The organism is Humibacter ginsengiterrae, assembly GCF_054780115.1.
This window is the reverse complement of sequence record NZ_BAAGWY010000022.1, coordinates 1-41123: the sequence shown is the minus strand read 5'-3', so window position 1 is coordinate 41123 and position 41123 is coordinate 1. Positions and strand designations below refer to the sequence as shown.

Annotated in this window: 36 protein-coding genes; 13 read left to right on the top strand and 23 right to left on the bottom strand. The window is 67.5% G+C overall.

The window, feature by feature from the left end; translation table 11 throughout:
* Nucleotides 1-211 precede the first annotated feature (211 nt).
* Entirely contained in the window at nucleotides 212-1978 is a 1767-nt protein-coding gene (locus ACYVII_RS18155) for a PucR family transcriptional regulator (RefSeq protein WP_460537748.1), read from the bottom strand.
* A gap of 139 nt (nucleotides 1979-2117) precedes the next feature.
* On the opposite strand from ACYVII_RS18155, the gene ACYVII_RS18150 reads away from it, so the two are divergent.
* Genes ACYVII_RS18150 through ACYVII_RS18140 form a run of 3 tightly spaced genes read left to right on the top strand, consistent with a single transcriptional unit; the run spans nucleotide 2118 to nucleotide 5355 of the window.
* The gene (locus tag ACYVII_RS18150) at nucleotides 2118-3602 is read left to right on the top strand and encodes a CoA-acylating methylmalonate-semialdehyde dehydrogenase (protein ID WP_460537746.1); all 1485 of its coding nucleotides are present in this window, start codon (nucleotides 2118-2120) and stop codon (nucleotides 3600-3602) included.
* Nucleotides 3603-3612: 10 nt separating this feature from the next.
* On the top strand, nucleotides 3613-5022 hold the full coding sequence (locus ACYVII_RS18145) for an aspartate aminotransferase family protein (protein WP_460537745.1): 1410 nt from the start codon (nucleotides 3613-3615) through the stop codon (nucleotides 5020-5022).
* Nucleotides 5023-5055: 33 nt separating this feature from the next.
* Nucleotides 5056-5355: a DUF1905 domain-containing protein gene (locus ACYVII_RS18140; RefSeq protein ID WP_460537744.1), complete on the top strand. Its 300-nt coding sequence runs from the start codon at nucleotides 5056-5058 to the stop codon at nucleotides 5353-5355.
* Nucleotides 5356-5367: 12 nt separating this feature from the next.
* Here the strand turns inward: ACYVII_RS18140 and ACYVII_RS18135 are convergent, their stop codons facing one another.
* Nucleotides 5368-5736, bottom strand: a complete 369-nt coding sequence (locus ACYVII_RS18135) for a VOC family protein (protein ID WP_460537742.1) — start codon at nucleotides 5734-5736, stop codon at nucleotides 5368-5370.
* Nucleotides 5737-6020: 284 nt separating this feature from the next.
* Entirely contained in the window at nucleotides 6021-7916 is a 1896-nt protein-coding gene (locus tag ACYVII_RS18130) for an ABC transporter ATP-binding protein (RefSeq protein WP_460537740.1), read from the bottom strand.
* 195 nt (nucleotides 7917-8111) lie between these two features.
* Here ACYVII_RS18130 and ACYVII_RS18125 point away from each other — a divergent pair, with 195 nt between their 5' ends.
* Nucleotides 8112-9698, top strand: a complete 1587-nt coding sequence (locus ACYVII_RS18125; RefSeq protein ID WP_460537738.1) for an MFS transporter — start codon at nucleotides 8112-8114, stop codon at nucleotides 9696-9698.
* Here ACYVII_RS18125 and ACYVII_RS18120 read toward each other — a convergent pair.
* Nucleotides 9685-10968 carry an MFS transporter gene (locus tag ACYVII_RS18120; RefSeq protein WP_460537736.1) on the bottom strand — a complete coding sequence of 428 codons (1284 nt, stop codon included), beginning with the start codon at nucleotides 10966-10968 and terminating at the stop codon, nucleotides 9685-9687. The two genes, ACYVII_RS18125 and ACYVII_RS18120, sit on opposite strands and share 14 nt — an antisense overlap.
* 54 nt (nucleotides 10969-11022) lie before the next feature.
* On the opposite strand from ACYVII_RS18120, the gene ACYVII_RS18115 reads away from it, so the two are divergent.
* Nucleotides 11023-11361: an ArsR/SmtB family transcription factor gene (locus ACYVII_RS18115; protein WP_460537734.1), complete on the top strand. Its 339-nt coding sequence runs from the start codon at nucleotides 11023-11025 to the stop codon at nucleotides 11359-11361.
* A 19-nt stretch (nucleotides 11362-11380) separates the two neighbouring features.
* On the opposite strand, the gene ACYVII_RS18110 is transcribed toward ACYVII_RS18115, so the two are convergent.
* From ACYVII_RS18110 to ACYVII_RS18095, 4 genes are read right to left on the bottom strand one after another with little or no spacing between them, the layout of a single operon-like run.
* Nucleotides 11381-13687 (bottom strand): FAD-dependent oxidoreductase, encoded by a 2307-nt coding sequence (locus ACYVII_RS18110; RefSeq protein WP_460537732.1) that lies wholly within the window; start codon nucleotides 13685-13687, stop codon nucleotides 11381-11383.
* Nucleotides 13680-14645 (bottom strand): acetylxylan esterase, encoded by a 966-nt coding sequence (locus ACYVII_RS18105; protein ID WP_460537730.1) that lies wholly within the window; start codon nucleotides 14643-14645, stop codon nucleotides 13680-13682. The genes ACYVII_RS18110 and ACYVII_RS18105 overlap by 8 nt, the downstream gene beginning before the upstream one ends.
* Nucleotides 14646-14686: 41 nt before the next feature.
* Entirely contained in the window at nucleotides 14687-15532 is an 846-nt protein-coding gene (locus tag ACYVII_RS18100) for an amidohydrolase family protein (protein WP_460537728.1), read from the bottom strand.
* Nucleotides 15529-17589, bottom strand: coding sequence for a right-handed parallel beta-helix repeat-containing protein (locus ACYVII_RS18095; RefSeq protein WP_460537727.1), 2061 nt, complete (start codon nucleotides 17587-17589; stop codon nucleotides 15529-15531). The genes ACYVII_RS18100 and ACYVII_RS18095 overlap by 4 nt, the downstream gene beginning before the upstream one ends.
* A 100-nt stretch (nucleotides 17590-17689) precedes the next feature.
* On the opposite strand from ACYVII_RS18095, the gene ACYVII_RS18090 reads away from it, so the two are divergent.
* Nucleotides 17690-18430: a GntR family transcriptional regulator gene (locus tag ACYVII_RS18090; RefSeq protein WP_460537725.1), complete on the top strand. Its 741-nt coding sequence runs from the start codon at nucleotides 17690-17692 to the stop codon at nucleotides 18428-18430.
* A 52-nt stretch (nucleotides 18431-18482) separates the two neighbouring features.
* On the opposite strand, the gene ACYVII_RS18085 is transcribed toward ACYVII_RS18090, so the two are convergent.
* The 5 genes from ACYVII_RS18085 to ACYVII_RS18065 form a co-directional block, all read right to left on the bottom strand.
* Nucleotides 18483-20312, bottom strand: a complete 1830-nt coding sequence (locus ACYVII_RS18085) for a hypothetical protein (RefSeq protein ID WP_460537723.1) — start codon at nucleotides 20310-20312, stop codon at nucleotides 18483-18485.
* Nucleotides 20309-21214, bottom strand: coding sequence for a carbohydrate ABC transporter permease (locus ACYVII_RS18080; RefSeq protein WP_460537721.1), 906 nt, complete (start codon nucleotides 21212-21214; stop codon nucleotides 20309-20311). Before ACYVII_RS18080 ends, ACYVII_RS18085 begins: the two co-directional genes overlap by 4 nt.
* Nucleotides 21211-22176, bottom strand: coding sequence for a carbohydrate ABC transporter permease (locus tag ACYVII_RS18075; RefSeq protein ID WP_460537720.1), 966 nt, complete (start codon nucleotides 22174-22176; stop codon nucleotides 21211-21213). The genes ACYVII_RS18080 and ACYVII_RS18075 overlap by 4 nt, the downstream gene beginning before the upstream one ends.
* Nucleotides 22152-23432 carry an ABC transporter substrate-binding protein gene (locus tag ACYVII_RS18070; protein WP_460537718.1) on the bottom strand — a complete coding sequence of 427 codons (1281 nt, stop codon included), beginning with the start codon at nucleotides 23430-23432 and terminating at the stop codon, nucleotides 22152-22154. Before ACYVII_RS18070 ends, ACYVII_RS18075 begins: the two co-directional genes overlap by 25 nt.
* A gap of 212 nt (nucleotides 23433-23644) precedes the next feature.
* A complete protein-coding gene (locus ACYVII_RS18065; protein WP_460537716.1) occupies nucleotides 23645-24442 on the bottom strand; it encodes an SDR family NAD(P)-dependent oxidoreductase in 798 nt (265 codons plus the stop codon).
* 181 nt (nucleotides 24443-24623) lie between these two features.
* On the opposite strand from ACYVII_RS18065, the gene ACYVII_RS18060 reads away from it, so the two are divergent.
* Nucleotides 24624-25643 carry an acetylxylan esterase gene (locus tag ACYVII_RS18060; protein WP_460537715.1) on the top strand — a complete coding sequence of 340 codons (1020 nt, stop codon included), beginning with the start codon at nucleotides 24624-24626 and terminating at the stop codon, nucleotides 25641-25643.
* 101 nt (nucleotides 25644-25744) lie between these two features.
* On the top strand, nucleotides 25745-26344 hold the full coding sequence (locus tag ACYVII_RS18055; protein WP_460537713.1) for a GNAT family N-acetyltransferase: 600 nt from the start codon (nucleotides 25745-25747) through the stop codon (nucleotides 26342-26344).
* A gap of 19 nt (nucleotides 26345-26363) precedes the next feature.
* Here ACYVII_RS18055 and ACYVII_RS18050 read toward each other — a convergent pair whose 3' ends face one another.
* The 3 genes from ACYVII_RS18050 to ACYVII_RS18040 form a co-directional block, all read right to left on the bottom strand.
* Nucleotides 26364-26759 (bottom strand): VOC family protein, encoded by a 396-nt coding sequence (locus tag ACYVII_RS18050; RefSeq protein WP_460537711.1) that lies wholly within the window; start codon nucleotides 26757-26759, stop codon nucleotides 26364-26366.
* Between the two features lie 58 nt (nucleotides 26760-26817).
* Nucleotides 26818-27780, bottom strand: a complete 963-nt coding sequence (locus ACYVII_RS18045; RefSeq protein ID WP_460537709.1) for a magnesium transporter CorA family protein — start codon at nucleotides 27778-27780, stop codon at nucleotides 26818-26820.
* Nucleotides 27781-27949: 169 nt separating this feature from the next.
* On the bottom strand, nucleotides 27950-28699 hold the full coding sequence (locus ACYVII_RS18040; RefSeq protein ID WP_460537707.1) for a DUF559 domain-containing protein: 750 nt from the start codon (nucleotides 28697-28699) through the stop codon (nucleotides 27950-27952).
* Between ACYVII_RS18040 and ACYVII_RS18035 the strand changes: the two genes are divergently transcribed.
* On the top strand, nucleotides 28694-28855 hold the full coding sequence (locus tag ACYVII_RS18035) for a hypothetical protein (protein ID WP_460537705.1): 162 nt from the start codon (nucleotides 28694-28696) through the stop codon (nucleotides 28853-28855). The genes ACYVII_RS18040 and ACYVII_RS18035 overlap by 6 nt on opposite strands.
* Before the next feature lie 350 nt (nucleotides 28856-29205).
* Here ACYVII_RS18035 and ACYVII_RS18030 read toward each other — a convergent pair whose 3' ends face one another.
* Together ACYVII_RS18030 and ACYVII_RS18025 are read right to left on the bottom strand one after the other, a co-directional pair.
* On the bottom strand, nucleotides 29206-30612 hold the full coding sequence (locus tag ACYVII_RS18030) for an aspartate aminotransferase family protein (RefSeq protein ID WP_460537703.1): 1407 nt from the start codon (nucleotides 30610-30612) through the stop codon (nucleotides 29206-29208).
* 64 nt (nucleotides 30613-30676) lie between these two features.
* Nucleotides 30677-30994, bottom strand: coding sequence for a hypothetical protein (locus ACYVII_RS18025; RefSeq protein WP_460537702.1), 318 nt, complete (start codon nucleotides 30992-30994; stop codon nucleotides 30677-30679).
* A 101-nt stretch (nucleotides 30995-31095) separates the two neighbouring features.
* Between ACYVII_RS18025 and ACYVII_RS18020 the strand changes: the two genes are divergently transcribed.
* A complete protein-coding gene (locus ACYVII_RS18020) occupies nucleotides 31096-32205 on the top strand; it encodes a dipeptide epimerase (RefSeq protein ID WP_460537701.1) in 1110 nt (369 codons plus the stop codon).
* 19 nt (nucleotides 32206-32224) lie between these two features.
* Here ACYVII_RS18020 and sigJ read toward each other — a convergent pair whose 3' ends face one another.
* Nucleotides 32225-33151: a sigma-70 family RNA polymerase sigma factor family protein gene (sigJ, locus tag ACYVII_RS18015; protein WP_460537699.1), complete on the bottom strand. Its 927-nt coding sequence runs from the start codon at nucleotides 33149-33151 to the stop codon at nucleotides 32225-32227.
* Nucleotides 33152-33351: 200 nt separating this feature from the next.
* Between sigJ and ACYVII_RS18010 the strand changes: the two genes are divergently transcribed.
* The 3 genes from ACYVII_RS18010 to ACYVII_RS18000 are packed head-to-tail and all read left to right on the top strand — an operon-like array spanning nucleotide 33352 to nucleotide 35467.
* Complete coding sequence (locus ACYVII_RS18010) at nucleotides 33352-34551, top strand: NAD(P)/FAD-dependent oxidoreductase (protein ID WP_460537698.1); 1200 nt, start codon at nucleotides 33352-33354, stop codon at nucleotides 34549-34551.
* 45 nt (nucleotides 34552-34596) lie between these two features.
* Nucleotides 34597-35061, top strand: a complete 465-nt coding sequence (locus ACYVII_RS18005; RefSeq protein WP_460537696.1) for a YybH family protein — start codon at nucleotides 34597-34599, stop codon at nucleotides 35059-35061.
* Nucleotides 35051-35467 (top strand): hypothetical protein, encoded by a 417-nt coding sequence (locus ACYVII_RS18000; RefSeq protein ID WP_460537694.1) that lies wholly within the window; start codon nucleotides 35051-35053, stop codon nucleotides 35465-35467. The genes ACYVII_RS18005 and ACYVII_RS18000 overlap by 11 nt, the downstream gene beginning before the upstream one ends.
* A 117-nt stretch (nucleotides 35468-35584) precedes the next feature.
* Here the strand turns inward: ACYVII_RS18000 and ACYVII_RS17995 are convergent, their stop codons facing one another.
* The 4 genes from ACYVII_RS17995 to ACYVII_RS17980 all read right to left on the bottom strand — a co-directional run bounded on the left by ACYVII_RS17995 (nucleotide 35585) and on the right by ACYVII_RS17980 (nucleotide 40718).
* The gene (locus tag ACYVII_RS17995; RefSeq protein WP_460537692.1) at nucleotides 35585-38179 is read right to left on the bottom strand and encodes a PKD domain-containing protein; all 2595 of its coding nucleotides are present in this window, start codon (nucleotides 38177-38179) and stop codon (nucleotides 35585-35587) included.
* Nucleotides 38180-38233: 54 nt separating this feature from the next.
* Complete coding sequence (locus ACYVII_RS17990; protein ID WP_460537690.1) at nucleotides 38234-39025, bottom strand: serine hydrolase; 792 nt, start codon at nucleotides 39023-39025, stop codon at nucleotides 38234-38236.
* Between the two features lie 28 nt (nucleotides 39026-39053).
* Nucleotides 39054-39917, bottom strand: coding sequence for a MurR/RpiR family transcriptional regulator (locus tag ACYVII_RS17985; RefSeq protein ID WP_460537688.1), 864 nt, complete (start codon nucleotides 39915-39917; stop codon nucleotides 39054-39056).
* A 123-nt stretch (nucleotides 39918-40040) separates the two neighbouring features.
* On the bottom strand, nucleotides 40041-40718 hold the full coding sequence (locus tag ACYVII_RS17980; RefSeq protein ID WP_460537686.1) for a GNAT family N-acetyltransferase: 678 nt from the start codon (nucleotides 40716-40718) through the stop codon (nucleotides 40041-40043).
* Nucleotides 40719-41123: the final 405 nt, after the last annotated feature.

The window sequence follows — 41123 nt, the reverse complement described above, 5'->3', positions numbered from 1 at the left end:
GTCCACCACGGCCACGCTCGACCTCAGACACGCTTGGCTGCTCTCACCGAAACAGGGTCATGCGGTAACCAACCCGCGCATATCAGACTGACCACGCGTCACCAGACACGCCGCACCCCGACCCCGCTAGCGAACGAGGAAGCGCCGCCAGGCAACCAACCCGGCGGCGCTTCACCACGCCCCCTTGACAAAACTCAACACATATCAGTCGTCAGTGCCCGGTTCGACGGGCGAGCACTGCCGCATGCAAGGCACTGACGATCTCACCGTCGTCGAGCGAGACGCCGAGCAGGTCCTCTATCAGGGCGATGCGCTGATAGAACACCGAGCGCGACAGGTGGCTCGCGGTCGCTGCACGCGTGCGATTGCCCGGGTACGCGAGATAGGCCGTGAGAACGTCGAGCAAGTCGCCTCCGCGACGCAGGTCGTGCTCGATGAGCGGGGCGAGCATCCGTTCGCTGTGCGACTGCAGCCGCGGATCGCTGCCGAAAGAGTTCAGCAGCCGCAGCAGCGGCCGGTCCTCGACCCGCACGATGAGCGGGCCGCGGCGCTTGCGGTCGTCGCGGGGTGTCAGCAGCTCTGTGGCCTGCTCCACGGATGCCAGCAGCCCGGGCACGCCGTCGGCATCCGCCCCGATCGCCACGGTCACGTCTGCGGGCTGGGCGTCCGACGAGGTCGCGACCGCGGCGGCGAACGACGACAGTACCTGGTCGGACAACCTGCCTCGAGGAGGCAGGGAAACGATGATGACGCTCGTGCCGGCATCCATCGACGGATGCGCCGCCGTGATGGCCGGCACGCCGAGCTCTCCCACCGCGGACGCGGCGGCGGTTGCGCCCTGTGCGCTGCCCCGCAGGCGCACGGCGATGCCGAGCAGCGTCCGGCCGGTGACCGGCACGCCGCTCGCCTCGAGCCGGTCGGCGAAAGACGCCTCCCCTGCGAAGCGCCTGCCCAGCAGTGCGGAGACGATGCGTTCGTGACTGGTGCGCGTCCACTCGTCCGCGCCGCGGTCGGCGAGCCGGCCGAGGGCGAGCGCGATCGCGGCCTGCTCGAGCACATTCGTGCGGCCGGCCAGATGCGCACCGCCGGGCAGCGCGACGAGGTGCCCCCAGCGGATGCCGCGCGCCTCGACAGGCACGATCGTCCAGTCGTCGGGGCCGGGGAGCGCGCCGCGGGCGACGACATCCGCGGCCCGATCGTGGGCATCCCGCGATCGCTGCTCCCAGTCGCGCAGGATGCGCGTGTCATCGCCCATCGCCTCCACGGCGATCACGCGGTGCGTGAGGTCTTCCAGCACGGTCGGCGAGCCGAGCACGCGAGCGACCTGCGCGACGATGTAGTCGGCCGGGCTGCCGCGCAGGCTGAGCTGGGTGAACAGTGCGTGGATCTCGTCGCGCGCCTTCAGCGCCGCCATCTGGTCGGCGATCACCCGGGAGTGCACGGCCTCGGTGATCGCGACGAACCGCGCCTCTCGGTGCAGCACGATGAACGGCAGGTGGAGACGCGCGGCGGCCTCGGTGAACGCCTTCGGCGGTTCCGCGAAGCGGTGTCCGAGTTCGAGCACGACGCCCACGATGGCGGCCTCGACGAGGCGAGCCGCGAAGTCGCGCTGCGCTGCGGCATCCGTCGGCCATCCGACACCGGTGGAGAGGATGAGCTCGCCACCCTTGACGAGGTGCGTCACGTCGGCCGTCTCGCTCACGTGCACCCAGCGCACGGGGCGGTCGAGGGCATTCTCGCCGGTGAGCACCTCGGGGACGGCCGTGACGACCTCTTCGAGGCGGAGCACCTCGCGGATGCTCGGCAGCACCGCCTGCCTCGAAACGGCCTGACGCCTCGCGGTGCGCTCCAGGTCGATCGGTGCCGGCTCCGCTCGCCGGTCGCCGGTGAGTTCGCCGGCGCGAGGTGCTTCAGCACCGTGCTCTTTTGCAGCCAGACGATCTGTGCGACCGCCAACGAAGCTGTGACGTTCTGGCACCGCTATCGAATCCACTTCTCTGTGAACATGGGAGCACCAAGACTATATGCCGCCTACGTCAATTCGTCCGGATCGAGCCATGCAGCGATCGACGCAGCGCAGAGTGGTACGTAAGAGAACCCCAACGAGAGGACCGCTCATGGCCCTGATCCGCCACTTCGTCGCCGGCGCGGAATACGGCGAGCCCGAGCGCACCGGAGACGTCTTCAACCCCGCCATCGGAGCCGTGCAGCACCAGGTGCTCATGGCGAGCGAGACGGATGCCGCTGCCGCGATCGCCGCGGCCAAGGCTGCGCTTCCCGGATGGCGCGCCACGGGCCTGACCAAGCGTGCCGACGTGCTGTTCCGCCTGCGCCACTTGCTCTCGGAGCATCGCGATGAACTCGCGGCGGCCATCACGAGCGAGCACGGCAAGGTGCTGTCCGATGCCGCGGGCGAGGTCGCGCGCGGACTGGAGAACGTGGAGTTCGCATCCGGTCTCATCCAGCACCTGAAGGGCGACTACAGCGAGCAGATCTCGACCGGCGTGGACGTGCACAGCGTCAAGCAACCGGTCGGGGTGGTCGGCTGCATCACGCCGTTCAACTTTCCGCTGATGGTGCCGCTCTGGATGGTCGCGAGCGCCATCGCGTGCGGCAACACGGTGGTGCTGAAGCCCAGCGAGAAGGACCCGTCGGCGTCTGTTCTGCTGGCGAAGCTGTTCCTTCAGGCGGGGCTTCCGGCGGGGGTGCTGAACGTTCTGCACGGCGACAAGGTTGCCGTGGATGCCCTGCTCGACTCGCCCGACATCGCCGCGATCAGCTTCGTCGGCTCGACCCCGATCGCGAGGTCGATCTACCAGCGTGCGTCCGCGAACGGCAAGCGGGTACAGGCGCTCGGCGGCGCGAAGAACCACATGGTCGTGATGCCGGATGCCGATATCGATGCCGCCGCGGATGCCGCGGTGTCGGCCGCGTACGGCTCTGCCGGCGAGCGCTGCATGGCGGTCAGCGTGCTCGTCGCGGTGGGCGACGCGGGCGACAGGCTGATTCCGGCCATCCAGAAGCGCATCGACGACCTCGTGATCGGCGACGGAACGGATGCCGCCAGCGGCATGGGCCCGCTGGTCACCGCACAGCACCGCGAGAGGGTGCTGTCGTACGTGACGGGGGCGGCGGCCGAGGGTGCGACGGTCGTCGTCGACGGTTCGCAGAAGCAGTTCGAGGGCGACGGGTTCTTCATCGGGGCCACGCTTCTCGACAAGGTGCCGCTGGAATCGTCGACGTACCGGGACGAGATCTTCGGACCGGTGCTCTCTGTGGTGCGCGTCGACACGCTCGACGACGCCATCGATGTCGTCAACGCCAATCCGTACGGCAACGGCGTCGCCATCTTCACCCGCGACGGCGGTGCCGCGCGCGAGTTCGAGTTCCGTATCGAGGTCGGGATGGTGGGCGTGAACGTGCCGATCCCGGTGCCGGTCGGATCGTTCTCGTTCGGCGGCTGGAAGGATTCGCTGTTCGGCGACTCGCACATCTACGGCCCGGAGTCGTTCCACTTCTATACGCGCTCGAAGGTGATCACGTCACGGTGGCCTGAAGCGTTGCAGTCGCGTGTCGAACTGGCGTTCCCCGGCAATCACTGAGGATGACGACATGACCATCACCGAGAACGGCACCCGCACCGGATACACGGACCGGACCGGCGCCTTCCACGCGTTCGGCGATCAGGCCGAGGAGCAGCGGGTGCGCTCCGACGACCACGCACACGTGTTCCACTCCTGGAGCGCGCAGGCCCAGATCAACCCGCTGCCTGTTGCGGCCGGCGAGGGATCCACGTTCTGGGACTACGACGGCAATGCGTATCTCGACTTCAGCTCGCAGCTGATCAACCTCAATCTCGGGCATCAGCATCCGGATCTCGTGCGAGCCATCCAGGAACAGGCCGGTCGCCTCGCGACGATCCAGCCGGCGATGGCCAACGACGTGCGCGGCGAGCTCGCCCGGCGCATCGCCGAGGTGGCGCCCGGTGACCTGAACCACGTGTTCTTCACCAACGGCGGCGCGGATGCCAACGAGAACGCCGTGCGCATGGCCCGCCGCTACACCGGCCGCCGCAAGGTGCTGTCGATGTATCGCTCGTACCACGGCAACACGTCCACCGCTATCGCGCTCACGGGAGACCCGCGGCGCTGGGCGAACGAGCCGGCGGACGGCTCGGTCGCGCACTTCTTCGGGCCGTATCCGTACCGGTCCGCGTTCCACGCGGCAAACGCTTCGGAGGAATCGCAGCGCGCGCTGGAGCACCTCGAGCAGGTGATCGCGCTGGAGGGCCCGCAGACCATCGCGGCGATCCTGCTCGAGACGATCGTCGGCACGAACGGGGTGCTCGTGCCGCCGCCCGGCTACCTGCAGGGCGTGCGCGAGCTGTGCGACCGGCACGGCATCGTGTTCATCGCCGACGAGGTGATGGTGGGCTTCGGCCGTGTCGGCGAGTGGTTCGCGGTGAATGCCTACGACGTCGTCCCCGACCTCATCACGTTTGCGAAGGGTGTGAACTCCGGCTACGTGCCGCTCGGCGGCGTCGTGATCTCGGAGCCACTAGCTCACTTCTTCGACGACGTCTCGTTCCCGGGCGGGCTGACGTACTCCGGGCATCCGCTGGCATGTGCCGCGGGTGTCGCGACGTTCGAGGTCTTCGAGCGGGACGGCATCCTGCAGCGAGTCCGGGACCTCGGATCACGGGTGGTCGAGCCGACCATCACGGGGTGGCTCGACACGCATCCGTCGCTCGGCGAGGTGCGCGGGCGCGGGCTGTTCTGGGCGCTCGAGCTGGTGCGGAACCACGAGACGCGGGAGCCGCTGGTGCCGTTCAACGCCTCGGGAGCGGATGCCGCGCCCATGGCCGAGGTCGCCGCAGCGTGCAAGGCGGCCGGGGTGTGGCCGTTCACGCATTTCAACCGGATGCACGTCGCGCCGCCGCTCGTCATCACCGAGGACGACCTGCGTCGCGGCCTCGACGCGTACGACGCCGCGCTCACCGTGGCGGACCGCTACACCCGCTGACCCGGCGTCGGAGGCGCCTCGTACCCTGGTGCCATGGCGGGCATCAGGTACGAGTTCGAGTCGACGCTGTTCCCGTGGGAGGCGCGCCGCGAGCTGTGGGTGTTCGCCCGGCTCCCGCTGGAGGTCTCAGAGGAGATCCACGACGCGCCGCACCCGCCTGCCGGATTCAACTCGGTGAAGGTGGAGGCGACGCTCGGGTCATCCAGGTGGTCGACGTCGATCTTCCCCGAGGGCGACGGCACCTATGTGCTCGCGATCAAGAAGTCCATCCGGGCACGCGAGGGCGTCGACGTCGGCGACACCGTGCGCATGGCCGTCGAGACGCAGGTGTGAGCGGGAGGAGGCTCAGTCGTTCGGCTTGACCAGGCAGAACGGATGCCCCGCCGGGTCGAGGTACACCCGGAACGTCTCCTTGTCGTACCCCGCTTTCGTGGCGCCGAGGGCGAGCACCTGCTGCTCGGCGGCATCCAGGTCGTCCACCTTCACGTCGATGTGCAGCTGCTGCGGCACCTCCTGCCCTGGCCACTGAGGCGGCCGGTACTCCTGGTCGACCTTCTGGAAGGCGATGAGCGGACGGGGCCGCTCCTCCGAGGCGAGCTCGACCCAGTCGGGGTCGTCCGAGACCACCTGCATGCCGAGCAGTTCCGCGTAGAACGGCGCGAGCGCGCGAGGGTCCGGACAGTCGATGGCCAGTACGTCGAATGTTCCGATCATGCGCACGACGCTACGACGACCCCCCGACACGTGACTGAGCCGAGCGCGGCGCGAGCTCGCTCGCGGCGCCGAGGCGATGGAACGTGTCGAGTCGCGTAGCGGCGAACACACGTGACTGAGCCGAGCGCGGCGCGAGCTCGCTCGCGGCGCCGAGGCGATGGAACGTGTCGAGTCGCGTAGCGGCGAACACACGTGACTGAGCCGAGCGCGGCGCGAGCTCGCTCGCGGCGCCGAGGCGATGGAACGTGTTGAGTCGCGTAGCGGCGAACACATCGGGTACCGTCCTACACCGGCGCCGTCACGCGGGCCTGCTCGTCGTACAGCCGCGCGTACGTGCCGCCGAGCGCCAGCAGCTCCGCGTGCGTTCCGCGCTCCACGACGCGGCCCTTGTCGATGACGAAGATGACGTCGGCGTTCACGATCGTGGACAGCCTGTGTGCGATCGCGATCGTGGTGCGGCCGTGCGAGGCCGAGTCGAGCGCCTGCTGCACGACGCGCTCCGAGATCGTGTCGAGTGCGCTGGTGGCCTCGTCGAGGATGAGCACCTCGGGGTCTTTGAGCAGCACCCGGGCGATGGCGATGCGCTGCTTCTCACCGCCGGAGAGCCGGTAGCCGCGCTCACCCACGATCGTGTCGTAGCCATCCGGGAACCCGGCGATCGTTTCGTGGATGTTCGCAGCGCGCGCCGCCTCCTCCAACTGCTCCTGCGTGGCATCCGGTGCCGCGTACCGGAGGTTCTCCGCGATCGTCGCGTGGAACAGATAAGTCTCCTGGCTCACGATCCCGATGTGATCGATCAGCGAGTCGTGCTGCAGGTGACGCACATCCTTGCCCGCGAACAGAACGGCGCCTTCCGACGCCTCGTAGAGCCGGGGAACGAGGTAGGAGACCGTCGTCTTCCCCGCTCCGCTCGCGCCGACGAACGCGGCGAACTGGCCTGGCAGGATCGTGAACGAGACATCGTCGAGCGTCGGACGTTCGCTGGGGCGGGAATCCGGATACCGGAACGTGACGTCGCGGAACTCGATCTCGCCGACCGTCGCGCCCGCCGGAATCGCGATCGCGTCCGGTCGATCCTTGATGGCCGGCCTCAGATCCAGGTACTCGAAGATGCGGGCGAAGAGGGCACTGGATGTCTGCAGGTTCAGCGCCGTCTGCATGATCGCCATCAGCGGGAAGAGCAGCCTGGCCTGCACGGTCGTGAAGGCGACGATGGTGCCCGAGGTGATGTCAGTGGATCCGTTCCCCAGTAACCAAGCCGAGACGAGGTAGACGATCGCAGGGATGGACGACAGGAAGATGTGCACCATCGCGAAGAACCACTGCCCGCTCATCGTCTCCTTGACCTGGAGTCCGATCTGGGTCTCGTTCTCGGCCGAGTAGCGCGCGGTCTCGAACGGCTGACGGTTGAAGCTCTTCGAGAGCAGGATGCCCGAGACGCTCAGCGTCTCCTGCGTGATCGCGGTCATGTCGGAGAGCGACTCTTGGGTCGCCGTAGCGATGCGCGCACGCACCTGACCCACCCGCCGTTGAGCGACGACGAGGAACGGCATCAGCACCACCGCGATCAGCGTGAGCTGCGAGTTGAGCAGGAGCATGGCGACGAACGCCGCGATCACCGTGACGATGTTGCCGAGCACGCTCGAGATGGTGTTCGAGAGCACGCCCGCGACCCCGCCGACGTCGTTCTGCAGTCGGGACTGAATCACGCCGGTCTTGGTGCGCGTGAAGAAGCTCAGCTCCATGGACTGCAGGTGCCGGAACAGGTTGACCCGGAGCGCGCCCATCACCTTGTTGCCGACGGTGGCCGTGAGGTAGGTCTGCCAGACGCCAAGTCCGCTGGAGGCCAGGTAGACGGCGATGATCGCGACCACCAGGGTGGTGGTCACGCCGAAGTCCGGATGGCCCGACTTGGGGAAGAGTCCGTCGTCGAAGACTCGCTGCGTGAGGAGCGGCGGCACCACGGTGAGCGCTGCACCGAGGAGCACGAGCGCCACCGTCACCGACAGCGCGACCTTGTGCGGCGCGAACAGCGTTCCGATGCGCCGCATCAGGTGCGGGATCTTCGGCGCCTGCGCGTTCCTCGCCTTCTGCGCAGCGATGTCGCCGCGCGCGCCGCCGCTGTGCCCACCTCCGTGGCCGCCGCCTCCGTGGCCGCCGCTGGGTCTCATTCCGCTCATCCGCTTGCTCCTCGCAGTCGCGACTATCAACGATATATCGTTACGCGACATTCCCGCCAGCACCATCATCCGCCACCGTTCAAGTCGCGAAGTCGGTCGTTATCGGGCCGCATAACGACCGACTTCGCGACTTGAACACGGGTCCCGCGGCTGCGAGCCGGCGCACATCGGCGTTCGGCGTGGTCAACTTGTCCGGTGAACGTCAGGACCGCGCGGCATCGGGCATCCGGCACCGGCGCATCCTCGTTCAGTCTCTCCCCTGACCCCTCGGGGAGCACGGTGAACCGGCGGGCCTGGTGGGCGCTCGTCGTGCTGCTGGCCGGCATGTTCATGGCGCTGCTCGATACGAGCATCGTGAACGTCGCGCTGCAGACGATCCGAACCAGCCTGAACGCCGACGAGGCGACGCTGTCGTGGGTGATCTCCGGTTACGCGCTGGCGTTCGGCCTGCTGCTCATTCCCGCCGGACGCTTCGGCGACCGGTTCGGCCACAAGTGGATCTTCATCGTCGGAGTGGGCGTCTTCACGCTGGCCAGCGTGTGGTGCGGACTCGCCCAGTCGAGCACGGAGCTCGTGGTCGCCAGGGTGGTGCAGGGCATCGGCGGGGGCATCTACGTGCCGGCCGTGGCATCCCTCATCCAGCTGATGTTCCCGCCGCTCGTGCGGGGCAAGGCGTTCGGGGTGATGGGCGCCGTGATCGGCATCTCGACAGCGCTCGGACCGCTCATCGGCGGGCTGCTCATCGAAGCGTTCGGCGAGAAGGAGGGCTGGCGTTTCATCTTCTTCGTGAATGCCCCCATCGGCGTGCTCACCGTGATCGCCGCCGTGCTGTTCGTACCGGGCGGCGCGGAGGGCAAGCGGCTCTCGACGGATGCCGTCGGCCTGCTTCTCGCGATCGCCGGCCTCGTCGCGCTGCTCGTTCCGCTCATCGAGGGCGAGGATCAGGGCTGGCCGCTGTGGACGTGGCTGAGCCTCGCCGGCGGCGCCGTGCTGCTCGTGCTGTTCGCGTTCTGGGAGCGACACGTCGCCACCACGAAGACGGAGCCGCTGGTGCCGCCGCACCTGTTCTCGCATCCGCAGTTCACCGGCGGTGTGCTTCTCGCGTTCGTCTACTTCGCGGCGTTCACCAGCATCTTCTTCACGATCTCGTTGCTCTGGCAGGCCGGACTGCAGCACACCGCACTCGAGTCGGGCCTGGTCTCGCTCCCGTTCTCGATCGGAAGCATCATCGGGGCACCTCTCAGCGACCGGTTCGCCCGTCGGCTCGGCCGCAACGTGCTGAGTCTCGGCACCGGCCTCGTCGCGCTCGGACTCATCGCCCTGTGGTTGATCATCTGGCGGGAGCCCACCCAAGACCTCGTGAACTGGGACCTGCTGCCGCCCCTGTTCGTCGCCGGTTTCGGCAGCGGCCTGTTCGTCGCGCCGAACGCACGTTTCATCGTCGCCACCGTCGACAACGCGGAGGCCGGCGCTGCGGCAGGCGTCATCCAGACCATGCAGCGCATCGGCTCCGCGATCGGCATCGCCGCGATCGGCAGCATTCTCTTCGCGCAGGTGCCCGCCTCATTCGCGCCGAGCAAGGCGAAGGCCGCGGAGATCGCACAGCAGCATGCGACAGGCGGAGCGGATGCCGTCAAGCACGCGATCCAGCAGTACGTCGACCACCAGCTCGCAACGGCATTCGGCAACGGCGCCGCGCTCGCGATGCTGACGAGCGCGGTGTTCGCCGTCGCCGCGTTCCTGCTGGTGTTCGCGCTGCCGAAGAAGGTCAGCCTTCAATAGGGGCTTCCGGAGCGGCCGCCAAGCCCGGCACCTCCCGTTCAGGTCGCAGTTTCTGTCGCTTCACGCGCCCTGAGGCGACCGAAACTGCGACCCGAAGCGACGAGGCGCGGTTGCGGAAACCGAGCAGGAACAGCGTTAGGGCGATCGCGCTCACCACGGCGCCGGTGATCGGTACCAGCCACGGCCCGCCGAGTGCGAGCGAGGCATTGCCGAGCGGCGGTGCGATGGAGATGCCGAGATACATCGCTGTCGAGTACCAAGCCATCGTCTGCTGCGCGTGCGCCGGCTCGATGCTCACGAGCCGATGCTGCACGGGGATGATCATCGCCGACACGACGGCGCCCCACACGACGAACACGACGATGGATGCCGCGAACGACCACGCGAGCGCCGCGAGTGCCAGCAGGGCGACGATCTGTACAGTGATCGCCACCGTGGCGCTCGAGCGGCTGCCGAAACGGTCCGTCATCCGGCCGGCGAACGCGTTGCCGACGATGCCCGCCACACCATATGCGGCCAGCAGCACCGCCAGAAGTGTGCCGGATCCGCCCGTCGCGGCCGACGTCGCCTCCGCCGAGAAGATGTACACCACGTTGAAGCCGGTGGTGATGAAAAGCGTGGCTCCGAGGGTGGCGAGCACCCGGGCATCCGCAAGCGGGCGCAGCCTCGTGCGCAGCGAAACAGGTGCCGGATGCGACACACCGCGGAACATCGGCACGATCGCGGCCATGACCAGCACGCCGATGACGACCAGGCACCACATGGGCATGCGCCAGCCGAAGAGCGTGCCGAGCTCGGTGCCCAGCGGAGATCCGACGGCGATCGAGACGATGAACCCGGCGCCGACGATGGCCAGTGCCCGGCCGCGTCGTTCCGCCGGCACGATCGTCGCGGCCACGGCAGTCGCGGTGGGCACGAGTGCCGCACCGCCGAGCGCCGCGATCACGCGGCCCACGCCGAACTCCACCAGCGAGGTGCTCAGCGCTGCGACGACTGTGCCGATCGCGAAGAGCAGGGCTCCGGATGCCATCAGCAGCCATCGCGGCACCCGCGACAACCCGATCGAAACCGCCGGCGATGCCACGGCGACGACCAGCGCGTAGAGCGTGATCGTGTAGCTGACGGATGCCTGACTCGCGTCGAGCTCATGCGCGATGTGCGGCAGCAGGCCGGCGATCACGAAGGCGTTCGTGCCCACCGCGAACAGGCCGAGGGCGAGCAGTAGGAGCTTGAGTGTGGAACCGCGGTACGATTGTTCGATAACGGTCATACCATCAAAGTAGTCCGCCAGTTCGATGTTCGTCAAACTATTTTCGGAGAAGTCGTGAGCGAAGACGCCGGGGCGCCCGATCCGTCCGATCCCGTCGCCTACCCGATTCCCGATCTGGCCGACGTGCAGCTGGTCGATGTGCTTCGCGCCCTCGCCGACCCGATCCGCCTCGAAGTCGTGCGACGTCTCGCCGACGGGGAGCCGCGCCCGAAGACCGTGCAGCTGTGGGACTTCGACGTGCAGAAGTCCACGTTGTCGCACCACTTCAAGACGCTACGCGAGGCAGGGCTCACCCGCACGATCGTGAATGGGCGGCAGCACGACATCCTTCTCCGCAGGGCAGAGCTCGACGAGCGGTTCCCCGGTCTCATCGAGTCCGTGCTCGGACGCTGAGCCGTTCGATCTTCCGGAGTCAGTAGACTCGCACGCTCACGATCCGTGCCGACGGGTCTCCGTTCGTCGCCGTCACCATCACGCGCACAGCCTGAGCCACTGTTCTCGCCGACAGCGCGTGGATCCGATGCCGGCGACGATTGCCGGTGATCGTCGCGACCACCTGCCATTCGCCATCCACCTGGAGCTCCGCACTGTAGTCCCGCACGAGAGTCGGGAAGACACGGTGCGGCGTTCGATGATGATGCAGCGTGTTGAGCTCGACATCCACGTCGTCGTCGAACACCAGCCGCACCTCGCCGACCGCCGTCTGCTCGTCGAACCGTAGCTCGAGCCACTCCGTCGAGCCGGAGCGGAGAGGCTCCGAGACCCACAGCTGCGGACCGCCGTACGGCCTGTGGTACCCGCCCACCGCCTTGCTCGCCGAGAACGCCTCGGTGGCAGGATGTACCTGAAATCGCAGTCCGCGACCGCGCAGGATGTGCGCAGGCCACTGCACGAGCAGATCCGCCTCGTCGAACGCCACGTTCGCGTCACCGTCGTTCTCGGGCCGATGCGAGAGGAGCAGAATCCCGGGAGCAGGGCGGTCCGTGAGCACGACGTGCACGTCGGGGTTCTCGTGCAGCACGACGACGACGTTCTCAGCCGCTCCAGGCGTCCATTCGAGCGGGAGATCGATCCACCGCGGTGACGAAGCCGCCTCCACCGCCATCGAGACAGCGCCGACACGGTGCGCGGGAACAGCGTTCTGCCGCGCACCGGTCGTGTACAGCGACACGTGAAGCGTCGTGTCGCGCTCGGTGCGCACGAGTACGCGCACCAGCCGCAACTCCGGATCGACCGGGACGAGGACGCCGAGGTCACGTTCCAAGGGGAACAGCTCGTCGCTGGTCTCGACGTCGTCCGCGCACTCGAGTTGCTCCCGACCGGCAGGATCTTCCGCGCTCCAAGAGCGTGGATCGAACGAGCGAAGCTCACTGGATGCGCTCACCCGGGCACGGCGGGCCAGGTCCAGCGGATCGTCGTTGCGCACTCCCATCACCGAGGCATCCTGTGCAAGCAGCAGCTGTCGCAATCGCTCCGCACTTTCTGTCGCCAGCTCACGCGGGGACACACCGAGATCGATCGCCAGCGACGCCGCGGTGCCCACCGCCTCCCCGCCGACCGCGCACGTCGCCATCACGCGGGACGATCCGAACGCGACGTGCGTGGCGGAGATGTCGCGCCCGGCCACGAAGAGATTGCGCACGTTCGCGGAGTAGTAGCTGCGCAGCGGGATGCCGTAGACCCCGCGAGGGAACCGCTGGTGGGCACCGGCCGTCGTGGCGTACATGCCCTCGACGGGGTGGAGGTCGATCGACCAGCCTCCGAAGGCTACGGCATCCGGAAACTCGGTCTGGTCGAGGATGTCGTTCTGCGTGAGCGTGTGGTCGCCGACGAATCTGCGGTACTCCCTCTTGCCCGGCAGCGCGCCCACCCACTCGAGATCGAGGTTCTCCGCATCGAACTCTCCGGAGTTCTTGATGAGGTCCCAGATGCCGAAGATGACCGAGCGCAGCTCGTCACGGATGCGCTCGTTGTCGGCGACGATGTCGAGTTCGCCGCCCCATTCGATCCACCAGTAGTGCGCGCCGCGGTCTCCGCTGCGGATGATTCGCGCCTTGGGGATGGGCGTCGTCGTGATGTCCTTGGCCGACGCCGGCGGCACGAAGTCGACGGGGTGCCCGGCGTCCTTCGTATAGAAAAGGATGGTCGATCCGAGGAACTGCCCGTCCGGCTCCGACGGTGCCCAGCTCTCGCCGAACTCGTCCCTTCCCTCGCGTCCGGCCCGGAAGTGTGCGCCGGCGAGCGCGCCGACGAGGCCGTCGCCGGTCGCATCCACGTAGAACGTGCTGCGGAAGGTGGTCCAGAGCTCGGAACCCATGGTCCAACCGCGCACATGATCGATCACCCGATCCGCATCCGGACCCATCGCGTGCACCACGTGCACGTCGGTGTTCAGGAACAGCTGGATGTTCGGCTCGGCACGCACCGCATCGAACACGACCTCGTCCCAGTGCACCGGGTTTCCCTCGGGGTTGCGGTACTGGTTCTCCACATACAGCTCGCCCATGATGCCGGTCTCCCGGGCGAAGCGCTGCATGCCGTGGGCCGTCGCGCCGCACACCCACACCCGGATCTCGCTCGAGGAGTTGCCTCCGAGCACCGGACGATTCGTGACGAGCGCGACGCGCTTGCCGAGGCGCGCCGCCGCGATGGCCGCACACACTCCGGCGAGACCACCGCCGACCACGGTGAGGTCGTTCTCCAGTGTCTGTTCACGCATGGCTCGGAAGGCCCTCCAGAAACGCGCTGATCATGTCGCCGCGACTCGCGTCGTCGCATCCGTCGCCGCCCGCGCAGTGGCCGTGCGCGAGCACGTGCATCCAGGTGGGCCCGCCGAGCGAGTTGGCGATCGCGAACTGACCGGGAGAGGGAACCGACGGGTCTGCGAGCGCAGGCAGCACGAGCACGGGTACCTGCACTCGCCGAGCGGCGCAGGCGGCGTCCACATAGCTCAGCGTGTGCATCGCCTCCGGGTGATCGAGCACGTGCTCCGCCACGAGGTGAGCGGACCCCGTGCTCGGCACGGAAACCCGCCACGCATGGTGGCCGAAGCTCGGCACCTCGAGCACGCCGGCGTCGAAGCAGTCCCCGAACCCCATGGCCAGGGCGCCGATGCCGCCGCCGAAGCTCGACCCGAGGTAGTCGACACGGCCCACGTGCGGGAACAGGGTGCGCAGGAGTCCTGCCGCGATCCACGTGTCGGCAACGGATCCCACGTGGCTGTAGCCGCGCGGCGAGCGGATGCCCCACAACACGTGATGCAGACCGGTGTCACCGCCGACGCCCTCCACCTGGCTTCGGGAAGGAAGTCCCCGCGCGACCGGGAACAGTGCGACCGTGTCATTCGGAACGATCGCCGCATCCGGCGCGTCGCGACCGCCGTAGCCGTGTCCGACGACCAGCCCCCGTGTGACCGCGCCGTACGGTCGCGTCAGCCAGCCTCCGATCCGGATGCCGTCCAGGCTGCGGTAGCGCACGTCGGCTACCTGCGCCCGCGGCTCGCTCTCGAGCGGCCGCCATTCGCCGACCTCGAGCTGAGGGTCGAGCTCGGCTGCCTCATGAACGAGTCCCGCCCAGAACAGATCGAGATCGGGCGGCTCGTGCTCGGGCGCCCGTATCTCCAGCAGCGCATCGAGGTCCAGGCCGTGCGTGGGATCGAAGCCGTACTGTTCGCTCATCGGCGGTGCGAGCACCGCGCCCGTCCGTCTCGTCCCCGGCCTCACGACTCACCCTGGGCGCGAACCGCGAGCCCGTACCACGCCGCCGCAGTTCCGCCGCTCACGAGCCCGGCATCCGCCCCGCACTCGGCAGCGAGCCGCTCCATGGCGGCGATCGCACGCTCGTACCCGCCGAACGGCTCGCAGAGCGGCCAATCCGATCCGATCATCGCGCGTTGTCCACCGAATGCGTCGAGAGCGACGGAGACCGGATGCATCAACGCATCGGTCCCCAGCGTCGGCCCCAACTGCGTGAGAAGCCCGGATAGCTTGACCGCGATGTTCCGGCGCTCCGCGAGCACCCGTATTCCGCGCTCCCAGTGCTGCAGCTCGTCCTGGTTCAACGACGGTTTGGCGAGGTGGTCCACGACGATGCGGAGCTCCGGCATGGCGTCGGCGACGGCACGCACACGGGGCAGACCCTCGGGCGAGAGCAGCAGGTCCAGCGTGAGGCCGCAGTCGGCGAGGGCACGCATTCCGCGGCGAAGGGCAGGCTCGGGCACGGCCGCATCCGTGGCCGGAAGCATGGTGCGGATGCCCACCAATCGTTCGCCTCCCGCTCCCGCACGTAGGCGGTCCAGTCGGGTCGCGACATCCGCAGCCGCCAGGTCGACCCAGCCCACCACACCGCCGATGAAGGGTTCGCCAGCGGCGAGTGCGAGGAGCCGCTCGGTCTCCGCCTCGCTGCCCACCGTCTGCACGGCCACTGCCGCGTCGATTCCGGCGGTCGCCGCAAACGGCCGGAGGCGCTCGACCGTGTCCCTACGGTCGAGCACCCCCGTTCCTTCACGCACGTCACTTGCCGTGAGCCCTCCGGCCCACACGTGAACGTGCGCGTCGACCCTCATCGTGACGAGTCGCGTTCCGCGCCCGCCGTCCAGCGCGGAGCACCGTACTGGTAGGCACCCAGGCTGGGGATCGGGTCCGTCGATCCGTCGTTGATGCCCGGCAGCGGAATGGCCGCATTGCGCGCGGGCGAGCCGGCCTGAAGCGTGTAGTCGTTGTGCGCCGGGTCGGTGAACAGCGGATCGACGTCGGAGCCCATGTTGTTCCTCAGCACCATTCCGCCGTTCGTCGCGTCGGTGGTGCCGACCATCGGTCCGATGTTGTTCTCGACAACGGTGCCCGTCGACTCCCCCGGACCCTTGACATACATCATGTAGACGCCACCGGTGTTGTTGTAGACGCCGACGTCGTGCGTTCCGGTTCCCAGCCCGTTCAGCATGACCGTCTGCGTCGGGTTGTTCCAGCCCACGTTGTTCGCGATCACGAGATCGCTCTGTCCGTTGTCGGCATAGACGCCCGCCATGGCGAACTTCTCGGTGGTGCCGATCGCGGGCGTCGCATCGTGGAGCAGGTTGTGGTCGACCGATGTGCCAGCCATCGACGAACCGCAGCAGGCATAGATCGCCGCTGTGTCGAGGTTGAGGTTGCCGTACTGCGAGATGTCGTTGTAAGCGATGCGGTCGGGTGCGCCGGCAGCGCCGCCAGGCAGCGTCCACTGCAGGTTGATGCCGCTGCGGCCCACTCTCGAGATCGTGTTGTGCATGACAGTCTGTCCGTTGCCCTGCACGGCGATACCGGCGGCATAGGTGCCCGCGTAGTCGACGTCGGTGATCACGTTCCCGGTTGCGGTGTTGCCGCTCCCCAGCAGCGCGATGCCGTTGCCCGCGCTGAGTGAGAGCGTGCTGTTGCGCACCGTGTTCCCCGTGCCCTTGATGACGATGCCGCTGTCGGTGATCCCGCGGTTCACCGTTGTGCCGCAGTTGGTCGCGCCCTTCGTGATGTCGGTGTACTGGGACAGGTACGTTCCCACGATCCCATCGAGCACGATCCCCGTGCTGTTGTCTCCGGTGGCGATCGACGTGCTGAAGAGATGGATGCCGCTGATCGTCGTGTGGCTCACCTGCGTGAGGTCGAAGCCGAGTTGGCGCTGCTTCGTCTCGATGCGATGACTGTCGGGCTGATCCTGGCTGACCAGGTACAGCTGCCTGGCGGATGCGTCGTAGTACCACTCGCCATCGTGTGACAGCTCGGCGATCTGACCGGCGAGCGTGTACCGGGTTTGAGCCGGCTTGATCGTGTGCACGCAGGGCGGCGCGGCATTCAGCGTCAGCGAACCAGGAGCCGAGTCGACGACGGTCCCCGTCTCCGTTGCGTACCAGTAGCTCGTCAGCACCCGAGCACCGCTCCAGTACCCCGCCGGCTGCGTCAGGGCCGGATCGACGAGCGTGGCACCGGTACTCCCGGTCGCCGCTCTCTCGATGGTCAGCGGATGGATCGGGTCCGTTCCGGGGTATGGCCACTGCGCCTCGACGTCCATCTGGCCGTCGGTGAATACCTGAACCGGGCTCACGTCGTCGCCGAGATCGATGGGCATTCTGTACACGTCGCCCGCGTCGACGGCCCGGCTGAACCCGGATGCCACGACGAACGGATCCGACTGAGCCAGCTCGGCAACGTCGCCGGCGCGAACCCTGTGCCAGCCGTGCACGACGTCGGCGCCGGACACCGTGACCGTTGCGCCCTGCTCGACCTCATATGTGATCGGCGCGTCAGCGGTTCCGGATGATTTCGGTGTGACGGTCTCGTGATACGTACCGCCGGCGATCACGCAGGTGTCGCCGGCGATCATGACATCGGCGCATTGCTGGATCGTCGCGAACGCGGCGTCTGGTGAGCGGCCGTTCGCATGATCGTCACCGTGCGTAGAGACGTAATAGGTGGTTCCTTGAGGCGTCACCGCTGCCGCCGATGCGGGCACAGCAAGCGCAGTGGCCGCCAGGGTGACGAAGCCGAGTGTCAGCGCGCGGCGGTACAGCCCGACGTCGTGCGAACGCGATCGGCTAACGCCGGCGCGCCTCTCGGGCCGCAGTGAGTTTCTCCGTGAGCGGATAGCAAGCATCCTTGCTCCTATCGATAGGTTATAATCGATGAACGTAGCGCGACCGCTGAGGTCCCGTCAACCACGAATTACTGGATTATCGATAGATAGACTCATGCCCGTGTCGAACACTTCGGCTTCACAGCCTGAGACCAACGCCGCTCCCGACGAGGGTCCGGCACAGAATCCCGCCGACTCGCGGGCGGCGCTCAGGCGCAGCCTGGAGGCCGAGCGAGGCAACCTCGGACGCGACCTCCTCTCCGACCAGGTGTACGACCTGGTTCGCCGGCTCGTCATGGAGCAGGCGCTGAAGCCGGGCGACCGCGTGGTCGAGCTCGAGCTCTCCCAGCGGCTCGGCATCAGCCAGGCGCCCGTCCGCGATGCCGTCAAGCGGCTCGCGTACGAGGGAGTGTTGACGCACATTCCGCGCCGCGGCCACTTCGTGACCGTCGCGCTCGAGGAAGACCTCGAGCACGCGATCGCAGCACGCACCATGATCGAGCGCACCTCGGCGAGGCTCGCCGCGGCCGAGCTCGACGACGCGGCGCGCACCGAGCTCGAGTCGATCGTCGAGCGGATGCGAGAGGCGGCGGCACTCGAAGACGTCGCGGCGTTCCGCGTGCTCGACTTCTCGTTCCACCGCCATGTCTGCATCGCGAGCGGCAATCCGTTGATCGTGAAGTGCTGGGACGTCATCGAGCCGGCCCTGCGGTCGTCTCGCGCCGTGGGCGACCCGTTGTTCGGGGGCGACTGGAGCAAGATCGCCGACGACCACGCCCAGCTTCTCGGTCTGCTGCATGCCGACGCCGCGGATGCCGCGGCCGAAGCATTCGCCAGGCACGCCTCGCTGCAGAGCCCGTAGCCGGCGCTGCGCATCGAGCTCGTCGAAACGGGCCGGCCAAATGAGCATCGCCTCAGCGGAGCCCCGCCTGCCCGGCGTTGAGCCGCAGACGCAGGCCGATGCGCACATGTTCGCCCGCCCCCAGGCTCACCGTGACCCGTGAAGGGCCGTCGAGCGGCAGCGGGACCTCCCTCCCTGTTCCCAGGTTCTGCAGCACGGCGTGCTCGATCAGGTGCTCACCGAAGCCGCCGGCCTGAAGAGCGAGCTCGACCGGAGTGTCGCGCATGCTGACCAGCTGCACAGCTGCCCGTTCCGGCTCTATGGACTCCACCAACGCCGCTACCTGCGCCGGGAGCCCTGGTCGCCCGGTCTCCGGGTCGAGATACCGCACGAACGAGTGCTGCAGTCCGCCGTTGTAGAGCGCCTGCGGCGCGCCGAGAGCAGTCATCGTGAGCGCCTCGGTGACCACCGGGTTCACACGCTGCCACCGGTCCTGGTCGAATCCCGAGCCGATGTCGTCGGCGCGCAGTGCCTCCAGCCGTTCGTCCACCTGCCGGTGCGCCACGGCGAGGAACGAGGCCGCGAATCGCTCGACGTCGCCGTCTTCGAGTGCAGCGAACCACGCATCCTCGTGGCCAGCCTCTTCCTTGTCGCGGAACGGCCGCACGCGCGTCCAGTCCCAGCCGCCAGCCGCTCGGAGCACCTCAAGTCGCTTTCGGTCGTTCTGGCGCCTGCCGTGCCACCACAGCCAGACCGGGAACGCGACCTGTGGCGGCTGATGGTCGAACCATCCGTCGGGCGAGAGCCGCGTGGGCCACAGCTCGAGCTCGGTCCCGAACTCGTCTGCGAAGTGCGTGCTCCAGCGACGCTTCATGGTCATCTCGCGGCCGGCGGGAACTTCCCGCACGGCTCGCGCCCGAACGGCTTCGAGGATCTCGGAGGCCAGATCGAGCGCCTTCTCGTCGCCGCTCACGGTGAGCAGGCCGGCCCCCGCGTTGAGTGCCGCGGGGAGCAGGCTGTGGATGCCGTGCGGCCACGTCCAGCCGTAGAGGCCACCGAACCACGATCCCACTGGGTCACCGCCGACCGTCCCATCGGTTCCCACGTTGTCGGGCAGCAGTCCTCCGTTGTCGCGCGCCCGCTCGACCCACCCGGTGACGTACGTCTCGATCCAATCGCGCCAGCGTGGCTCCCCCGTGAGAAGCCACGCAAGAGTGACGAGCGACACCACATTGAGGTTGACCGCCACGTCGCCCGCTCCGAAGCGGCGCTGCATCGCCTCGGCCATGCGCTCTGCGTTGCCCGGCTCGTCGAGGTCGTCCCAGGTGTCGATGCCGGGCAGTCCTCGCACGGGAAGTCCGTACGTTCGCAACTCGACGCGCTCCGTGCCGAAGCGGGGCAGTTCATCCTCGAGCCCTGGCCGAGGACCACCCGCGCCGTTGTGCGGAGCCCTGATCAGGTTGAGCGCGCCGTCGTAGTTCCTCGCGCGCGAGTCGGGCAGGTAGAGGGACGCGAATCGGATGACGGCGTCCCGCAACTCCGCGTTCTGCGGCGCCGCTGCACACAGCCCGTAGAACAGCTCCAGCCCCTCGCCGATGTGGAACCAGTCGTAGCCGATCTCGAAGCCGTCGCTGAAGAGGCCGATCTCCTCCAGTTGGGTCGTCACTCCACGCCACACGCGCAGACTGCACTCGAGAAGCTCGGGGCTGCCGCCGACCAGGTACAAGGTCGGCCAGTTGAAGATCGCCTCGAGAAAGTCATCGGCGCCGTCTCTGCCGATCGGTCGTCCGCCCGGCTTCAGCCGCCCGTCCGGAGCGACGTACTTCGCCGCGAATTCCCGCCACGCCTCCTCGAGCCGCTCCCGCAGGCTCACCTGCAGCAGCGCCCACTCGGGTGCGGTCATCCCTTCGTCGCCCCGACCGTGAGTCCGCTGATGATGTGCCGCTGCATGTAGATGAAGAAGATGATGACCGGCGCGATCGCCAGCAGGAGGTTCGGGAACACCTTGGTGAGGTCAGTCGTGTACTGGCTGATGCCGGTGTAGATCGCGGTCGTGACGGTGTACTGATTGGAGGACGGCCCGAGCAGGATCTGCGGGCTGACGAAGTCGTTCCAAAGGCCGATCGAGTTGAGGATGAGGATCGTCACGACTGCCGGGCGCAGCAATGGGAAGATGATCGTCCAGAACGTGCGGAGCCGCCCGGCCCCATCGATGGAGGCCGCCTGGTCGATGTCTCTCGGCACTGTCGAGATGTAGCCGACCATGAGGAAGATGCTCACCGGAAGAGTGGTCGCCGAGTCGTAGAGCACCAGACCGGCGAAGCTGTTCACGAGCCCGAGCGTGCGCAGCACATAGATCGCGGGGATGACCATGGCCGCGCCAGGGATGAACGTGCCGGCCAGGAAGTACAGCAATAGCAGGCGGGTCTTGCGGCTCGTGCTGCGAGCGATGACGTACGCCGCAGGCCCGGCAAGGGCGATGCAGATGATGTCGACCACGATCACGATCGAGGCCGTGAAGCCGTACGCGGCCACTACGTTGTACTCGGGACTCGTGATGGCCGCGATGAGCGGCTGCAGTGTGAGCCTGTCGAACGGGATGCCGAACGGCTGCGACTGGATGTCCTGCTGCGTCTTGAACGCGTTGATCACCAGGATGTACGCCGGCCCGCCCATGAGGGGTACCAACAGCGCGAGCATGATGATGCGCACGACATTGGGCCGCTTCCGCGCGTGCAGGCGCTGCCGCGGCTTCTGGTTCGCCTCGGCTGCCATCGCCTCTGCGGTCAGCATCTCGGTGGTCATGCATCCCCTCCTGCCGCTCGGTCACTGCGATTGCGCAGCGCCGTCACGAGCAGCGCGAGCGCCGCTGAGACGATCATCAGGAAGACCGCTTGCGCGTTGGCGTAGCCGATCTTCGTGCCCCCGAAGGACTGCACGAGGATCACATACGCGTAGGTCGAGGTCGCTCCTGCCGGTCCTCCGCCGGTGAGGCTGACGACGATGTCGTAGGCGCGCAGCAGTCCTATCAGATTGAGTATCAATGCCACCGTGACCACCGGGGCGATCATCGGGATGACGATGTGCCGGTTGATCTTCCAGCGGCTCGCCCCGTCGATCTCCGCTGCCTCGATGAGCTCGAGCGGCACGGTCTGCAGCGCGGCGACGAAGAGCACCACGTTGAACCCGAACCCGGCCCAGACGATGACGGCGATGAGCGAGATCAGGGCGAGATTCTGCTCGAAGAGGAACCCGACCGGTCCGATGCCGAACGGCGCGAGCAGGGTGTTGAGCGCGCCCTTGGTGCCGAGGATGGCGTTCCACAGGAACCCGAGGATCAGCGCGCTGATCACATGCGGGTAGTAGGTCAGAGCCCGGAACACCGAGTTGGTGCGGGACTTCTGGCGCAGCGCGAGAGCGTATGCCAGGCCGAGCCCGATCTCGAACGCCGAGCCGAAGACCACGATGAGACCTGTCACCCACATCGAGTGCGTCGTGTTCGGGTCTTGGAAGAGGTGCAGGTAGTTCTGGATGCCCAGGAAGTTCGCCTCGGAGAAGCCGTCCCAGTCGGTGAAGCTCAGGTAGATGGCCACGATCACCGGAACGACCATGAGCACGGAGTAGAGCAGCACCGCGGGGCCCGCCATGCCCAGCGATATCGCCGTGTCCCTGAGCCTTCTGTTGCGTTTGCGCGCCGCAGCGCTCTCCCCGGAGCTGGTCCGGGGAGAGCGTGCGTCGGCGATCACTGCGCCTGCGAGTCCCACCACTTGTCCAAGTTCTCCGCGACCTGCTGCGGGGTCGCCCCCGAGTAGAGCGACTGGATCTGGCTACCCAGCTCTGTCGAGTACCCGGGCAAGGGCTGCTCGTCCGCGGCCTCTACGAAGGCTCCGGGAGAAGCATCCACGATCTTCTGCACGCCCTCGCCGAGGCTGGACATCGTGTAGGTGTAGCCCTTACGGAAGTTGCCGTCTGCTGCCAGCTCGCTGCCGACCGCGGTCTTGTCCGTCGTCAGCCACTTCACGAGGTCGATCGCTGCCTGCTGGTTCTTCGACTGCTTCACCACGACGTACGGGTCGGCGATGTTGCTGAACTGCTTCGTCGGATACTTGCCCGTTGTGGGCATGGAGAAGACGCCGAACTGGTCGCTGACCTTCGCCTGGTCCGCCGCAGGGACGAAGAACGAACCCATGATGTACATCGCCGACTTGCCCTCGAGGAAGTTCGTCTGGCCGTCGGCGTATGCGAGGCCCAGGTCGCTCTTCTGCAGGTAGCCCTTGTCGACCCACGACTTGTAGGTCTTCAGCGAGTTCAGGTAGTCCTTGTCGCCGGCGAACGTGACCTTGCCGGCTCTGCGCTGGCTGATCCAATCCGGCGTCTTGGTCATGGTCGTCGAGTCGTTGAACAGCGTGAACTGCGAGCCGGTGACCCACTGGCCTGCGGTTTGCAACGGCTCGTAGCCGGCATCCTTCAGCTTGCCCATCGCATCGGTGAACTGCGACACCGTCTTGATCTTGGATGCGTCGAGGCCGGCCTTCTTGAACGCCGCCTTGTTGTAGAAGACGAGCGACTGCACCTGCTGACCGGCGCCGACGAGATACGTCTTGCCGTCGATCTTGTAGTTGTCGACGAGCGGCGTGTCCTTCGTCCACGACTGCTTGGACAGGTCCGTGAAGAGCTTGGCCGTAGCGGCGGTGGGCGTGACCTGCTGCACGATGTCCGGCGGGTCGCCGGCGGCGAGGTCCTGGTTGAGCTTGTCGCTCGCCGAGATGGTGCCGGTGCGCTCAAGCGCGACCGTCACGCCGGGGTGCGCCTTCTCGTACTTGTCGAACAGCTTCGTCCAGTACGCGACGGTGAGGTTGGGCGAGATGTTGACGATGACGCGCAGATGCGCGCTCGCCGCCTTCGAGGCGCTGGCGCCCGTGCCCGACGAACCGTTTCCGGAACAGCCGGCCAACACCATAGACGCTGCGCCGGCGACCACTGCAACGGCGCCGATGCGCCGCCAGATCCCCTTGCCTTTCATTCCGACTCCACTCTGATGTCTGGGGGTGAGGCGAGAAAAGAGACCTTAGCCTCGTTGCTCGTTTCGACCATCGTCCATGCGCGAACGACTATCGATAGTCGAAAGAATGACACGAGCGGATGCCGGCGTCAAGCCGGGGACGCACGCCAGGTCGAAGCTCAGAGGGCGGGCTGCCCGCCGAGCGGGTCCTCGGGCGACGACCTCGGCGGCGCTCACAGGCTCTCTCCGCCGTCGACCGGCAGCGATACCCCGGTGATCATGGACGCGTGCTGCGATGCCAGGAACACGGCGGCCTCGGCCACGTCGGAGGCCGTCACCCATCTCCCGAGCGGCTTCCGCTCTGCCTGCTCGGCGAGCTTCGCGTCGATCTCCTCCGCCGTGCCGCGCATCGTCGCGCGCAGCATCGGTGTGTCCACACCGCTCGGGCACACCGCATTCACCCGGATGCCTTGCCGTGCGAGGTCCACTGCGAGCGTGCGCGTCATGCCGACGAGCCCGGCTTTCGCCGCGGCGTACCAGGGCGCGCCTGGGTGCGCCCGCAGTCCTGAGGTCGAGCCCGTGAACGTGATGCTCGCGGCATCCGAGCGAGCGAGGTGCGGTACCAGCGCGTTGACGCAGTTCGCCGGGCCTTGCAGGTACAGCTCGAGCATCGGACCGAGGTCGGCCTCGACCCTGCCTGCACTCAGAAACACCGCATCGATGCGTCCGAACTCGGCAACCGTTCGCTCGGCGAGCTGCTCGAGCTCGGAGAGCACCCGGATGTCCGCCCTCGTGAAAATCGCTTCCGAACCTCTGCCGAGCAGGTCGGCCACCACGCGCTCTCCGCGTTCCGCATCCAGATCGGAGACGCTCACCTTGGCGCCGCGGGCCGCGAACAGCTCTGCGGCGGCCCGCCCCATTCCCGAGGCGCCTCCGATCACCACCGCGACGCGGTCCTCGAAATCCCTGCCGACGGCGGCCCGGGCCTTCCGCTCCGACTCGTCGTCGACTTCGACCGGCATCCTCGCCATGTCTTCCTCCTCAGTTCTCGTCAATGCTATCGTTCATCGATAGTCGCTAGGATGCTCGTCAATGGTGGCGTCGCATCCGGTGACTCGCCCAGCGTGCCGGACGACGGCACGCCGCGTCGAAGCGCTCTCGACAGTGCGCCAACGCCGTCGCGAAATCGCGACCAGAAAGGACGGTGAGTCCATGCCCGTGCTCGATCTGCCCATCGACCAGCTCCGAAACTACCTGCCGGCGAGCACCGACCTACCCGACTTCGACGATTTCTGGCGACACACTCTCGCCGAGCACGCGCGAGCATCCACGAGCGCCCGATTCGAACCGGTCGATTCTCCGTTGGAGACGATCGAGACGTATGACGTGACCTTTCCGGGGTTCGACGGGCAGCCGGTCAAGGGGTGGCTGCACCTCCCCCGCCATCGCGAGAGCGAGCTGGCGTGCGTCGTGCAGTACATGGGATACGGAACAGGGCGAGGAACGCCGGTCACGTTGCAGAACCTGCTCTACAGCGCCGCGGGGTACGCCAATCTCATCGTCGACAACAGGGGCCAGGCGGGCAGCGACACCGCCGACGGCGACGGGACGCAGGCGGCGCAGGCATCCGGGTTCCTCACGAAGGGCGTGCTGAGCCCGGAGACCTTCTACTACCGCAGGCTCATCGTCGATGCGGTCGGCGCGGTGCGCGCGGCAGTGGAGCATCCGGAGGTCGACGCCGCTCGGGTCGCGGTCGCCGGCGGCAGCCAGGGGGCCGCTCTGGCGCTGGCGGTCGCAGCGCTCGGCGACATTCCGGTCGCCGTGCTCGCTGACCTCCCCTTTCTCAGCCATATCCGCCGAGCGGCGGATGTCGCATCAGCGGGTCCCTACCTCGAGCTCACGGAGTTCGGGCGCGCACGTCCGGAGCTGATCGATCGCGCCTTCACCACGTTGAGCTACTTCGATGGCATGAACTTCGCGGCACGGTCCACGGCTCCTGCCCGGTTCTCCGTCGCGCTCATGGACGACGTCGCCCCTGCCTCGACGGTGTTCGCCGCGTACAACCGCTATGCGGGGCCGAAGACGATCGACGTGTACCCGTTCAACGGGCACGAGGGCGGAGGACAGTTGGCAGCCGAACGACGGCTTGCGTTCCTCAAGGGTGTCTTCGCCGACGAAGGGCTCACAACGGCTGAAGCGGCGAGCCTGGCCGAGATCGACTCGCTGGCATAGGCCGCACACCGTGCCACCACTCGCGCAGCGCCCTGCGCTCGCGGCCTCGCCGCTCAACAGGCTCAAGCTGCTCTGTCGGTGCCCCGCTATACCCTGACCGCATGGCCAGACGCATCCCCTTGGAGGGCGCCGAGATCGAAGTGGTTCCCGCCTTCGATCACTGGGACGGCTTCTACGACGTCATCGGCGTGAAGAAGCCGGGCGGCAAGGGATGCTGGTGCATGTCGTACCGCGACACGAGCATGCCCGACCGCGGCGCCTACATGAAGGCGGAATGCGAGCGCGAACCCGGGCCCGGCGTACTCGCCTACGTCGACGGCACACCGGCCGGATGGTGCTCCATCGCCCCGCGCTCCACCTACCGCAGGCTGATGAACTCGCGCACCATACCTTTCGTTGACGACGAGGATGCCTGGTCCGCCGTCTGCTTCGTCGTCAAAACCGCCTACCGCGGCCAGGGGCTCATGAACACGCTTCTTGACGGCGCCGTGTGGCACGCGCGCGACCACGGTGCGCGCTTCGTCGAGGGGTACCCGATCGAGGTGACGGGCGAGGCACGGGTCGACATCATCTCGGGTTACGTCGGCACGACAACCCTGTTCGAGCGCGCCGGTTTCGAACGCGCGATGAAGACCACGGCCCACAGCGGCGGGCGGGAACGCTGGATCATGCGTAAGCAGGTGGACGTGACAACGACCTGAACCCCCGGCCACTCGCCTGCTACAGCCGCGCTTCGGGGATCGTCGGCTCGAAGAGCTCGACGGGATTTCCGGACGGGTCCTCGATCAAGATCTGCCTGCCGCCGACGCCGACGCCGATGTTGTTCCGCATCCGCACGCCTTGCTCGCGGAGCCGTTCCACGAGTGCGTCCAGGTCGTCCACCTCCAGCGCGAACCGGTTCCAGCCGCCGGGCCGCGGCAGCGTGCCGTCCGGCATCGCCGCGCCACCGCCGGCAGCTCCGCTCGGCGCGCTCAGCACCAGCCTGAGCTCGCCGCGCGCGAGCATGGCGAAGGCCGGAGCCGGATGCATGATCAACTCGAACCCGAGCCGGTCGACGTAGAAGCCGATCGCCTCGTCGACGTCGTCGACGATGTACCGCACGCTGACCGCAGGCATCCTTCGCCTCACTCCCTGCACGCGACCGACGGGACCCGGTCGTCGCTACCAGGGTCAGTCATCCGTCGGCGCGCGTCCAGCCCTTGTGATGGAACCACCACCACATCAGGCCGGCCGAGACCGCCATGGTGCCGAGGCCGAGCAGGAAGAACGCCCACGGACCGACGAGCACGTGCCCGACCTCCCAGCTGAAGTTCATGCCGAAGAACCCGGTCAGAAAGCTCAGCGGCAGGAAGATCGACGCGATGATCGCGAGCTGCTTGGATGTCGCACCCTGCTTGTTCGCGACGGTGGAGAGATAGAGGTCGGTGCAGCTGGCCACCATCTCGTGGTACGAGTCCAGCTCGTCGCTGATGCGGATCAGATGGTCGTAGATGTCGCGGAAGTAGTCGTGGCTGTCGGGCTCGAGCCCCGCGAGATCGGTGATCACCTCGATCTCGCGCGCGAAGACATCCCGCATGGGCACGACCGCCTTGCGGAGTCTGAGCAGCAGACGCTTGAGCCGGAACGTCTCACCGAGTTCGCGTGACCCGGCGCCCGAGACGATGGCGTCTTCGAGGTCGTTGATCTCCTCGTCCAGGCTGGCGAGCATCGGGAAGTAGCTGTCGACGACCACGTCGACGATCTTGTACACGTAGTACCGCTCCGTCTTGGGAGCCGTCGTGCGAGTGAACTGGTCTCTGAGCTGCTGCAGCGGCGGATACGGGTTGCGGTGCAGCGTGACGATGAAATCGCCGCTCAGGTGACAGTGCACCTCTTCGAGCGGATGCGAGTTCTCGTCCTCCGGCTCGGACTCGACGCCGCCCTGCAGCACGAGCAGGGCCGTGTCGCCGTAGGTGTCGAGCTTCGCCCGCTGTCCGAACTTCACGCTGTCTTCGACGGCGAGCGGATGCAGCCCCAGAACCGCACCCAGGTGCTCGACCTGCTCCCTGTTCGGGTCGGGGAGGTCGAGCCAGAAGAACTCCTGCTCCTGCCGCAGCTGGCTGATCAGTGCGTCGTCGATGGAGTCGAGGATGCGCATGCGGGCTCCGCTGTACGAAGGTGGATGGGGCATCCGTCAGCGTAGCCCGGCGTGCCATCCGTTCCGCACAGGCCTCCGTCTTCCCGTTCACGTCGCAGTTCTTGTCGCTTTCGGCGCATCATGGCGACAGAAACTGCGACCTGAGCATCACAATCGGGGGCGCCGAGCTTCAGCAGCCGAGAGCCTCGGCGACGCGACGCGCCAACCGGTCGGGGTCCCGGAGCAGTGGTGCCGTGACCTCGATGACGGTCCATCCTGCCGCCCGTAGCGCCGCGATGCGCTCGACGTCCGCCGCCCAGGTCGAGCGATGAACCTCACCGTGATACTCCACAATCACCCGCTGTTGCCGGTACAGCATGTCCACGCATCCGATGAACCTGCCGGAAGCGTCGTACACATCGACGTTCAGTTCCGGTTCGGGTAGACCGCGGCTTACGAGTTCGAAGCGAACGTGCGCTTCGCGCGGCGACCAGGAATCCTCCCGGATAAGCTCGAGCGCTTCACGCAATCGTGCGGCACCCCGACGGCGGCCCGCAGCGAGTGCGGCTCGCAATTGCTCACGCGTCGCCAACGGTGGCTTACCCGGATGGGGACGACCGAATCCCGTACGCCAAACCCGGCAGAAGTAGTCACCGAGTGCGATGAGGTCCGGCAGGGCGAGAGTTCCCATGCTGGCCCAGGTCGAGGCGGGCGAGGTCACGCGGAGCCCGTCGACTTCGCGCACCGAGGTCATGTGCGCCTGTGCCCGATGTCGCGTCACACCCTGCGCACGCGGCAGCGCGGCTTCGCCGAACGCGCCGACGTGAAGCGGTAGGTCCTCTCCGATGGCGGGATCGCCGGACTCCGTGAGGACCAGCGGAAGCGGGCCTCCCCAGGCAGAAACCGCCGTGTCTTTGCAGAAGAAGTGGTTCTCGTGCATGCGTGGCAAGTACTCGCGGGCACGCATCACGCGCGAACGTCGCTGGAGTTCGTATGGGTCGATCTCCTCGTCCTCATCGACCAGGGGCTCGCTTCCCAGCGAACGAACGCGATGAAAGGGTCGCTCAAGCTCACGATGACGGAGCCGCCCGGGTGAAACGCCGAGTCGGCTTGCCTCCGCGACGCTGAACCGCGTTGGCAAGTCGGCCGGTAGTGATCGTGGAGGTTTCATCGTCACAACGTGGCATATGGCGGATGACTCCAACCGGGCGTCCACAAACGTTGAGCGTTGTCCACAAGGGGTGACGGAGTCGCCTCGGGGAGCCATCCCGACTCAGGTCGCAGTTTTTGTCGTCATCCAGCATCACTGACGACAGAAACTGCGACCTGAACGAGTTGGCGCACGTCGCGGTCCAGGTGGACGCGACTCAGGTCGCAGTTTTTGTCGTCTCAAGCTGCTTGAAGCAACAGAAACTGCGACCTGAACGGGAGGTTCTGGGCACCGCACTACATCCGGGCGGAGGCCTCCGTCAGCACGCCGCGCAGGATGTCGCGGATCTGGCCGAACTCGGAGGGACCGATGGTGAGCGGCGGCGACAGCTGGATGACCGGGTCTCCACGGTCATCCGCCCGGCAGTACAGCCCCGCGTCGAACAGCGCCTTGGACAGGAATCCGCGCAAGAGCCGCTCCGACTCCTCGTCGTCGAACGTCTCCTTCGTCGCCTTGTCTTTCACGAGCTCGATGCCGAAGAAGTACCCCGCGCCGCGCACGTCGCCGACGATCGGCAAGTCGAGCAGGGTCTCCAGCTCGGCCCGGAACAGCGGCGAGTTCTCGCGAACGTGCTCGTTGAGCTTCTCCTCCTCGAAGATGTCGAGGTTCTCCAGCGCCACCGCGGCTGAGACCGGATGCCCGCCGAACGTGTATCCGTGCGGGAAGGATGCCTCGGCGTGCTTGAACGGCTCGTACACCTTGTCGCTGACGATGCAGGCCCCGATGGGTGAGTATCCGCTCGTCATGGCCTTCGCGCACGTGATCATGTCGGGCACGTAGCCGTATTCGTCGCACGCGAACCACTGGCCGATTCGACCGAAGGCGCAGATCACCTCGTCGCTGACCAGCAGCACGTCGTACTCGTCGCAGATCTCGCGAACGCGCTGGAAGTATCCGGGAGGCGGCGGGAAGCATCCGCCGGCGTTCTGCACCGGCTCCAGGAACACCGCGGCGACCGTGTCGGGCCCTTCGAACTCGATCATCTCGGCGATGCGATCCGCCGCCCACTGCCCGAAGGCCTCGAGGTCGTCACCGTGCTCGGGTGCCCGGTAGAAGTTCGTGTTCGGCACCCGGAACCCGCCGGGGGTGAGCGGCTCGAACATGGCCTTCATCTCGGGGATGCCGGTCAGCGCGAGCGCGCCCTGCGTCGTGCCGTGGTACGCGATCGCGCGCGAGATCACCTTGTGCTTCGTGGGCTTGCCGCGCAGCTTCCAGTAGTACTTCGCGAGCTTGAACGCGGTCTCCACTGCCTCGCCGCCGCCCGTCGTGAAGAACACGCGGTTGAGGTCGCCGGGTGCATAGCCTGCCAGCCGGTCCGCGAGCTCGATGGCCGACGGATGCGCGTACGACCAGATCGGGAAGAACGCGAGCTGCTCGGCCTGCCGGGCTGCGACATCCGCAAGGCGTTTGCGTCCGTGACCGGCGTTGACGGTGAACAGCCCGGCCAGGCCGTCGATGTATTCCTTGCCGTGGATGTCCCACACCCGGTGGCCCTCGCCGCGCACGATGATCGGCACACCGGGGCCGTCTTCCATGACGGACTGCCGGGCGAAGTGCATCCACAGGTGGTCGCGGGCCTTCGCCTGCAGGCTCGCGTCGTCGAGAGCGGGTTGCGCGCTCGTCAGTGTCTCAGTGCTCGTCATCGTGCCCTGCCTTTCCGTCGCGCGCCGCGATTCCGGGCGGCGGCGATGCGTCTCCCCATTCTGTTCACGACGGGTGCCGCGAAGCATCCCGCACGGACGAATCGGCCGATTCGCGGCGGTTTTGCGACGGGTGCCGCAGCGACTGGTACCCCTGGATGCCGCGCAGCACGAGATTGCGCAAGGCCAGGCCCGAGGCGGTCTTCGGCACCAGCATCGACGCGCTGCGGCGCACGAGCCTCTGCTTCGGCATCACGAGCACGCGGTGCCGTCGCTCGTACTCGGCGAACGCGGATGCGGAGTCGTCCGGATGCCTGGCCACGGCATCCGCGAGCGTGCTCGCTCCGACGATCGCGAGGGACGATCCATCGCCGAACAACGACACCGACGATGCCGCGTCTCCGAGGAGGGCAACGCGGGCGGTATGCCAGGCATCCAGCCGAATCTGGGTGACAGCTGCGGGCCTCGGCGTGAAGGATTGATCGCATGACCACCATCGCCGACGTCCGGCTGCACCGCACCACCGTCCCGCTGGTCCGCCCCTTCGTGACGGCGGTGCGCACGGCGACGCAGATCGAGGCGCTGCTGATCGAGGTCGTCGACAGCGACGGAGGCAGCGGATGGGGCGAAGCGCCGACGAGCTGGCGCGTCACGGGCGAGAGCCCGGCGAGCGTCACCGCAGCGGTCGAGGGCCCGCTGCGCGACGCGGTGCTCGGGATGCCCGTCGACGGCACGGCGGATGCCGCAGCCGAGGCCAGTCTCGCCCTGGACCGCGCGGTCGTGCGCAACTCGGCCGCTCGGATGGCGGTGGACTGCGCGATCTACGACCTGGCGGCGCAGGCGGCGGGACTCCCATTGCATGCGCTGCTCGGGGCATCCTCGCCGACCGTGCGCACCGACATGACGCTTTCCGCGATCCCGAGCGACGACGGCATACCAGGCCTTGTCGAGACGGCCGTACGGCATCGCGACGCCGGTTTCGGCACACTCAAACTCAAGGTCGGCGCCGGCAGCGACGATGTGGCCGCGATGCGGGCAGTGCGGGATGCCGTCGGCGACGAGGTCACGCTGCGCGCGGACGCCAACCAGGCCTGGGCGCCCCAACGAGCGATCGACGTGATCCGGGCGTGGGAGGATGCCGGACTCGCTGTCGAGCTCGTCGAACAGCCGGTGGACCGGGACGACCTCGAGGGCCTCGCCTTCGTGACCGCGCACGTCGAGACACCAGTGCTCGCGGACGAGAGCGTGTGGACCACGCGCGACGCTCGCGAGGCGATCGCGCGGCGGGCCTCGGACATGGTGAACATCAAGCTGGCGAAGACCGGCGGCATCCGGGAGGCGCTAGTCGTGCTCGACCTCGCGGAACGCGCGGGGATGTCGGCGATCGTCGGCTGCATGATGGAGAGCCACGTCGGCATCGCGGCCGCGAGCGTCGTCGCTGCCGTGATCGACGGGCGGTCCGGATCCACGACCGCGCACGACCTCGACGCCGGACTGTGGCTGAGTGAGTCGCCCGTGCAGGGCGGCATCGGGTACCACGGCGAGACCGTGACGATGTCCGCCGAGCCCGGGCTGGGCATCCGCGGGCTGCATTAGCCCCAGCGCCGCGGGACCGTCACTCCCTCCAGGAGCGGAGCTTCTCCGGGTTGCGGATCGTCCAGATGTGCTTGATCAGCGCGCCCTCGAGTTCGAACGCGTAGACCGACACGGTCACCCCCTCGCGCTGTGCGATGAGCCCTGGCTGGCCGTTGACTGTGCGCTCCAGAATCGTCAGGTCACCGAACACGTTCTTCAGCCGTACGAAGGCATCCACGATCTTGTCCGCTCCCACGACCGGGTGCAGCAGGGTGCTCACTCGGCCTCCGCCGTCGCTGGTGGCCGTGACATCGGGCGCGAGCAGCCCGACGAGCGAGTCGATGTCGCCCGCCTCCCACGCCTCCTTGAACTCCCGGATGATGCCGGCCTGCTGTGCAGACGGAGTCGCGGGCGTACGCGATTCGCGAATGCGACGCCGTGCCGACGATGCGAGCTGTCGGCACGCTCCCGGGGTGCGTCCCACGATCTCCCCGACCTCGGCGAACGAGTAGCAGAAGACATCGTGCAGGATGAACGCCACCCGTTCGGCAGGCGTCATCGACTCCAGCACCACGAGGAACGCCATGTTGATCGACTCGTCGAGTGTGATGCGATCAGCGGGGTCGGTACCGACGCCCAGGGAGCGACTCTCCGACCACACATCGGACTCCGGCACCGGCTCAGGAATCCACTCCCCCACGTAGGTCTCGCGCCGCACACGAGCCGAGCGGAGCACATTCAGGCAGAGGCGGCTCGCAACCGTGGTGAGCCAGGCATCCGGAGTCTCGATGGCCCCCTGCTCGGTGCGCGACATCGTGTACCAGCGCACGTACGTCTCCTGCACCACGTCTTCGGCGTCGGCGAGCGACCCGAGCATGCGATACGCGAGATTGATCAGGCGACGCCGCGAGCGCTCGATGACCTCGACGGTGTCGCCCCGGTCATCCGAGCCGGACTCGTCGCTCATGATTGTGTCCCTTCTCGAACGCATTCTGCCGGAGATCCCCTCGGCGGCCTCCTCCAAGAACTGACTGCGCAGCCGCTCGGAATGTCAGGTGCTTCGGCGGCGGATGCCGCGCCTGACGTTTCCGGGTCATGCACTGTCGCTCTAGTGAGACGCCGTCCGCGGGTGGATGCCCGTCTCCCGCCCACGAGAAAGGATCTCCGATGCGCACACCTCATGCTCGCAGCAGGGTCGTCGTCATCGGCGCCGGCTACGCCGGGGCCGTCGCCGCCAACCACCTCCGCCTCCGAGACGACGTCGACATCACCGTCGTCAATCCGCGCGCCGACTTCATCGAGCGTGTGCGGTTGCATCAGCTCGCCGCGGGCACGGCGGATGCGACGTTGCCGCTGGCGCCGCTCCTGGCGGACTGCATCAGGCTGGTCGTCGACCGGGTGACGCGCATCGAAGCAGCTTCCCGCGTGCTTCGGCTCGCCTCCGGTCACAGCCTGGACTACGACTACGCGATCTATGCGGTCGGGAGCCTGGCTCCGGTGCCGCCCAGCATCCCCGGTGCGAGGGAATTCGCCGTGCCGGTCGCCGATTTCGAGTCCGCCAGGGTGCTGCGCAGCACCCTGGCGCGTCTGCCGGAGGATGCGCCGATCACCGTCGTGGGCGGCGGTCTGACCGGCATCGAGACCGCGGCCGAACTGGCGGGACTGGGCCGTTCGGTCACGCTGGTCTGCGGAGGCAGGCTCGCACCTGCGCTCGGCGAGGGAAGCCGCCGATACATCGCGGGGTGGCTGCGCCGGCACGACGTCACGGTGCTCGAGGGACAGAAGGTGGCGACTGTGACTGCCGACGCCGTGTCGTTCGCGGACGGCAGTGTGCGCCCCAGTGCCGTCACGATCTGGGCCGCCGGATTCGCGGCGCCGCAGTTGGCGGCCGAGAGCGGGATCACCACCGACGACCGCGACCGCCTTCGTACCGATGAGACGCTGACGAGTGTCGACGACGAGCGGATCGTCGCGACCGGTGATGCGGCATCCCCTTCGGGCATGCCGTACCGAATGAGCTGCCAGGCGGCCGGCCCTCTCGGGCAGCAGGCCGCGAACACCGTGCTCAGCCGCATCGCCGGCGAGCAGCCCCGACCGGTCGACCTCGCTCTCACTGGATCGTGCGTCAGCCTCGGCCGGCGTGCGGCCGTTCGCCAGTTCGCGCACAAGGATGACAGCCCGATGCGGCTGCACACCACAGGCCCGCTGACCGCGGCGTACAAGGAGCTCACCAGCCGGCTCGGATTGTGGAAGATCGGCGTCGAGGCACGTAAGCCGGGATCCGTGCCGTGGCCGAAGGGCGGTCCCCGGCCGACCGGAGACGCGGCATCCGCGATGCCGGCGCGTGTCGATGCGAACCGTACCTGAACGACCGATCCGTTGACGACCAGTCGCACACGAAAGGACAGACCCATGGATTCTCGCGACAAGACCCTGCTGAAGCCGCGCGACGAGGAGGCCGTCGCGGATATCCGCCGGCACATCGACCGGCTGATCGAACTGCTGGGTGCCAAAGATCTTGATGCCCTCGCTCGCCACTACTCGGACGACGTCGTCTCCTTCGATGTCGAACCGCCCCTGCAGCATGTGGGACGAGCAGCGAAGATGCGCAACTGGGAGCGCGCATTCTCCGTCTTCGCCCGGCTGAACTACGAGGTACGCGACCTTCATGTCATCGTCGGCGACGACGTGGCATTTGCGCACGGGTTCGGTCGGCTCGGCGGAACGCTGTTGGACGGCTCCGTCGTCGAGGGAATGTGGGTGCGCGCCACGTTCTGCCTCCGCCGCATCGATGGCGCATGGCTGATCGTGCACGACCAGGCTTCCGTGCCGTTCGACATCGGCACGGGTAGGGGCGTGACCGACCTTGAGCCGTGACTCGGTGCTGCCGGCTACGCGGCCGGCCGGGTGGGTGCTGCGCTCCATCGTGAGCCTGCACCTGGTGGTGATCATGGGCCAGCCCGTGTTCGCCGGGGTCTACTTGTCGGGCGATTTCGATGCGCTGTCGATGCACGAGGCCGGAGCGAACCTGGTCACGGGCATCGGCTACGCCCAACTGGTCATCGCGATCGTGGTGTGGCGACGGCTGCACGTGCTCTGGCCGCTGATCTCGTCGGCAGTACTGGCGGCGGCAGAAACGCTGCAGTACTACGCGGGAATGCACGGGCCGCTGTGGCTGCACATCCCGCTCGGCGTCATGATCGTCGCGGCGGTGCTCGTGCAGTTCATCGCGGTCTGGATGCTGCCGCTCGATCGATCGGAGCGGCACAGTGAGCGCGGGTGACGTGTTCGGTGGGTTGGCGCGGCGTCAGGTGAGCCACCGCACTTGCCCGGCAGATGGGCAGCGGGCCGAAGGGCCGGTGAAGGCTCTTCGACCCGCTGCGGATCGGTCCGTTCGGCCTCAGCTCGCCGAGCCGAGGCACGTGCGCGACGAGCGGGCCGCGGCCGGAACCGTGGTCTCCCCGGTGGGCAGCGTGCCGTGCACCGCGTAGTACGCGATGTCGGTCGCGCGCTCCTGCGTCTGCGACGCTGTCGCCGCCGCCCCGTTCATGAACAGGTCGGGTCCCGGAAGCACGTCGAGCAGACGGGTCACGTAGTCGAAGGGCGTGCTGCCCGGATCGACGGCGGAGGGGTTCGTCCACCCGCACGTGTTGTACTCGAGCGCGTTCAGCGCCGCCTGGCCCACCGCGACCACGAAGTGGTTGCCGGAGAGCGTCGCCGCCCATGCGACCTGGAACGAGGTGGTCACCTGGCTCGACGGCAGACCGGCGGCGGCCGCCGCAGCCTGCGCCGCGGATAGGTCGCCCGACCCGGCCGAGTACACGAGCACCCGGTCGGCGAACGTCGCCGGCGTCTTCGGCAGAGCCTGCGTGGTCCACGGGCCGCTCGGCGGTGCCGTGTCACCCGTGGTGTCCATCGCGGGACCGGATGCCGTGTCGAGGTACACCTGCAGCGGCTGGTGTGCGATCGGCTCGGCTGCGATGCCCGTGACGCCGGTGACCGTGCCGGGAAGCGCCGCGGTCTGCCAGCCCGAACCGTCGTTGTACGTCACCGCGGGATGCCCGTCGGCGCCCAGGTAGGCGACGACCGTTCCGAGCGGCTGAGCCGGTCCGTCCACGAGCGTTCCCGGCGGGTTCGGGAAGTTCCCGATCGGGCCGGACACCGCGCTCGGCAACTCGTACGTCGACGCGGAGATGGCGCCGGCGGCAGGGCCTCCGGGAAGGGTGGCGACGTTCCATGCACCTCGCGACCTCTCGGTGACCTGAGCCAACGCACGCCCACCGTCACCGCTCACGCCCAACGCACCGTTGACGACTACGCTCGCGACGCCCTCGGGAGTCGTGACCGCCGACAGCGTCGCATCCTTCGACACGCCCACCTTCGAGGGCACCGCAGGCCAGTCGCTTCCTGACTGCGAGATCGTCGTGAGCTTGCCGTTGTGACCGACCGCGAACAGCGTCGGTCCGCTCGCCGTCTCGCTCAGCGCGAGCGGCGCGGGGTTCACGGCGAAGTCCGTCAGCGGGCTGGTCGACCACGTGCTCGAGCTCTCGCTCGTCTCGTTCAGGTAGCCGTTCGCATCCACGAAGAACACCTCGGGTCCGGATGCCGTGTACACAGCGACGACGTCGGCTCCTTCGGCGGGCGTGCCCGGAAGGTCCTTGCTCACCCATCCGTTCCCGGCGAGGTACGACTCGGCCAGCGAGCCGTCCTGCGCCCGGTAGTACGCGTGCGGTGTCGTCGCGGAGTCCACCTCGGGGTCGATGTACGACAGCGCGGCGATCGCTCCGCTGGATGCCGGCGTGCCTGCCGCCTGCAGCTCGAGCCAGCTGGCGCCATCCCACACGTCCGCCGCGAGGCCATCGCCGGCCCGCACGAACCTGTAGTACGAGACGGGATAGCTGGAGTACCACGTGTCCGTGGACGCCACAGCTGCGACGCTCGCGGATGCGCCCACCACGTTCACGTTCTTGGTGATGGTCGAGATGGTGCCGAAGCTGGAGGTCGCGGTCACCGTGATGGTGTGCATGCCGGGCGTCGCGAACGTGTGCGTCACATCCGCGCCGTTGCTGTTGGTCGCGCGCCCGTCGCCGAACGTCCAGTAGTACCCGGTGATCGAGCCGCCTGCCTCAGTGCCGCTGGCGTGATAGACGGCATCCGTGCTGACTACCGCCGTGTCGGGACCCGAGATGGATGCCTGCGGGTTCGCGTGCTGCGCCGCCGTCGGCGGGGAGACGAGCGCCCACACCTCGCCGGAGCTCCACGTGTTGTGCGCGAAGGTCGTCAGGTTGAGGTTGGTGTCGTGCTCGACCTTCACGTTGGTGGAGCTGCTGAAGTCGCCGTTGACCATGTCGACGGTGCCGTCGGCGTTCACCGCGACGATCAGTCCGACGTGGTCGGCGTAGCGCGCCGGGGATATGGCGCCGGCGTGGAAGAACACGACGGCGTCGCCCACCTGTGGAGTGCCCGAGTCCGCCACCGGGTTCTGACCGTCGTCGAGCGCCCACTGCACGAAGCTGGATGCCGCGGCGTTGATGGTGTTCATGTCCTGCGTCACTCCGGCCTGCTGCCACACCCACTTGGCGAAGTCCGCGCACCAGTTCTCGTTCGAGTTGCGGACGTTGAACGTCGAGTCGTATCCGCAGCCGTTCGAGTTGGCGGAGAACCCCGCCACCATGGTGGTGTATGGGTTGCAGTTGAGGCCGCCGAATCCGGTCACCACCGGGTTGTCGCCTCTTCCGACCTGACTGAGTGCGATGCCGGCGATCTTGGCGCGCAGCGCGCTGTTGTCTGCAGTGGATGCCTGCGACGCGGTCGTCATCGTGACGGCCGTTGCGGCATCCGTCGATGCGGTGTCGGCGAAGGCCGGTTGCGCCAGCGCAAACGTCGCGATCAGCGCCGCAGGCAGTGCCAGGGCGGCCCAGCGCCCACGCCTGCGCCTCGGCGGTGGAGCGTCTCCTGGGCCGGAGCCGAGACCTGTGTCGTGTGCGTGTGCCACTTTGTCATCCCTCCTTTGGGAGATTCCGACCACCCGATGGGCCGGAACGAAGTTCTATCCGCCCAGCAGTGCGTCCGCGATCGCTCGGATGACCTCGCGTCCCTGCTCCGGCTCGTAGCCCCTGGTGCAGATCGCGAGGAAGCGCCGGGCCCCGGCGGATCCAACGAACGCGACGTCGTGTTCGACGCCGGGCACGTCTCCCGATTTGGAGCCCCACGGCGTTCCATCGGGAACGATCGATCCGATGCGCGGATGCTCCTGCGCCTCCAGCACACCGCGCATCCAGTCCGCGTTGGTGCGAGTGGTCAGTCCGCTGGCGACGATGCGGCGCATGATCGCGGCAAGATCGGCCGGAGTCGCCTCGTTGGTGAGGCCGGAGCGCATCGCGCACGGGTCGCCGATCCTGCGCTCCATGCGCGTGTCGGGAGCGCAGCAGAGCCGGAACGCCTCGGCGATCGGCGCCGGCCCGAGCCGGTCGAACAGCACGTTCGTCGCCTCGTTCGACGAGCGGGTGATCATCATCGTTACCAGGTCACGGATGCTCGCCTCTTCGCCGTCCGCAGGAAACTCGGGGTCGCTGTCTTCCGGCTGGAGGCGGAAAGCCTGAGTGACGCCATCCGCATTCGCGCACTCGAACTCGCGACGGCACTCGAGCGTGTCGTCCAGGCTCAGTTCACCCCGCTCTGCCGCGATGACCGCGGCGAGCATCACACCGAGTTTCACAGTGGATGCCGCATAGAACGCGGTGCGCGGGCTACGGGATGCGAGCATCCGCCCGTGTTCGTCGAGCAGTGCGTACGCGACGAGCGGCGTACCGTCGCTCGCCCGTGTCACTACCGGGCTCACGGCATCCTCCGCGCCACGCACATCCTCGTCACCGGTCTCCGCGCAGCCGGGTGAGGCTCTCGCGGCTGGTCTTAAGCGCCTGAACGCTCGCCTCGTAGGTGGTGCGGGCGACGCCGACGAAGATGTAGTCGACGATGGTGAGCTGGGCGATGCGACTGGCCATCGCGCCAGAACGGAACGTGGTCTCGCGCACGGATGTCGTCAGCACGAGGTCGGCGTCGCGGGTGACGGGCGAGTCGGGAACGTTCGTGATCGCCACAGTCGTCGCCCCTCCGTCGTGCGCGACCCGCAGCAGTTCGCACACCTCCCGGGTCTGGCCGCCGTGCGACAGCCCGATCACGACATCGTGCGGACCGAGCAGCGATGCTGAGCTGACCGCGTCGTGGGCATCCGTGAATCCGAGTGCGACGCGTCCGATGCGCAGCAGCTTCTCCCTGAGGTCGCGGGCACCCATATTGCTGGCCGCCACGCCGAACGCGATGGTGCGCTGGGCCGCGGAGACCGCGTCGATCACCTTCTGCAGCGCGTCGAGGTCGAGGCTTGCCGCGGTCTCACGGATGCCGAACAGCTCCGACCCGCTGATCTTCGCCACGGTCTCGGCGAGAGTGTCGGTGGGGGCGATGTCGGATCCGTAGCTGCTCTCCGCACCGAGTTGCGCGGTCTCGGCGGCGAGCTCGGCCGCCATCTGCAACTTGAGCGCGGCGTATCCGGCGAATCCGAGCGTTCTGGCGAATCGCACGAGCGTGGTCTCCGACGTCTCGCAGAGCCGGGCGAGCTCCGTGATGGTGAGTTCGAGCACGGCCTGCGGCCGCGCAACGATCACCTCGGCGATGCGCTTCATCGACGGTGGGTAGCCATCCGTCAGCGCCTGGATGCTCGACTGGATGCTCATGGCCGGGCACATCCGCAAGGGATGTCAATGATTTTCATGTTCGGGCTCACCGATGGCGATGATATCCATCCGGCGGGCGCGCGTCGACCCCTTTTGCGCTGCAGGTCTCGCATCGCCACGGCGTCAGTGTGGTTGGTCTCCAGCGTTGCCGCGCTCCTCGACCCCAAGTTGTCGCAAGGCCGCTTCGACTCCGTCGGCCGCCAGTCGCCAGTCCGGTCGCGCGAATGCGTCACGATGGAGCCGCAGCCGGATCTCGTTGGTGATCTCACCCGGGCGCGATTGGACGCGGTTGACGCCATTCCGGGCGTAGCCGAGTCGGTCGGAGACTCCGAGCGATGCGCGATTCCATTCGGCGGCGCTCGACTGCGCCCACTCTGCATGCAGGATGTCGAAGGCGAACATCAGGAGACCTGCCCGCATCTCTGTCCCGAGTCCGACACCCTGGTGTGCACGGGTGAGCCATGATCCACTCTCCACGGTCCGCAGAACCGCGAAATCGCGGGCATGGAGCTCCTGAATTCCGATCGGACGCCCGCCATGGAACACGGCGAACTGGATCCCCCAGCGATCGGCTCTTGTGTTGACCCGGTTGCGCCAGTGATATTCGGCGAAAGACCTGGCGAGCTCTTCGGGCTCGGCATCCGTCCAGGGCACCCCGAACGGCATCCTTTCGGGATCGTGGATGCCAGCAAGAGCGCTTTCGACCAGAGCGGGAAGGTCATCGTCGCGCACGGGACGCAACTCGAGGCGAGGCGTGCGAAGCCGCAGCCCGAACAGCGGCCAGACGTCCTCGATCTTCACCTCGACCACGCTAGTCAGGACCGCCGGCTCTTCGGCCTTTCGTCGCCCGAAGATTACGAAACGTGCGCGTGCACTGCCCGTCCTGACGTGTTCGCGTTCGTGTTCGCGTTCGACCCGATCCTCGGTCCTACTGTCGTCGCCGTATGCGCGGGTCGCCGGTGGGTCGCCATTGCCCGGTGGGGTCGATCCATGCTGGTGCTCGGACGTGTGGTGCGCCGTGGATCATCTTGATGGCCCAGCCTCCGGTGTCGACGTAGTGATGGTGGTACCAGCACAGGGCAGGCTGTCGCATGAATCTGGGTCTCGTTTCGGTGAGTCGAGCCGGTTTATTCCCTGGTCAGGGGATAATTAGGTGTGGGTGTGAATGTGCGTTCCGGGGATCTGGATCAGCTGTTTCTGCTGCCG

What these genes read in the sequence shown, in the direction of transcription:
- ACYVII_RS18150 (WP_460537746.1), top strand. Translation starts at nt 2,118, where the DNA reads ATGGCCCTGATCCGCCACTTCGTCGCCGGCGCGGAATACGGCGAGCCC.
- ACYVII_RS18145 (WP_460537745.1), top strand. Translation starts at nt 3,613, where the DNA reads ATGACCATCACCGAGAACGGCACCCGCACCGGATACACGGACCGGACC.
- ACYVII_RS18140 (WP_460537744.1), top strand. Translation starts at nt 5,056, where the DNA reads ATGGCGGGCATCAGGTACGAGTTCGAGTCGACGCTGTTCCCGTGGGAG.
- ACYVII_RS18135 (WP_460537742.1), bottom strand. Translation starts at nt 5,736, where the DNA reads ATGATCGGAACATTCGACGTACTGGCCATCGACTGTCCGGACCCTCGC.
- ACYVII_RS18130 (WP_460537740.1), bottom strand. Translation starts at nt 7,916, where the DNA reads ATGAGCGGAATGAGACCCAGCGGCGGCCACGGAGGCGGCGGCCACGGA.
- ACYVII_RS18120 (WP_460537736.1), bottom strand. Translation starts at nt 10,968, where the DNA reads ATGACCGTTATCGAACAATCGTACCGCGGTTCCACACTCAAGCTCCTA.
- ACYVII_RS18110 (WP_460537732.1), bottom strand. Translation starts at nt 13,687, where the DNA reads ATGCGTGAACAGACACTGGAGAACGACCTCACCGTGGTCGGCGGTGGT.
- ACYVII_RS18105 (WP_460537730.1), bottom strand. Translation starts at nt 14,645, where the DNA reads ATGAGCGAACAGTACGGCTTCGATCCCACGCACGGCCTGGACCTCGAT.
- ACYVII_RS18100 (WP_460537728.1), bottom strand. Translation starts at nt 15,532, where the DNA reads ATGAGGGTCGACGCGCACGTTCACGTGTGGGCCGGAGGGCTCACGGCA.
- ACYVII_RS18095 (WP_460537727.1), bottom strand. Translation starts at nt 17,589, where the DNA reads ATGCTTGCTATCCGCTCACGGAGAAACTCACTGCGGCCCGAGAGGCGC.
- ACYVII_RS18085 (WP_460537723.1), bottom strand. Translation starts at nt 20,312, where the DNA reads ATGACCGCACCCGAGTGGGCGCTGCTGCAGGTGAGCCTGCGGGAGCGG.
- ACYVII_RS18080 (WP_460537721.1), bottom strand. Translation starts at nt 21,214, where the DNA reads ATGACCACCGAGATGCTGACCGCAGAGGCGATGGCAGCCGAGGCGAAC.
- ACYVII_RS18070 (WP_460537718.1), bottom strand. Translation starts at nt 23,432, where the DNA reads ATGAAAGGCAAGGGGATCTGGCGGCGCATCGGCGCCGTTGCAGTGGTC.
- ACYVII_RS18065 (WP_460537716.1), bottom strand. Translation starts at nt 24,442, where the DNA reads ATGGCGAGGATGCCGGTCGAAGTCGACGACGAGTCGGAGCGGAAGGCC.
- ACYVII_RS18060 (WP_460537715.1), top strand. Translation starts at nt 24,624, where the DNA reads ATGCCCGTGCTCGATCTGCCCATCGACCAGCTCCGAAACTACCTGCCG.
- ACYVII_RS18055 (WP_460537713.1), top strand. Translation starts at nt 25,745, where the DNA reads ATGGCCAGACGCATCCCCTTGGAGGGCGCCGAGATCGAAGTGGTTCCC.
- ACYVII_RS18050 (WP_460537711.1), bottom strand. Translation starts at nt 26,759, where the DNA reads ATGCCTGCGGTCAGCGTGCGGTACATCGTCGACGACGTCGACGAGGCG.
- ACYVII_RS18045 (WP_460537709.1), bottom strand. Translation starts at nt 27,780, where the DNA reads ATGCGCATCCTCGACTCCATCGACGACGCACTGATCAGCCAGCTGCGG.
- ACYVII_RS18040 (WP_460537707.1), bottom strand. Translation starts at nt 28,699, where the DNA reads ATGCACGAGAACCACTTCTTCTGCAAAGACACGGCGGTTTCTGCCTGG.
- ACYVII_RS18030 (WP_460537703.1), bottom strand. Translation starts at nt 30,612, where the DNA reads ATGACGAGCACTGAGACACTGACGAGCGCGCAACCCGCTCTCGACGAC.
- ACYVII_RS18020 (WP_460537701.1), top strand. Translation starts at nt 31,096, where the DNA reads ATGACCACCATCGCCGACGTCCGGCTGCACCGCACCACCGTCCCGCTG.
- sigJ (WP_460537699.1), bottom strand. Translation starts at nt 33,151, where the DNA reads ATGAGCGACGAGTCCGGCTCGGATGACCGGGGCGACACCGTCGAGGTC.
- ACYVII_RS18010 (WP_460537698.1), top strand. Translation starts at nt 33,352, where the DNA reads ATGCGCACACCTCATGCTCGCAGCAGGGTCGTCGTCATCGGCGCCGGC.
- ACYVII_RS18005 (WP_460537696.1), top strand. Translation starts at nt 34,597, where the DNA reads ATGGATTCTCGCGACAAGACCCTGCTGAAGCCGCGCGACGAGGAGGCC.
- ACYVII_RS17985 (WP_460537688.1), bottom strand. Translation starts at nt 39,917, where the DNA reads ATGAGCATCCAGTCGAGCATCCAGGCGCTGACGGATGGCTACCCACCG.